This window comes from Nakamurella flava (genome assembly GCF_005298075.1).
Classification (GTDB): domain Bacteria; phylum Actinomycetota; class Actinomycetes; order Mycobacteriales; family Nakamurellaceae; genus Nakamurella; species Nakamurella flava.
The window spans coordinates 1-44,676 of record NZ_SZZH01000009.1; the positions used below are offsets into that span (position 1 = coordinate 1).

A 44,676-nucleotide genomic window follows, 5' to 3' on the forward strand; every position below is an offset into this window, starting at 1 on the left:
GGTAGAGATCGCCGGAGACGCCGAAAGCGCCGCCGTAGATACCGATGTCCTCGCCGAGCATGAAGACCCGTTCGTCGGCCTCCATGGCCTGGCCGATCGCCTCGCGGACGGCCTCGGCGTAGGTGATGACCCGCGACCCGGTCTGGGCCGCCGCGGTGGGCTGGGTCTGGGTGGTGGTCACTGGTTCTCTCCGGTGGTCGCGTAGACGGCGGACAGCAGTTCGTCGGCGCGGGACGGCGGTGCGGCATTGCCGAAGCGCACCGACTCGCGGATCGCCTCCTTGGCCTGCGCGGCGATCTGGTCCAGGGCGGGCTGGTCCAGGGTGCCGGCGTCGGTGACCTTGGCCAGGAACGCGGCGATCGGGTCGCGCTCCTTCCACTCCGCGATCTCCTCGCGGGTGCGGTAAAGGTTCTTGTCGCTCTTGGAGTGGCCCTTCCAGCGGTAGGTGACGTTCTCGATCAGCGTCGGACCGCCACCGGCCCGGGCGCGGGCGAACGCCGCCAGTGCTGCGTCATAGACGGCCTGCACGTCGTTGCCGTCCACGGTGACGCCGGGCATGCCGTACCCGGCGGCCCGCTCGGACAGGTTGCTGATCTTGGTCGACAGCTCGGTCGACATGGACATGCCGTACTTGTTGTTCTCGCAGACGAACACGACCGGCAGGTTCCAGACCGCGGCCAGGTTCAGGCCCTCGTGGAACGCGCCCTCGTTGCTGGCCCCGTCGCCGAAGAAGCTGACCACCACCGCCTCGGTCTTGCCCTGCAGCTTCAGGCCCAGGGCCGCGCCGGCGGCGATCGGGATGCCGCCGCCGACGATGCCGTTGGCGCCGAGGTTCCCGGTGCTGACGTCGGCGATGTGCATGGAACCGCCGCGGCCCCGGCAGTACCCGGACTCCTTGGCCAGCAGCTCGGCCATCATCCGGTTCAGGTCGGCGCCGGCGCCGATGCAGTGACCGTGTCCGCGGTGGGTGGAGGTCAGGTGGTCATCGTCGCGCATGGCCAGGCAGACGCCGGTGGCCGAGGCCTCCTGGCCGATCGACAGGTGCATGGTGCCGTGCATGAGGCCACGGGCGAACAGCTCGTCGACCGCCTCCTCGAACAACCGGATGCGCCACATGGTGCCCAACACCCGCGCCGCACGCTCCGGATCACGAGCCAGATCCACCACCCCGCCTGGGACTTCGGAGATGGCGTCGGGCGGTGCGGAGGTGGATGACGTGACCGGCGCGGCCATGCGGACTCCCTTGTCGGTAGGTGGGGCAGTGAGGCGACAGGTGTGCTGCAGCAACCGGAGGGCCAGGCCGAAGCGCGGCGACCGCGTTCGATGCGGTGGTCGGTGCAGGCGTCCGGACCCATATGACGGGCCCGGTCTCCGGTCTGAGAGTACCGCCTGAGTCACATAAGTGAAAGGGGTGCACAAATGTGAATCCGGTCTGCCTCGGCTCGCTCATCGCTCCTCCGGGTGATCACCCTGCGGGTCGCCCGCGTCCCGCCGATCACGGCGGGGACGATCGCAGCAGCACCCAGCGACCCGAGGAGCAGCCATGACCACGATGACGACCCACGTCGACCGACGGCCGGCTATCTGGGGTGGCGTGATCTTCGGCCTGGTTATCGGCGGGATCTTCCTGGCTAGTAGTGGCGGGCAGGTGTGGGCGGCCGTCGGTGTCGCGATCCTGGCCGGCGGGCTGTTCGGCCTCGCGGTCGACTACAACCTGCACCGGCAGCGACGGGCCGCGGTGGCCGCCCTGGGCCCGGCCGGCGAAACCCTCAACCGGTCGGATGTGCACGACGCGCTGTCCGGTCCGGTGGCGAAAGACCCATCCGCACGACAGCAACAGCTGAAGATCGTCGACCTGCAGATCGCCGAGGCCGGACGAGCGGGCCGCCGCACCATCATCGTGTTCGGCCTGCTGCTGTTCGCCGAGGTGGTCCTGGCCATCACCAGCACGCCGTGGTTCTGGGTGGCCGCCGCCCTCTTCGCGGTACTGCTCGTCGCCACCCCGATCCAGCAGGCCCGGCTCCGGCGGCGGCGGGCTGAATTGGCCGCCGCGGTCTGAATCGCCGGTCGGACTGACGGCAGCTGCGGCGAGGCGGCCGGTTCCGGGCTCACAATGTGTCCCGAACGGGGGCAGCTGGTGAATCAGAGAACGCGTCGCGACGTGATCAAGGCGTCGACCATCGGGGTGCTCTTCGCGGCTTTCGCCGGCACCGTGTTCTGGCTCTGGGGGCAGCGGCTCGGACCGGCCATGATCGGGGCGACGACCGGTGGCGTCATCGTCACCGTCGTCGTCTTATGGACCGATCGACTCCGGCGGAAGACCACGTCAGACGCGCGTCAGGCGCTGGGATTCACGCTGGATCGGGAAATTCGTCGCGAGGCCATGCGCGCCCCACCATCGGCGGACCCCGTCGTCCGGCAGCGGCAACTGCAGGTGGTGAATCACTTCTACGGACTAATGCACAGACAGGTGCTGCGCAACTCCGTCATCTTCAGTGGGTGCCTTGCACTTCAAGTCTTCCTGGCCCTCCTGTCGTCCTCGCCCTGGTTCTGGGGGCTGGCCGGATGGTTCGCGCTGCTCCTGCTCATCACCCCGTTGCAGCTGCGCTCGCTCCGCCGTCGCCAGCAGGCGCTGCTGGCGGCTGAGGGCGTCGTCAGTCAGTCGTGAAGCGCAGCCGCTGCCCGGGCCGCAGCTGCCCGGCCCGATCGACGTCCGCGTCGAGCACCACGGCGATCACCGGGTAGCCGCCGGTCAATGGATGATCGGCCAGGAACAGCACCGGCTGACCGCTGGGCGGCACCTGGATGGCGCCGCGCACCAGGCCTTCGCTGGGCAGCTCGCCGGTGCGGGAGCGCGTCAGGGGCGGCACCTCGTCGGGTGCGGCGTCCACCGGCCGGTCCAGCCGCAATGCGACGCGGTTGCTCTGCGGGGACACCACCCACTCGCCGTGCAGCAGCGCGGTCGGCTCGGTGAACCAGTGGTCCCGCGGCCCGAAACACACTGGCAGCACGGCCGTTCCGACGCCGGGCGGCATCGGTGCGGCCGCGGTGCTGGCGACAGCGGACCGTTCGCCGGGGTCACCGACCGCCAACCGGGAACCAGCCGTCAACGGTGCCGGCCCGAGACCGGCCAACGTGTCGGTACTCCTCGACCCGAGAACCTCTGCGGTGTCGAATGTTCCGCGCACGGCGAGATAGGTGCGCAGACCGGTCTGCGGGACACGCAGGCGCAGGGTCGCGCCATCCGGCAGAAAGAACGGCTCCTCGACGGGCGCGTCCGCGCCGTCGACGGTGGCCGGGGTGACGGCGCCGGTCACCGCGACGAGCAGATCGGCGCCGTCGGCCCGGACCGTCAGGCCGCCCAGCGTGCACTCCACCGCGGCCGCCCCGGGGTCGTTGCCGACCAGCTCGTTGGCTCGGGCGTGGGCCTGTCGATCGGCCGGGCCGGACGGTCCGACCCCGTCGGCGGCGCGTCCGTGGCGACCGGCGTCCTGCACCAGGGCCATTGGGCCGGGCCGCACCACGACCAAGACCGGACCATCACCACTCCCGACAGCCGTTGTCGCCGAAGCCTTCTCGGACGAGGCAACGGACGCGACCGCGATCGGGTGGGTCGACGAAACGAACCGCACCCGGTGACCGGGCCGGATCCGGGCCGGGGGCTCGGCCGCCGCGTCCCACAGGGTGAGGTCCGTCGCGCCGATGAGCTGCCAGCCGCCGGGTGACTCGCGGGGGTACACCGCGGACCACTCGCCGGCCAGGGCCACGGACCCGGCCGGGATCGACGGCCGGGACTGGGTGCGACGCGGCACCTGCAGACGCGGGTCCCCACCGGTCAGGTAGGCGAAGCCGGGCGCAAAGCCGACGAACGCCGCCGTCCACACCGTCCCGCTGTGGGCCGCGACCACCTCGTCGACCGTCAGGCCGGTCAGCTCGGCCACCTCGGCCAGGTCCGGGCCGTCATATCGGACGGGGACGATCAGCTCGTCGGCCGATACCTCCACGGCGGGAACGGATGCGGGATGGGGCTGGCCGGCCGCGACGGCCGCGAGCGCCCGGGCGAGCAGCACCTCCGACATGTCCGGGGCCGGCGGCCGGGTGCCCGGTCCGGATGCGAATCGGACCAGCACGGTGCTCGCCGCAGGCACCACGTCGACGATGCCAGCGCCCGTCAGCGGCCCGCTGTCGGACCGTAGCGTCGCGGCCACCGTGCCCGGAACGGTCGGACCGCCGGCCGCGGTCGCGGCGGCGAGGTCGAGCAGTACCGCCCGGTCGCCCATCGGGCGAATCGTGATCCCGCTCGTCGAGCCGCTCACGCGAACGCCCTCACGGCAACTCCGGCCCCGGCCAACGCTTCTCGGACCGCCCGGGCCATGGCGACCGCGCCCGGGCTGTCGCCGTGCACGCAGACGCTGTCGGCGGCCACTGCCACCGACGTTCCGTCGATCGCGGTGAGCCGGCCGGTGGTGACGAGGGTGACCACCCGCTCGGCCACCGCGGCCGGGTCGTGCAGCACCGCACCCGGCTCCCGGCGGGACACCAGGGTGCCCTCCGGGGTGTAGGCGCGATCGGCGAACGCCTCCCGCACGGTCGTCAGCCCGGCGTCCTCGGCGGCCGCCAGCAACGCAGATCCGGGCAGGCCGAGGATCGGCAGCGACGCATCGACCGCCCGGACGGCGTCGACCACGGCCCGGGCCTGCCCGGCATGGTGGACGGCGGCGTTGTAGAGGGCCCCGTGCGGCTTGACGTAGCGGACGCGGGTGCCGGCGACGCCGGCCAGGCCCTGCAGAGCGCCGATCTGGTAGACGATGTCGTCCGCCAGCTCGAGGGGGTCGTAGTCGATGAACCGCCGCCCGAACCCGGCGAGATCCCGGTAGCCGACCTGGGCGCCGACGGCCACGCCCCGGTCGGCGGCGGTCGCGCAGGTGCGGCGCAGCGTGGTCGGGTCACCTGCGTGGAACCCGCACGCGACGTTCGCGCTCGTGACCAGGGTCAGCAGGGCGTCGTCGTCACCCAGCGACCACTGCCCGAACGACTCCCCGACGTCACTGTTCAGGTCGACGGCGGTGCCGTTGCCCATCGGTTCCTCCCGGTGCCGTGCGGTCGTGCTCGCCCCGCAGGCCGACTGTAGGTCAGGGCCCGGCTCTCCCCACGGTCGCGACCGGCGTCTGCTGTGCCCCGTCCCGGCACCTGACGTTGGGGAACCGTTCAGCTCGGTGGTCCACGCTGCGCAGGTGAAGGACCAGGGCCCCGACGACTCCACGGCACCCGCATCGGTGCTCGACGACGATGCCGAAGAGACCGATCTGACCGAACGGGCCCGCAAGACGGCGCGCAAGCTGCTGCGCAAGGAACTCCCCGAGCGCTGGCAGCACACGCTGGGGGTGGCCCGGCGGGCCGCCGAACTGGCCGGTGCAGTGCCCCGTGACGAGGGCCCGCTGCTGATCGCCGCCGCCTGGCTGCACGACATCGGCTACTCCTCCGAACTGCAGCTCACCGGCTTTCACCCCATCGACGGCGGCCTGTACCTGCGAGAACGCGGGTGGGACCCCCGGTTGGTCGCGTTGGTCGCACATCACTCCGGCGCCCGGTACGTCCCCGTCGACCGCGGCTTCTCCGAGATCATGGCGACGTTCCCCTTCGAGGAATCGCCGTTGTCGGACGCGCTGACCTACGCGGACCAGACCGTCGGCCCCAACGGCGTCCGGATGACGGTGGAGTACCGCATCGCCGAGGCCATCACCCGGCACGGCCCCAACTCGCCGAACGCCCGGGCCCGGGTGGATCGGGTGCCGTACCTGCTGGCCGCGGCTCAGCGGGTCCGGGACCGGCTGCACCACGTCGGCCAACCGGCCGTCCGACCCGGCCAGTAGCGGACCCGGCCGATATCCCGACCCGGTCGCCCCGCCGTCCGGACGACGGAACGACGGCGGTCACGACCGTGTGGGGTCAGAGGTAGTTGCCGACGGGGGCCGCCGGCTTCCACCGGCCGCCGCGGGCCACGCCGAGCATCCGCTCCGTCGTCAGGTCCTGGCCGAACTCCAGGACCGTGCGCCGCACGATCTCGTGGAGATCGGCCCCGCTGACGTCGTCCACCGCGCCGGCCACCGCGTCGACGTCGACCCCGCCGACGATCCGGCGTCGTTCGCCCGGGTCCTGCTCGCCGGAACGTTCCTCGATCCTGGTGAGGTACAGCCGCAGCATGTCGGCGCGCGCCGACCGATCGGGTTTGGGAATCTCCAGCACGGTGTCGATGCGGCCGGGCCGGATGGCCGCGGCATCCAGGGCCAGCGGGTCGTTGGTGGTGGCGACGGTGAGGACGTCCTGCCGGGACCGCACGCCGTCGAGCGTGTTGAGGAACTCCGTCAGCGGGGCCGAGACCTCGCCGCCACGCCGCCGGCCGGTGATCAGGTCGATGTCCTCCAGGACCACGACGGTCGGCCCCAGCAGCTCGATGTCGTCGTAGAGCTCACGGATGTAGTCGGTGACCACCTCGCTGCTGGCCAGGATGATCGTCATCCGCTGGGTCAGCTCCGTCGCCAGGGCCCGGATGACGCTCGTCTTCCCGACGCCGGGGGCGCCGGTGAGCAGCAGGCCGCGTGACGTTCCCAGGCCCAGGCGTTGCAGCAGTTCCCGGCGGGTGGTGGTGGTCGACAGGAACAGGTCGAGTTCCGTCCAGACGGCCTCCGGCAGCACCACGTCGGCCCGGGAGGCGCCCGACGCCTTCACCGTCGACATCGCCAGGCGGCCGCTGTCGACCGTCGCGTTGAGCACCAGGCCCCGCAGCGGATTGTTGTCGCCCCGGGCCTCCTGTTCGAAGCGGGCGGCCAGCGGCTCGCCGAACGACTGGTCCGCGCGGCGCAGGTAGTAGATGATGCCGCGCTCGCCCCACTCGTAGTCGTCGATGGACGCCACGCAGGGCACCGGCAGGATGGTGTCGGCGGGGAAGTAGACGTTCATCTGACCTGGGATCGGGGTCGGATGGTCGCCGCCGGTGTCGAGCAGTGCCCACCGCGGGGCCTTCTCGGGGGCGACCCCGGCCACCACGATCCGGTCGGCGAACTCGTCCATGTACCGGGCCAGCACGGCCCCGATCATCGGCAGCTTGAGCGCGGAGGCCAGCCGCCGGAACGCGGCCACCTCGTTCAGCGGCACCTGCAGGTACTTCGCAGACCACGACGGCGGCTCGCCGACCGCGTTCCGTACCCCGCCCAGCAGGGCGACAAGGGTCTCGATCGTCTCGCGGGTGGCCCCGCTCACCGGCCCCAGATCCAACGGTTCACCCGTCGGAGCCAGCGGCGCGCCCGCCCCGGCGGACGCTGCGGTGCTCTTCGGGACGGTGCCTGTCATGACCCGACTGTAGGAGCGAACCGGCATACCGGACCCGGTTCGGCGGCCGGTCCCGCCGAACGGGCGACGACCGCCATGACCACCCGGGAGTCACACCAGGTGTGGGCAGTCCTCGCCACGGACCAGCGCCCGCAGGTTGGACAGCGTGACGTCCGAGATCTGATCGAGCGCCTCACCCGTGAAGAACGCCTGGTGCCCGGTGATGAGCACGTTCGGGAAGGTGCTGAGCCGGGCGAAGACGTCGTCGGGAATGAAGCTGTGCGACCGGTCGTGGAAGAACAACGCCTCCTCCTGCTCGTAGACATCGATCGCCAACCCACCGAGCTTGCCGGACTTCAGCGCCTTGATCGCCTGCTTGGTGTCGACGAGCGCGCCCCGGGAGGTGTTGACCAGGAAGACGCCGTCCTTCATCTTGTCCAGAGCCTGCTTGCCGATGAGGTGGTAGGTGTCCGCGGTCAGCGGCGAGTGCAGGGTGATGACGTCCGAGCGTTCGAAGAGCTCGTCCGGTTCGACGTAGGTGCCGACCTTCTCGAACTCCGGGTTGCGGTAGGGGTCGCTGCCGAGCACCTGCATGCCGAACCCGTGCAGGATGCGCGCCGCACACACGCCGATGCGGCCCGTGCCGACCACCCCGGCCACCTTCCCGTGCAGGGTGAATCCGAGGAGGCCGTCGAGGGCGAAATTGCCTTCCCGGACCCGGTTGTAGGCGCGGTGGGTCTTCCGGTTGAGCGTCAGCAGCATCGTGACCGCGTGCTCGGCCACCGCCTCGGGGGAGTACGCGGGCACCCGGGCCACCGCGATACCGGCCGCCCTGGCCGCGTCGAGGTCGACGTTGTTGAAGCCCGCGCAGCGCAGCAGCACCGTCCGCACACCTGCCGCGCGGAGGGCCTCGATGACCGGCGCCGAGACGTCGTCGTTGACGAACACGCACACGGCGTCGGCTCCGGCGGCCAACGCGGTGCTCTCCACGGTCAGGCGGTCGCGAGAGAACACCAGGTCGAAACCGTCGTCGACGAACCGCTCGTCGTTGATCCGGGTGAAGAACCGCCGGTCGTACGGCTGGGTGCTGAAAAAGACGACCCGGGTGCGGCCCCGGTCGGTTGCGGTGTCCTGGGCGGTGGAGGGCATGGTCGTCCTTCAGGATGACGGGTGATGACGACAGGGTCTGGACCGGGTGTCCGCCGGTGGATCCCGGTGGCTTCCCCGGTCTTCATCCTCCGCCCCGGACCGCCCGAGGACGAGGGGACGAAAGTCCTGATTTCGCCGATCGTTGCTGCTCGGCACGATTCAGAAAGATCGCCCGCGCCGGTGCTGCCGGCGGCCCGAACGGGCCGCTCAGCAGCAGCGGGCCCCCGGGTTCCGGTCCATCTGCTCGTACTTGTCCCGCCAGAACTGCCGTTCGTCCGGGATCGGGGCCTCGGGGTGCCGACGGCGCAGGTGCTCGACGTAGGTGGTGTAGGCCGACTGGCCGACCACGCCGTTCGTCCACCAGCGGAGCCCGTCCCACCAGCGCCGCCAGGGCACGCCCGACGCCGGCCGGGCATCCCCGTCGCCGGCGGCCGGTCGGCCGCCGGCATCGTTCATCGTCGACCTCGCACGGCTAGTGACCGGCCCGTTCGCGGACCAGGCCGGCGTCGGCCCATTCCTTCTCGATCCGCTTCTCGGCCGCCGTCGGCACGAAACTCTTGGGTGCGAACAGCTGGGACGGCTCGTCGGGCTCCTCGGAGGTCGGCAGACCGCCCGCCCGGATCGACTTCACGCACACCGCCGCGCCGGCCAGCACGACCACGATGACCAGCGAGGCGAACAGGATCGACAGCGTTCCCTGGATGAAGGTGTTACGGATGACCGCCTCGATCGCCTCCGGGGTCCGGGCGGTGCCGAAGCTCTGTTCGCCCCGCTCCTGCGCGGCCTTGAACGCCGAGTGCTGCGCCCAGTACCCGATGGCCGGGACCGACGAAAAGATCTTCTGGTAGGACGCCGTCATGGTCACGACCAGGTCCCAGACCAACGGGACGCCGGCGATCCAGCACCACTTGTAGAGCTGCTTCTTGATCAGCACGCAGAAGACGACGGTCAGCGCGACGGCGGCCAGCAGCTGGTTGGCGATACCGAACAGCGGGAAGAGCGTGTTGATCCCGCCCAGCGGGTCCGTCACGCCCATCAGCAGGATGGCGCCCCACAGGCCGACGACGATCAGCGAGCAGACCCAGGCGCCGACCCGCCAGGACGGGTCACGGAACTTGCGGGCCGGGCCGGGGATGTTGCCGATCGAGTCCGAGAGCATGAAGCGGGCGACCCGGGTGCCGGCGTCGACGGTGGTGAGGATGAACAGCGCCTCGAACATGATCGCGAAGTGGTACCAGAACGACTTCAGACCCTCGCCGCCGATCACCTCGTGCATGATCTCGCTCATCCCGAAGGCCAGCGTGGGGGCGCCGCCAGTGCGGGAGATGATCGACTCCTCGCCGACGTCCTCCGCGGCCTTGGCGAACACCTCGGGGGAGATGTTCACGCCGTTCAGCCCTAGCCCGTTGACGTAGGCCGCCGCGGTCTCCGGCGTCCCGCCGGTCAGACCGAGCGGGGCGTTCATCGCGAAGTACAGATGCTGGTCGAGCACGCAGGCGGTGATCAGGGCCATGATCGCGACGAACGACTCGGTGAGCATGCCGCCGTAGCCGATGACCTTGGCCTGGCTCTCCTTCTCGATCAGCTTGGGCGTCGTACCCGACGAGATGAGCGCGTGGAACCCGGACAGCGCGCCGCAGGCGATGGTGATGAACAGGAACGGGAACAGGCTGCCGGCGAAGGCCGGTCCGTTGCCGGCGCCGGCGAACGGCGTGATCGCCGGCATCTGCATCTCCGGCCGGGCGATCAGGATGCCGACGGCCAGCAGCACGATGGTGCCGACCTTCATGAACGTCGACAGGTAGTCGCGCGGGGCCAGCAGCAGCCACACCGGCAACACCGACGCGGCCAGGCCGTAGATCAGGATCCACCAGGCGATGGTCACCTTTGACAACGTGAAGACGTCGGCGCCCCACTCGGTCTCGGCGACCCAGCCGCCGGCCACGATGGCCAGCAGCAGCAGGACAACACCGATGAGGGAGACCTCGGAGACCTTGCCCGGCCGCCAGTACCGCAGGTAGCAGCCCATGAATAGGGCGATCGGGATGGTCATCGCGATGGAGAAGACACCCCAGGGGCTCTCGGCCAGGGCGTTGACGACGACCAGCGCGAGCACCGCGATGAGGATGATCATGATGACGAAAACGGCGATCATGGCGGCGATCCCGCCGACCCGGCCGAGCTCGTCCCGGGCCATCTGGCCGAGGCTGCGACCACGGCGACGGATGGAGATCGACAGCACCAGGTAGTCCTGCACGGCGCCGGCGACGACGACACCCACGATGATCCAGATGGTTCCGGGCAGGTACCCCATCTGTGCGGCCAGCACCGGCCCGACCAGCGGCCCGGCCCCGGCGATCGCGGCGAAGTGGTGCCCGAACAGCACCCGCCGATCGGTCGGCATGAAGTCCTTGCCGTTCTCGTACTTCTCGGCCGGGGTCGCCCGCTCGTCGCGGGGACGGACCACCCGGTACTCGATCAACCGGGCGTAGAAGCGGAAGGCGATGACGTACGTGCAGACGGCGGCGAACACGAACCACACGGCGTTGACGTGCTCGCCGCGGACCACGGCGATCATCACCCAGGCGATGCCGCCGAGCAGCGCGATCGCCGCGTAGGTCAGGCGTTTCGCCGGTGTCCAGGCGAAGTTCTCGCGCACCGCCACCGGTGGTCTGTCCGGGTCGGTGCGGACGTACTCGACGCCGTCCTCGACAGATTCCCTCGCCTGCAGCGTCATCGCTGTTCCTTCCGTCGGTCGCCGGGCCGGCCGCCGACACCGCGGCATGGCGCCGGCCTCGACAGAGTTCCCGGACGAAGCCTCGCATCGCGCCGCAGAGCCGGCCAATCAAACCGGTGGCCAGCGACGGGCGGTTGTTCCGGTGCGACGAACGGTCGGTTCGACGGCCGAAGGTCTCGACCAGGTCACGACCGGACGCGGGCACCGACCCCACCCCCCAGCCGCCCCGAGACCCACGGTAGGCGCGGGGGCGGGACGGGGTGGAACCGGTGTCAGTGCCGGAAGCCGCTCGGGCCGGACAACTGACCCCCGGAGTGCGCGTCCTTCTCGAGGTCGGCGACGGCGCGCTGCAGATCGGCGAAGAACAGGTCGGCCAAGTCGAGGGAGAAGCCGTTGCGGCAGACCACCCGGAGCACCGCCAGGTCGGTCCGGTTCTCCGGGAACGTGTACGCCGGCACCTGCCAGCCCCGTTCCCGCAGCCGCCGGGACACCGCGAAGACATCCCATCCCTGGACGTCGTCGGTGGTGGTGAAGGCGAAGACCGGCAGCTCGTCACCCCGGGTGAGGCAGCGGAACTGGGGCATGGCGTCGATGCGCTCGGCCAGCCCGGTCGCGACGTCGCGGCTGGCCTGCTGGACGGCGACGAATCCGGAGAAGCCGAGGCGGAAGAAGTTGTAGTACTGGGCGATGACCTCGGCGCCCGGCCGGGAGAAGTTGAGCGCGAACGTGGGCATGTCCCCACCGAGGTAGTTGACGCGGAAGATCAGGTCCTCGGGGAGCGCGTCGGCGTCCCGCCAGAGCACCCAGCCGACGCCCGGGTACACCAGGCCGTACTTGTGGCCGGAGGTGTTGATGGATGCCACCCGGGGCAGCCGGAAGTCCCATTCCAGGTCCGGGTCCAGGAACGGGGCGATCATCCCGCCCGACGCCCCGTCGACGTGGACCTGCACGTCGGGTCCACCGCCGGCGGCCAGCTCGTCCAGCGCGGCGCAGATCTCGGCGACCGGCTCGTAGCTGCCGTCGAAGGTCGACCCCAGGATGGCGACCACCCCGATGGTGTCCTCGTCGCAGTGGGCCACCGCGCCGGCCGCGTCGAGGTGGAAGCGGTCGCCCTCCATGGGCACCGTGCGCGGCTCGACGTCCCAGTACCGGCAGAACTTCTCCCAGCAGACCTGGACGTTGGCGCCCATCACCAGGTTCGGGGTGCGCGTCCGCGGGTCACCGCCGGCCGCACGGACCCGGGCCGCCCACCGGCGCTTGAGCGCCATCCCCGCCAGCATGCAGGCCTCACTGGACCCCGTCGTCGAACATCCCGTCGCGTGCTCGGGATGCGGGGCGTGCCACAGATCGGCCAGGATCGCCACGCACCGCCGCTCCACCTCGGCGGTCTGCGGGTACTCGTCCTTGTCGATCATGTTCTTGTCGGCGCAGTCGGCCATCAGCTGCTGGGCGTGCGGCTCCATCCACGTGGTGACGAACGTGGCCAGGTTGAGCCGGGCGCTGCCGTCGAGCAGCAGCTCGTCGTGGATCAACCGGTAGGCGACCTCCGCCGGGACCGGATCCTCCGACAGCTTGTTGTCGGGCAGCCGCACCTCGTCGCCGATGGCCGGGTTGGCCAGGGTGACCAGCGGATTGCTGTGGGAGCGACGGACCGGCTCGGACGCACCGTTGTGCAGAGGCATGCCCGGATTATCGGGCCGGGTCGTCGCTCCGGCGGGAAGACCCGACGAACGGGTCACCCGGCCGGGGCGGCGACCCGCGCGGGGGAGTCGGCTGATCGGCCCAGGGAACGCGAAGACGATCAGCGTCGCCCGAAGTGGTGGGCATGGATGCGGACCGACCCGCCGGGGGAATGACGAACGGGGGCGGTGCCGGTACCGGCACCGCCCCCGCATGGTCGAACTCGGGTCAGCCGGCGGAACCGTTCGCCGCGACCTGCTCGGCCGCACCGGCGGCCGCCTTCTCGGTCTTCTCGCCGCCGGTCTGCAGCGAGCCGGACGCCGACTCGAGGTGCGCACGGACGAACCAGTGGAACAGCTCCAGATCGTGCAGGTGCCCGACGAGCAGGTCCTCGGTGACGGTGTCGATCTCGCCGGCCTTCTCGGCGGCCTCGCGGTGATCGCCGATGACCCCGTCGTAGACCAGGTCCAGGGCGCCCAGGTGCGCGATCGCGTCGGCCCGGCCGATGGAGTAGTCGTCCCACTTGCGCTCGGCGACCAGGGCACCCGGGGTGCCGGTCGGCGAGGAACCCAGGGTGGCGATCCGCTCGGCCACCGCGTCGACCATCGCGCGGACGGCGTCGACCTGCGGGTCGAGCATCTCGTGGACGGCGATGAAGTGCGGGCCGACGACGTTCCAGTGGATGTGCTTGAGCGTCAGCGCCAGGTCGTTGAGGGCGTTCAGCCGGTCCTGCAGGAGCGTGGCGACGGTCGCGCCCTCCTCCACGGACAACGACGGCACGGTGTACTTCGGCAGGCTCTTGGCCATGATCGGATCCTTCCGTTCGCTGCGGTCAGCCGACCCGGCGTGTGACCGGTCCAACCCCGGCGGGGCGGACGGTGTCGTGGCGCCGTTCGCCGCGGGGCGGGAGACGGGCCGGCCGGGTCCTTCCGGATCGTCACGTACCCAGCGGTCGCCGCTCCGACACAGCCGACGCCTTCCGGGTGGCCGGCACGTCGCCCCACTCCGACCCGCCGTCCGCCGTCCGCACCGGGACCGCGAAGACGGCGACCACCAGCCACAGCAGTTGCAGGCTGGCCGCGATGGCCAGCAACGGGCCGCCACCGGCGAAGTCCGGGGTGTAGGTCCCGAGGATGTTGCTGGCCGGGAGGCACCAGACGACCAGACCGACGGTGATGAGGAGCGAACAGACGACGACCTCGATGATCCGGACGGTCAGCGCCCGGTCGGTGCGGCCGCTGCCGGGCTGCGAGTCGTGCAGCAGTGACCGGACGGCCGCCGCCAGGCGCAGGCCCACGAGGAGCATCGCCGGGAAGAGCCAGATGATGTGGTGCACCCAGCTGACCGGGCTGATCAGCACCCCGGCCAGGCCGGCCAGGGTCATACCGGCCAGCTCGTCGCCGGCCAGGGCGGCCCGCCGGGCCCGCCACAGACCGACCGCGGCGACGGCACCACCCAGCGCCAGCCATGCCACACCCGAAGGAGGCAGCGGATCCGACAGCCGGGCCAGCAGGCCGTTGACCGACTGGTTCATGGTGCTGTCGATGAACCCGACCCGGGACGTGTCGAAGATGATCGAGGTGAAATACCGCCAGGTCTCGGACGGCGCGAAGACCGCGCCGAACAGCGTGGCGGCCACGGCGGCGGCAGCCGCGGTCGCGGCGGCCCGCCACCGGCGGGTGAGCAGCAGATAGATGATGAAGATGCCGGGCGTCAGCTTGATGGCGGTGGCCAGGCCGATGCCCACACCGGTCCACCGGCTACCCCGCCGGCCCAGGACGAGCAGGTCGATCGCCACCAGCAGGGCCAGATAGATGTTGATCTGCCCGAAGGAGAAGGTCTGCCGGAACGGTTCGAGCAGGAAGGCGAACCCGGTGCCGACCCCGGTGGCCGCAAGCAGCAGGGTGCGCGGCAGGGCGAAGCGCTCCCGGAGCACCAGGAACACGAACACCGCGCCGCAGGCCACGATCGCGGTGAGCGAGATGGCCAGGACCAGCGGGTACGGCAGGATGCCCATCGGCGCCATGACCACGGCCGACAGCGGCGGGTACGTGAAGCCGAGCTCGACGTTGACCGGGTCCGGCTGGGCGTAGCTGAAGAGGTCGTGGCCCGACATCCACCAGTTGACGGCGTCGTAGTACAGCCGCAGGTCGAACTGATGGTGGTGCTGGCCGATGGCCCAGCCCCACGCCAGCGCGATGAGCAGTGACAGCACGGTCGGCAGGACCACGGTGACGACCCGGGTCTTGGTCGGCAGGGTGTCCCACCACTGCACCACCCGCAGGGCCTTCACGGTGGGTTCGATCGGCCGCCCGGTCGCCGTCACAAGTCCACCGTGCCTTTCTCCGCGATCTCTTTTCGCGTGCTCTTTGTCGGTCTGTCGGCCATCATGTCACCCGTTCGAATGGCGGGGCCCGGAGTTGACCATTCCGATATCTGACCCCCACCCAGCGCGACGGTGCGCCGGGACGGAAATGATCCGTCGCTCGTCCAAGCCCCTCTGACCAGCGGATACCGCCCGGCGTTCGACGAATTCGACGACGACCCGGGGGTGCGGTGCATTTCGCGTCACCCGGGTCGGTAAAGAATTCGTAAAACGACACGGCGGGGCCGAACGGCAATGATCACCCCCGGGTGCAGTGCCGAGGACAGGACGTCCGGGCCCGTCCGGAGTTGCGTCGGCCCTCAGCGCCGCACGAACTCCAGGTCGAAGATCTCCCGGCCCTCGGCCAGGCCACGCCGCTCGAAGCGGGTGACCGGCCGGAACTCCGGCCGGGGCGCCCAACCGGGGTGCGGGTTGCGGAGCTTGCGGGCCGCGGTCCCCGACGCCAGCATCTGCTCCGCGTACGGCTCCCAGTCCGTGGCCATCCGCAGCACGCCACCCCGCCGCAGCCGGTCGGCGACCAGATCGGTGAAGGCCGGGGTGACCAGCCGGCGCTTGAGGTGGCGGGTCTTGGGCCACGGGTCGGGGAAGAACAACCAGACCTCGGCCAGGCTGCCGGACGGGATGAGCGTCTCGAGGACGTGTACGCCGTCCCCGCGCATCACCCGCACGTTGTCGACCGACGTCTTGCTCAGGTGGTGCAGCGTCTGCGCCACCCCCGGCTTGTAGACCTCCACAGCCAGCACGTTCAGCTCGGGACGGGCCGCGGCCATCACCGGGGTGGACTCGCCCATCCCGGAACCGATCTCCAGCGCCACCGGCGCCGTCCGACCGAAGAGCGCCGCGGCGTCCAGGGGTGGCGTAGTGGTGGCCGCCTCCGTGTACCAGCGGTCGGCGTGGGTGTCGAAGGCCCGTCGCTGCACCGAGTTCAACCGGCCGCCGCGGGGATGGAAGCTGACCACCCGCCGGAAGTCCGTGGGACGGCCGTCCGCGGTGCCGTCGATCGCCGCGTCGTCCCCGATGCCGTCCGCCGGGGCGCCGGGCTCGGTCCCGGGCACGGAGGACACCTGGCGGTGGGGGAGGGACGCCCGGTCACCGGGCAGGCCGAAGGTGGTCACGCGCGACTGCATGAGCGCAACCCTAAGCCGCGCGCCCCCGGCGTCCGCGCCGCTGGACGAGCTCGACGGGCGACATCAGTCCCCCGGGTCGGGGCCGTCCGGGGATCCGTCGTGCTCGCCCCGTTGTTCCTGGGTCTTCATCTCCGACTCGAACACATGACCCCGCGTGCCGAGCAGACGGTCGGCGACGGCGGCGTTCACGTCCCGGAAGACCCGGTGGTACTGCTCGTCGTACGCCTCGACGATCTGGAACGTCCACATGTCCCGGACGACGTCCCGGCCGACCAGCACCTCGTCGACCTCGTCGGCCAGTGCGGTGTGCCCGGCCGCGCGCAGCGACGACAACGCGTCCTGCAGGGCCAGGTCCGCCTCGCCGGACATCCGGTGGAAGGCGTAGAGCATGCCGCGGGCGTTCTCGATCACCTCGAACGCAGCCGACAGCTTCCCGACGGCCTCGACCGTGGCGTCGTCCACGCCGTCGGGACGGGGGTGCACGACGGCCCGCTCCGGGTGGCGGGCCGAGCCGAACCGGGCCAGCAGTTCGCCCGGCTGTACCGCGTCCTTCCGTGGCTCAGGCGTCACGGCGGTTCACCACCAGCGCGGCGACGACCCACAGCACGACGGCGGTGGCGGCGAACACCAGCAGGCCCTGCAGCGGGGACGGCCCCGAGGGATCGAACGAGAAGCCGCGCACACTCTCGGTCGGCGAGACGAAGGCCGACGCGGAGCGGAACGGCAGCCAGGGCCCGACCTTCTCGCCGACGGTGGGGATGAGACCGAAGAGGCTCTCGACGATGAGCGGCCACAGGAGCAGCAGGGCGACCGCCCCCGCGGTCTGCCGCAGCAGCGTCCCCACGGCGACCGCGATCACCCCGGCGATCGCGAAGAGGGCGGCGTGCCCGGCGACCTCGCGCCAGTCGGCGGCACTGGACAGGACCAGTGGCGCGGGTGGTTCCTTGGCCAGCGCCTTGGTGAGGAAGAACGCGGCCAACGCGGCCAGCAGCCCCACCACGGCGCCCAGCACGACGACGAGTGCCGTCTTGGCCACCAGCACGGCCGTCCGGTTGGGCGCGGCCAGGAAGGTGCTGCGGATGGTCCCGAAGCGGTACTCGGTGGTGACCGTCAGCGCCGCGAGGACCATGAAGACGTACATGCCGAGGTTGACCCCCTGCAGGGCCAGCGCCGGGATCGCCGCGCTGCCGTTGTCGACCAGCGCGATGAGGAGGGCGAACAACAGCGCCACCGCGGCGATGGCCACCAGGCACCAGTAGGGCGAGCGGGTCGAGAAGAGCTTGATGCGCTCGACGTTGACGAGGGTCATCGGGTCGTCCCTCCCGGGGTGACGCCGGCCGGGCCGCCGGCCAGCGGTGCGATCGGGCCGCCGGGGACGGACCGCGACCGGCCGTACTCGACGGCATCGCCGGTGAGTTGGATGAAGGCCTCCTCGAGCGATCCGGACTGCTGGGACAGCTCGTGGAGCGGCACCCCGGCCGCTGCGGCGATGTCACCGACCCGCTCGATCGGAGTGTCGGTGACCACCAGGGCGCCGTCGGCCGGGGTCACGGCGACCCCGGCCTGCTGCAGGGCCCCGGCCAGCTCGTCGAGCCGGGGCGAACGCACCCGCACGGTCGACCGGGTGGACCGGGCGATGAAGTCGGCGGTCGAGGCCTCGGCGATCATCCGACCCCGGCCGATGACGATCAGGTGGTCGGCGGTCAGGGCCATCTCGGACAGCAGATGCGAGCTGACCAGCACGGTGCGGCCCTCGGCGGCCAGGCTCTTCATGAAGTTGCGGACCCAGAAGATGCCCTCCGGGTCGAGGCCGTTGACCGGCTCGTCGAACAGCAGCACCTTCGGGTCGCCCAGCAGGGCCCCGGCCAGGCCGAGACGCTGCTTCATGCCCAGCGAGAACTTGCCCGCGGCCCGACGGGCGACGGCGGTCAACCCGACCGTCTCCAGCACCTCGTCGACCCGGCGAGCGGGAATCCGGTTGGACGCGGCCAGGTACCGCAGGTGCGCACGGGCCGACCGGTTCGGGTGGATCCAGTTGGCGTCCAGCAGCGCTCCCACCTGGGTCAGCGGCCGGTCCAGCTGACGGTAGGGCCGGCCGTTGATGAGCGCCTCGCCCCGGGTCGGGTTGTCCAACCCCAGCAGCATCCGCATCGTGGTCGACTTGCCGGCGCCGTTCGGGCCGAGGAACCCGGTCACCCCACCCGGCCGGACGGTGAACGACAGGTCCTCGACGGCCATTGTCCGTCCGAACGTCTTGGTCAGACCTCGTGCCTCGATCACGGTGCTCCTCCCCAGGCCGATGTCCGTGTGTGTCCGATTCCGGCCTGCCGCCAGCATGGCATCACCGACCAACCGACAGTGGCGGAGGGTGGCCACCCCCTCGGTCCGCCGACGTTGCGGACGGGTGGGCTCGTGCTCGGCGGCCCACTGTCGGGGGGTGCTCGTACCCTGGCCCCCGTGACGGCGAGCGCACCGCCGGGCGTCGACCCGGCCTTCCTGGACCTACCGCTGCGGACGTGGTCCGACGCGGCGTTGGACACGGCCCGGCGGGCCGGCGCGTCCTTCGCGGATTTCCGCTGCGAACGGCTGACCACCCAGTCGATCAACGTCCGGGACCGGTCCCTGGAGTCGGCCACCGACGCGGTGACCACCGGGTACGCGGTACGGGTACTGGTCGACGGCACCTGGGGGTTCGCCGCCGGCATCGTGCCGACGACCTCGGCGGTGGCCGCGGTCGCCGAGCAGGCGGTCGCGGTGGCCCGGGCGCTGAGCGGCGTGGTGGCCGAGCGGGTGGAGCGGGCCGACGAGCCCGTCCACGCCGACCGGACCTGGGTGAGCGACTACCTCATCGACCCGTTCGCGGTGCCGTCCGCGGACAAGATCGCGGTGCTGCTGGACCACAGCGAACGGCTGCTGGCCTCCGACGGGGTCGCCCACACCACGGTCGGTCTGCTCCAGGTCAAGGAGAACAAGTTCTACGCCGACACCGCGGGCACCGTCACCACCCAGCAGCGGGTGCGGGTGGAGCCGACCATGCAGGCCGTCGCGGTGGACTCCGACACCGGCGCCTTCGAGACCATGTCCACCCTGGCCCCGCCGGTGGGTCGGGGCTGGGAGTACCTCGTCGGGACGGCCGACCAGGGCGCCTGGGACTTCGCCGCCGAGATCCCGGTCATCGCGCAGACGCTGGCCGAGAAGACCAAGTCGCCGTCGGTGCAGGCCGGGCGCTACGACCTGGTCATCAACCCGACCAACCTGTGGCTGACCATCCACGAATCCATCGGCCACGCCACCGAGTACGACCGCGCCATCGGCTACGAGGCCGCCTACGCCGGTACCTCGTTCGCCACCCCGGATCAGCTCGGATCGCTGGTGTACGGCTCGGAGCTGATGAACGTCACCGGTGACCGCACCGTCCCGCACGGGCTGGCCACTGTCGGGTTCGACGACGACGGGGTGGCCGGCCAGTCCTGGGACCTCATCCGGGACGGCATCCTGGTCGGCTACCAGCTCGACCGGGTGTTCGCCCGCCGGCTCGGCCTGGACCGGTCGAACGGGTGCGCGCACGCCGATTCGCCCGGCCACATCCCCATCCAGCGGATGGCCAACGTCAGCCTGCAGCCCGACCCGGCCGGCGGATCGGTGGACGACCTCATCTCCGGAGTGGAGGACGGCATCTACGTGGTCGGCGACAAGTCGTGGTCGATCGATATGCAGCGGTACAACTTCCAGTTCACCGGCCAGCGGTTCTACCGGATCCGGGGCGGGCGGCTCGACGGCCAGGTCAAGGACGTCGCCTACCAGGCGACGACCACCGATTTCTGGCGGTCGATGGAGGCCGTCGGCGGCCCGTCGACCTACCGGCTCGGCGGGGCGTTCAACTGTGGCAAGGGGCAACCGGGCCAGGTCGCGGCCGTCTCGCACGGCTGTCCGGCGGCGTTGTTCCGCGGGGTGTCCGTGCTGAACGCGGTACAGGAAGGTGGCCAGTGAGCGCCGAGTCCGGGCTGTTGACACCGGAGCAGATCGTCGAGTCCGCGCTGGCCGCCTCCCGGGCGGACGGGTGCGTCGTGGTGGTGACCGTCGGGTCCGAGGCGAACGTGCGGTGGGCCAACAACACCGTCACCACCAACGGGGTGTCGGCGGCGCTGTCCTGGTATGTCGTCTCGGTCGTCGGCGCGGCCACCGGGGTGGTGGCGGCGTCGGCCGCCGCGGCCGGGTCGGCGCGGGACGTCGCCGCCGTCGTGCGGGAGTCGCACGAGGCCGCCCGGGCGGCCGCCGCGGCCGGGCCCGCCCGGGACGCCCGTCCCCTGGTGGAGCCCGATGCGTCGATGCCGGATGGCGGGGTGCAGGATCTCGCCGAACCGCCCGCACAGACCTCGTTCGGCGTCTACTCCGGCCTGCTGGAGGACCTCGGTGCCGCCTTCGGCCAGGCCCGGGCGACGGACCGCATCCTTTACGGCTTCGCCCGTCACGAGGTGGACACCGTCTATCTCGGGTCGTCAACCGGCCTGCGGCGGCGCTGGGTGCAGCCCACCGGGTCGCTCGAGCTGAACGCGAAGTCCGCCGACCTCACCCGCTCGTCGTGGGCGGGGGTGTCCACGGCCGACTTCACCGACGTCGACCTGACGGCGATGGACGCGACGCTGACCCGCCGTCTGGACTGGGCCCGGCGGCGCGTCGACCTGCCTCCGGGCCGGTACGACACCGTGCTGCCGCCGACCGCCGTGGCCGACTTCATGGTCTACCTGGCGTGGAGTGCGGGTGGCCGGCCTGCCCACGAGGGCCGGTCGGTGTTCTCGAAGTCCGGCGGCGGTACCCGCATCGGGGAACGCCTGACCGACCGGGCCCTGACGGTGTTCGGGGACCCCGGTTACCCGGGCCTGGCCGCCCAGCCGTTCGTCACCGCGGCCGGATCGTCCGACGAGGTGTCCGTCTTCGACAACGGCGCGCCCGTCGGCCGGGTCGATCTGGTCCGGGACGGGGTGATCAGTGGTCTGCTGCACACCCGGGCGTCGGCGGCGGAGTACGCCGAACCTTTCGCCCCGCCGGTCGACAACGTGGTGGTGACCGGCGGCGACCCTGGCCGCTCCATCGACGACATCGTCGCGGGGGTGGATCGCGGACTGCTGGTGACGTCGCAGTGGTACCTCCGCGAGGTCGACCCGATGACGCTGCTGTTGACCGGTCTGACCCGGGACGGCGTCTTCCTCGTCGAACGCGGCGAGGTGGTCGGCGCGGTCACCAACTTCCGGTTCAACATGTCCCCGCTGGACGTGCTCCGTCAGGCCGTCGACGTCGGGGCGACGGTGCCGACGCTGTCGCGGGAGTGGAGCGACTGGTTCACCCGGTCGGCGATGCCCCCGATCCTCGTGCAGGGCTTCAACATGTCGTCGGTGTCTCAGGCCCAGTGACCCGGGCGCGGTCCGGCCGCCCGGTCAGCCGCCGTGTTCCGCGGCGGCGCGCTGGGAAGCGGCCGCCTCCGGGCTGAGGTCGGCCAGGGTGAGCTGCTGACGGGGTGGTTCGATCACCGCGATCCGGGTCCGTACCTGCAGGTCGTCGCCGCGGCCCCGGGCGTGCACCAGCTCACCGGGGTGCAGCAGACGCCACCCGGGCTCGGAGTCCATCCGTTCGCTGGCCACGACGACCGGGGCGGCGGTCTGCGGACGGTGGTGCTCGGCCTGGACGCTGATCCGTCGGCTGCGCACGTGCAGCGGGTGACCGGCGTCCGACGACGGGCGCAGCAGGTACAGGTCGTGGGTGTCCGGATAGCGCAGCGCCCACAGCTCGTCCGGGGTGGCCAGCACGATGTTGAGGGCGAAGACGGGCAGGGTGTCGGCGACCCAGCGGACGGCGTCGGTGATCGCCGCCCCGACGTCGCCTCCGTTGTCCCGGGCGTAGGCGGTGATGAGCGCGAAGAGGCGCTCGCTGTCGGTCTGCCCCTGCACCAGGTCGCGGACCCCCCGCCGGTCCAGTTCCTCGTCGAGCCGGGGGAGGTCGCCGAGCGTTCCGTTGTGGGCGAAGATCCGGCCGTCCATGACGAACGGGTGCGTGTTCGGCCGGGACAACCCGCCGGCGCTGGCGTACCGGACGTGGGCGACGAAGGTGCGGCTGCGGTCCGTCCGGGCCTGGTGGGCGAACTCGGCGTCCGTCCAGGCCGCGATGGGCTGCTTGTCGACCACCGGCCGGCCCGCCCCGTCGAAGCTGCCGATGCCGGCCCCCTGCGGATTGCGGCGACTCTGCTCGCGCAGGCTGTCCGGGGCGTCGAGCAACCAGAACGTCGCCGTCACCCGGTGCCCGTGGTGCAGACCGAACAAGCGACACATGCCGGGCCCCCCTCGTCGCGGCCGCTGTCGAGGCCGTCGACGAATGCTAGGACCCTTCGTCGTCCCGGCCGGGACCGCCGCACGTCGCGCGAATAGATGACCACGTCACTTCGCGCAGGTAAACAGCGGCGTCACGCCATTCCCGGAAATAGTGAAGCGAATCGCAGGGGCTCACCCGTGACGCTCATCGCACTCGCCCCACCCTCTTGTTCGATGCGTTTGCGCAGATAGCGGCACTGTCGACCACCGTCAATCAAGGCCGAACAAGATCCCACAATTCTTTTCACCACCATCGTGTGGCGCTGCCGACTTTCACGATTCTGTGGCCCGAGACACGCCGAATTCGCCCTGCCGGTTCGATGAACATCCGCTTATGGTCGCTCAATCATTCGGCGCACTCGGGGGCGTGCCGACGGCGCTCCGGTCCGCCGGCCGCACCGACTGCCGATCGTCCACCGCTCCGATCCGATTCGACCTGGAGTTGATGTCAGTGACCGCGACCATCGAACCGACCGCCACTGTGGGTACCCGGGCTCTGGGAGCCGCGGGTGCGTCCTCTCCGGTGTCCACCGGTGTCCGCGTCCTCGGCGCTCCCGACGGCACCGCCCCCGAGTTGTTGTCGTGGGTACTGGAAACGGCGGAGCTGACCCGCCCGGACGCCGTGGTGTTCATCGACGGGTCGGACGACGAGTGGACGCGGCTGACCGACAAGCTGGTCGAGGCCGGCACCTTCACCCGGCTCGCCAACAAGCCGAACTCGTTCTACGCCGCGTCGGATCCCACCGACGTCGCGCGCGTCGAGGACCGGACCTACATCTGCTCGGTCGAGAAGAAGGACGCCGGGGCGACGAACAACTGGATGGACCCGGTGGCCATGAAGGCCATCATGACGAGCCTCTACGACGGCTGCATGGTCGGTCGGACCATGTACGTGATCCCGTTCTGCATGGGCCCGTACGACGCCGAGAACCCCAAGCTCGGGGTCGAGATCACCGATTCCGAGTACGTCGTCGCCTCGATGCGGGTGATGACCCGGTCAGGTCGCCAGGCGCTGGATCTGATCAACACCGGCCTGCCGTGGGTCAAGGCCCTGCATTCCATCGGTGCCCCGCTGGCGCCCGGCCAGTCCGACGTGGCCTGGCCGTGCAACGACACCAAGTACATCGTCCAGTTCCCCGAGGAGCGGGCGATCTGGTCGTTCGGTTCCGGGTACGGCGGCAACGCCCTGCTGGGCAAGAAGTGCTTCTCCCTGCGCATCGCCTCGGTGATGGCCCGCGACGAGGGCTGGCTGGCCGAGCACATGCTGATCCTCAAGCTCACCGCGCCCACCGGGAAGGTCCACTACATCGCCGCCGCGTTCCCCAGCGCCTGCGGCAAGACCAACCTGGCGATGCTCGAACCGACCATCCCGGGGTGGAAGGTCGAGACCCTGGGTGACGACATCGCCTGGATGACCTTCGGCGAGGACGGCCGGCTCTACGCGGTCAACCCGGAGTACGGCCTGTTCGGCGTGGCCCCCGGCACCGGGTGGAAGACCAACCCGAACGCCATGCGGACCATCGAGCAGGGCAATTCCGTCTTCACCAACGTCGCCCTCACCGACGACGGGGACGTCTGGTGGGAGGGTCTGTCGGACGAGCCGCCGGCCCACCTGACCGACTGGAAGGGCCGCGACTGGACGCCGTCCGGTCTGGACGCGGACGGCAACGAGCTGGAGTCCGCGGGCGAGCCGTCCAGTCACCCGAACTCGCGGTTCTGCACCCCGATCACCCAGTGCCCGATCATCGCCGACGAGTACTTCGACACCACCGGGGTACCGATCTCGGCCATCCTGTTCGGCGGTCGCCGTAAGACGACCATCCCGTTGGTCACCGAGTCCCGCGACTGGCAGCACGGTGTCTTCATGGGGGCGACGCTCTCGTCGGAGACGACCGCCGCGGCGACGGGTGCGGTCGGTGTCGTCCGCCGCGATCCGATGGCGATGCTGCCGTTCATCGGCTACAACGCCGGTGACTACTTCTCGCACTGGATCGACATGGGCAAGGGTGCGGACGCGAGCAAGCTGCCGAGCATCTTCTACGTCAACTGGTTCCGTCGGGACGCCGATGGTGGCTTCCTGTGGCCGGGATTCGGTGAGAACTCGCGGGTCCTGAAGTGGGTCGTCGCCCGCCTCGAGGGCGAGGCCGGTGCCGTCGAGACGCCGATCGGCTACGTCCCGGACGCCGACGGGCTGGATGTCGACGGTCTCGACGTGACGCCCGAGCAGATGGCGGCGGCCGTGGCCGTCGATGCGGACGAATGGCGCGCCGAGCTGCCGCTGATCGAGGAGTGGTTCGACACCATCGGCGACAGCGTCCCGTCGTCGCTGCGGGACGAACTCGACGCCCTCCGGCTCCGCCTGGGCTGAGCCCTGGGGCGGCCCCCGATCACCCGACAGACCCGGTCGTCTTGGACGACCGGGTCTGTCGCCGTTCGGGTGGTCGTCACCCTGGTCGACGGTCAGCCCGCCACCCAATGTTCTGTACGTCGTCTGTTACTCCACCATTGGATGCATCGGCGGCAGAAGTTGTCGCTACGACGACTACCCGGCGCAATCGAGCGCCTACCAGGGGGAACCTGGCTCGACCCCCTGAAAGAGTCGGTCCGGACATGCTTTCCTAGTCACAGGGTCGGGGGACTGAGCAGGAGTCTGTCGACGCGTCAAGGCGTCGACGAGGCGGCGACAGGGGGCCATCAGTGAGCGAGCAACCGACCCGGGGGACCGGGACGGCGCAGGACGCCCAGCCTTATCGAACGATCCCCGCCTGGTTGTCGCGCCGCCGGGCGATCGGCCGGTTCCCCAGCGAGAACGTCGAGATCGTCTCCGACACCATGACCCCCCTGACCGGGGTCGGTGCCCTGCTCTTCGTCGTGGTGGCCCTCTCCCAGGGCTTCTTCGACGACACGCCCGGATCGTCCTGGTCCACCGGGATGGCCGTGGTGACGGCCGCCGCGCTGGGCGTCCTGTGGGTCCTCCTGCGGGGGCCCCGGGGTCCGGCCCTGCGTCGCCACCCGGTGCGCCTCGCCGTCACCGCCGTGGCCCTGGTGGGGCTCAACCCCCTCGTCTACATCCTCGGGACGCAGATCACCTACCCGGCCATCGGGATGCTGATGGTCATCGTGGGGATCGGCGCCCTGCTCTACGACCGGTTCTGGGCGATCGTCGCGATCGTGGCGGTCGACGTGGCCTGGATCCTCTGCGCGGTCGTCTTCGGCCTCCCCGTGGAACCGGCCATTTTCGCCGCCCAACTGGTCAAGGCCAACGCCCTCGCCATCGTGCTCATGGTCGCGCGGGCGCGCACGTTCGGACGGCTGGAAGCCGCTCGTCGGGAGGTGCACCGGCTGGCCACCACGGACGAACTGACCGGGGTCGCCAATCAGCGGGGCCTGCTCGAGGCCGGGCGGGTGATGCTCGAACGCGCCACCCCGGGCGAGCGGCTCACCGTGGTCTTCGTCGACGTCGACGGCCTGAAGGTCGTCAACGATGCGCACGGCCACGCCGCCGGTGATCAGCTGATCCGATCGGTGGCCGACGTGCTGCGGCGCACCTTCCGGCCCCAGGACACGGTCGCCCGGCTGGGCGGTGACGAGTTCGCGATCATCGTCGGAGCCTCGTCCGAGGAACTGGCCCAGGACCTGGTGGCGCGGGTCCAGGAACGTCTGGAGCAGGCGCAGGTCTCGGCCAGCCTGGGCACCGCCACCTCGGTGGCCGGCGAGACCGATGTCGACCTGGATGCCCTGCTGGAAGAGGCGGACACCGCGATGTACACGGCCAAGCTGGCCCGCAAGAGCCGCACCCGGTTGCGTTCCGCGCCGCCCCCCGGCGGCAGCTGGCCCCCGGCGATGACGGGAACCGACCGGCCGTGGCCCACCGCCGGGCTCGGCGGCTGAGCGCGGTTCCTCGACGGTCCGGTACCCGGGAGGGGGCCGACGACGGCGTACTCCCGGCCCGGCCGGCCCGCTCAGTCCTCGGTGGCCGCGTGCTTCGGTGAACGACGGAAGAGCTTGATCGTCAGCAGCAGGCCGATGGCCCCGCAGACGATCGGCACGGCCTTCTGCAGCGACGGGATGGCCTGGCCGCCGAGCAGGGCGCGGGCGTCCCCGGGGACCTCCCGGCGCACCCGCGGGCGACCGGCGGCCAGGGCCGGCGCGGTGCGGGCGACGGCGGCCTGCTCGCTGGCGACCACCGCGGCGGCGACCTCGTCGGGATCGGTGACGTCGACCAGCGTGGCCCCGCCCGCGTCGCGGCCGGAGAGCTTGGTCGAGACGCAGTCCGCGAACCGGCTGACCAGGAAGTTGCCCGCCTCGACCATCACCGGACGACCGAACGCCGCGCGCCGGCCGGTCAGGGACAGGGTGGTGACGAGGTCGACCGCGGTGCGGTTCGGGGCGACGGCCGACGCGGTCGCGGTCACCAGCATGGCGGCCGTCTCGGACTCGCCGGCGTTGCCGGTGGCCTCGATGCGGGCCCGGTGCAGCTCGTGGTCCTTCTCGACGAACCGGGCCGTGCCCTTGTAGGTCATCCGCAGGCCGGCGATCTTCAGCTTCACCGAGCCGCTGAACTCGTCACCGTCGATGGCATCGAGGTGGGCGCCCGGGAAGCAGGTCCCGATCTGCTGGATGTCGATCAGCGCGGCCCAGGCCTTCTCGATCCCGACCGGCACCTCGAAGCGGTGCTCCAGTTCCACGTCCGACCTCCGGGGTCCGAGGGCGAGCCTGTACGGGCTCGGGGGTGTCGGCGACACAGCCTCGCCGCGGGACTGCCGCATCGTAAGCCGCCGACCATCCGGTCGGCCCGTCGGGGCCGGCGTACCCCGCCGGGAGGGTGACGACGCTCGGTCGTCCGAACGTCGGACGTGGCCTGGGACACAGTCGGTCCGTCGCGTGCCACTATCGAGGTCAACGCGCCGGATCCCCGGTCGCGCGACGTACCTCGACCAGACCACGCGACTCCCGATGTCGCTGGTCGCGCGACCGGTTCGACCGGGGCGCGGCCTCCGACTCGGCGGGGTGCGCCGATCTGCCTCGACCGGACCGCGCGGCCCTGGACCCGGCTGGACGACGGGAATGGGGCCATGCCACAGCGACGCGAGACAGCGCAGGACCCCGCTCTCCGGATGGCCGCCGACGCGGCTGCGGAGGCGGCGGCGCGCGGGGCCGCGGGAGTGCGGGAACCCACGGCGTCGGAGGTGATCGCCGGTCTGCGGGCGACCACCATGGACGCGGCGGTGGTGCAGTTGCTCTCGCCCGAGGGGGTGCTGACCCCGCATCCGGACTACCCGCTGGAGATCACCGGCGAGATGCTGCGCGGCCTGTACCGCGACATGGTGCTGGTCCGCCGGTGCGACCGGGAGGGCAACGCCCTGCAGCGGCAGGGGCAGCTGGGGCTCTGGGCGCCGCTGCTGGGGCAGGAGGCGGCCCAGGTGGGCGCGGGCCGGGCCCTCGGCGAGAACGACATGGCCTTCCCGTCGTACCGGGAGCACGGCGTCGCCTGGTGCCGGGGCATCGACCCGTCGGCGCTGCTCGGCATCTTCCGGGGGACCGACCACTGCGGCTGGGACCCCAAGGCGACCCGGTTCAACGGCTACACCATCGTCATCGGCAACCAGGTGCTCAACGCGACCGGCTACGCCATGGGCCAGCGGATGGACGGTGCCGACGAGGCGACCATCGTCTTCTTCGGAGACGGGGCGACGAGCCAGGGCGACGTGCACGAGGGCATGGTCTTCGCGGCCGCGTACGACTCGCCCGTCGTCTTCTATTGCCAGAACAACCAGTGGGCCATCTCCCAGCCGGTGGACCGGCAGTCCCGGGTCCCGCTGTGGGAGCGGGCCACCGGCTACGGATTCCCCGGTGTCCGGGTGGACGGCAACGACGTGCTGGCCTGTCTGGCCGTGACGTCGTGGGCCCTGGCCGAGTGCCGGTCCGGGAACGGTCCGGTCCTCATCGAGGCGTTCACCTACCGGATGGACGCGCACACCACCTCCGACGACCCGACCCGCTACCGGATGGCCGACGAGGCCGAACACTGGAAGCTGCTGGACCCGCTGGAACGGGTACGCGTTCACCTGTCCCGCAGTGGACAGGCCGACGCCGCGTTCTTCGAGCAGGTGGCCGCCGAGGCCGACGAGCTGGCCGCCTCGTTCCGGGCCGCCTGCCGGGCCATGCCGGACCCGCCGCCGGAGCGCGTGTTCAGCCACGTCTACTCCGAGCCGCACGCGCAGCTGGACCGACAGCGGGCCGAGTACCTCGAGTATCTGGCCGGTTTCGCCGACACCGCCGGTGCGGACGGCCGGGAGACGGCGGACAGCGGGACGGGAGGTCGCCGATGAGCGCGCCGACGAGCGAGCGGGTGGCCCTGGCCCGCGCCCTGAACATGGGTTTGCGGACCGCGATGGAGGACGACGCCAAGGTCATCGTGATGGGGGAGGACGTCGGTCGGCTCGGCGGCGTCTTCCGGGTGACCGACGGTCTGCAGAAGGACTTCGGGGAGCACCGCGTGCTCGACACGCCGCTGGCGGAGTCCGGCATCATCGGCGCCGCCGTCGGCCTCGCCATGCGGGGGTACCGCCCGATCGCCGAGATCCAGTTCGACGGGTTCATCTTCCCGGCGTTCGACCAGATCGTCTCCCAGGTCGCCAAGATGACCTACCGGACGCAGGGCGCCTTCCCGATGCCGATGGTCATCCGCGTCCCCTACGGCGGGGGGATCGGCGCGGTCGAGCACCACAGCGAGGCCCCCGAGTCGTTCTTCTGTCACATCGCCGGCCTGCGCGTGGTGACCTGCTCGAACAGCCAGGACGCCTTCGACCTGTTGCGGGCGGCCATCTTCTGTGACGACCCGGTGGTCTTCTTCGAGCCGAAACGGCGTTACTGGGAGAAGGGCGTGCTGGACACCGCCACCCGCAACCAGCCCCGGCAGACCCCGCCCGCCGGTTTCTCGAGTGTCACGCGGCGGGCCGGTACCGACGTCACGGTGGTCTCCTACGGTCCGAGCATGGCGCCGGTGCTGGCCGCGGCCGACGTGGCCGCCGGGGAGGGCCGTTCGCTGGAGGTGATCGATCTCCGGACGCTGTCCCCGCTGGACCTGGACCCGGTCGTGGAGTCCGTGCGGCGCACCGGGCGGCTGGTGGTCGTGTCCGAGGCGCCGCGGGAGTCGTCGATCACCGCGGACATCGCGGCCCGGGTGACCGAGGAGGCGTTCTACTCGTTGGCCGCACCGGTCATCCGGGTGGCCGGGTTCGACACCCCGTACCCGCCGAGCCGGCTCGAACACCACTACCTGCCCGACCTCGACCGGGTCCTGGACGCGGTCGACCGCGCCCTGGCCTACTAGGCCCGGTTCCCGGCACCCGGGCCGATTGGTCGACCCACCTGTCCGTACCGGCGTACCCCACGATGACGAAGGAACCCACGATGCGTACCGCAGCCGCCACCCGTCCGATCGACCCGTCGGTGGTGGCGGCGTGACCGGCCGGCCGGCGACCGGTGAGCGGCTGCACGAGTTCGCGCTGCCGGACGTGGGGGAGGGACTGACCGACGCGGAGATCCTGCACTGGCAGGTCGCCGAGGGCGACCGGGTGACGGTCAACCAGATCCTGGTGGAGATCGAGACGGCGAAGGCGTCGGTCGAGTTGCCGAGCCCCTTCGCCGGGCGGGTGCACGCCGTGCTGGCCGCGCCGGGGCAGTCGGTGGACGTCGGGACGCCGATCGTCGTCATCGACACGGACCCGGACGCCGGGCCGCTCCCGGCGGCCGGGGTCCGGGAAGGCGCCGACGGAACGGCCGTCGGGGCCGACAACGGCACCGACGGGGCGGCTGAGCCGGCGGGCGCCAAGATCGGCGAGGTCACCGCCGACGGCCGGATCGCGACCCTGGTCGGTTACGTCTCCGCGGGCGGCCCGACCGCCCGCCGGGCTCGTCGGACGCTCCCCGCGGCCGGTGAACCGGCTCCGTCGGCGGACCAGGGCGGCCCGGCCGCCGCGCGCCCGGCGCCGTTGGCCACGCCGCCGGTGCGTCGGCTGGCCAAGGACCTCGGGGTGGACCTGCGCACGGTCGTGCCGTCCGGGAGTGACGGGGTGATCAGTCGGGGCGATGTCGAGTCGGCGGTGGCCGGGGCGACGCTCACAGTGGCCCGGCCGGGCGCGACCGGAGACCGCGAGCGGCGGGTGCCCATCCGCGGCATCCGCCGGGCCACGGCCGAGGCGATGGTGGCCAGTGCCTTCACCGCGCCCCACGTCACGGAGTTCCTGACGGTGGACGTGACCCGGCTGATGGAACTGCGGGACCGGTTGCGCCGGCGTCCGGAGTTCGCGGCGGTCAAGGTGACCCCGCTGGCCCTGGTCGCCCGGGCGGTCTGCCTGGCCATTCGCCGGACCCCGGCGATGAACTCCACCTGGGACAGCAGCGGCGAGGGTCATGGCGACATCGTCATCAAGGACTACGTCCACCTCGGGATCGCGGCGGCCACTCCGCGCGGGCTGATCGTGCCGGTCATCCGGGACGCCGACACGTTGGACGTCGCCGGGTTGGCCGGCGCCATCATCGATCTGGCGGACACGGCCCGGGCCGGTCAGACGTCACCGGCCGCGCTGGCCGGGGGCACGTTCACGATCACCAACGTGGGGGTGTTCGGGGTCGACGCGGGCACGCCGATCATCTATCCCGGCCAGGCCGGCATCCTGGCCGTCGGCGCCATCAAGGACGCGCCCTGGGTGGTCGACGGTCAGCTCGCCGTCCGCAAGGTGTGCACGCTGGCGGTGTCGTTCGATCATCGGGTGGTGGACGGTCAGGAGGGATCGCAGTTCCTGGCCGACGTGGGCGCGCTGCTGACCGATCCCGGTCTCGCGCTCACTTTCTGACGTCGGCAGCCCGGGACCGGCGAACCGGAGGATCGTCGGCGATAGGACGTCTGAGCCGAGGAAACGCCGGTCTGTGAGGCACTTCACCGATGGTCGTTGGAACATCGGACGGCAGGTCGGCGTCTGTACTGGTGACCCCACAGCAGCACCCGCAGAACGCATCGGCAACGTCCGGTCGCGGGGTCCGACCGGGTCAGGAGTTCGTCACCATGTCCCGCATCCTCACCTCGCTCAAGCAGCGCCAGGAGACCGCCCGCACCCGTCGCGCCGTGCAGCGGGCGATCGATTCGGCGGCCACGCCGTCCGTCCGGCACGACCTGCTGGTGATGGCCCAGCGTCGCAACCTGCCGCTCGGCTGATCCCCGCAACCGCTTGGCTCATGATCTCCGGCGATCGGTTCCAATTCGGTCGCAACGCACGGAATCGCTGTCCACGAGTGTTTCGCACTGGTAGCGTTTGCCACGACCCCGAGCGGCTGCTGGACCCCCGACCTGGCAGGTGCTCGGGGTCGCCTTGTCTCGGCCGAAGACCCGTGCGCGCGGTGCGATCCCCCCGCCGGCCGGTCCCGATCGATGGTCCGGCCTGGTTAGGCTCCCCGGGTGTCCGACTCCCCGCTGTCCATCCAGATGCTGCACGACAAGATCCTCATCAAGCCGGCCGGCGCCGGAGAACGCACCACCCGGGCGGGAATCCTCATCCCGGCCACGGCCGAGGTGGCCAAGCGGCTGGTCTGGGGCGAGGTCGTCGGGGTCGGCCAGCACGTCCGTTCGGTGAAGTCCGGGGACCGTGTCCTGTACTCACCGGACGACCAGTACGAGGTCGAGGTCGGCGGGGATCCCTATCTGGTGATGCGCGAACGCGACCTGCAGGCGGTGGCCAATGACCGGTCGGGTGGCGGAACCGGTCTCTATCTGTGACCGTCGCGTGTCCCGCGGGCTAAATGTCGGCGAGCGTTCCCTCCGGGAGGGGACTTTCGGTCGGTGACCGCGGACTGCTGCGCGACGATGATGGCTCGCAGGTCAGGGCCGGCCACCTCGATGCGTCGGGCCCCGGGATCAGGGAGCTCGCATGGACAGCTACGACATGATCGTCATCGGCTCCGGGCCGGCCGGTCAGAAGGCCGCCATCGCGGCCTCCAAACTCGGCCACCGGGCCGCCGTGGTCGAGAAGCGCGACATGGTCGGCGGTGTCTGCATCAACACCGGCACCATCCCGTCGAAGACCTTGCGCGAAGCGGTCATCTACCTGACCGGTCTGACCCAGCGCGAGCTCTACGGGCAGTCGTACCGGGTCAAGCAGGACATCACCGTGGGCGATCTGAGTGCCCGCACCACCCACGTCATCGGTCGCGAGATCGACGTCATCCGCAACCAACTCGCGCGCAACCACGTCGATCTGCACATCGGCAGCGCGCAGTTCCAGGACGCGCACACCATCGTCGTCAACGGCGCGGACGGCCACACCACCGAGATCCGGGCCGACAAGATCGTCATCGCCGTCGGGACCCGCCCGGCCCGGCCGCAGTCGGTGGACTTCGACGGGTCGACCATCGTCGACTCGGACCAGATCCTGTCGCTGGAGAAGGTGCCCGGGTCCATGGTGGTGGTGGGCGCCGGCGTCATCGGCATCGAGTACGCCTCCATGTTCGCGGCCCTCGGCACCAAGATCACCGTGGTCGAGAAACGGCCCACCATGCTGGATTTCTGCGATCGGGAGATCGTCGAGGCGTTGACCTATCAGCTACGGGACCTGGCGGTGACCTTCCGGTTCTCCGAGAGCGTGCGTGAGGTGCAGAAGCACCCGGCCGGCACGCTGACCGTCCTGGAATCGGGCAAGAAGATCCCGGCCGACACGGTGCTCTACTCGGCCGGGCGGCAGGGCGTCACGGACGCCCTGAACGTGGCCGCGGCCGGTCTGAGCGCGACCGACCGGGGCCGGGTCGAGGTCAACGAGCACTTCCAGACCGAGGTGCCGCACATCTACGCCGTCGGCGACGTCATCGGGTTCCCGGCCCTGGCCGCGACCTCGATGGAGCAGGGTCGGCGGGCCAGCTACCACGCGTTCGGCGAGCCGGTCGAGACGAAGCTGGGCGACCTGCAGCCGATCGGTATCTACACGGTGCCGGAGATCAGTTTCGTGGGTCGTACCGAGGAGGACCTCACCCAGGCGAACGTGCCGTTCGAGGTCGGGGTGTCCCGCTACCGCGAGCTGGCCCGCGGCGCCATCCTGGGCGACTCGTACGGGATGCTGAAGATCCTGGTGCACGCCGAGTCGCGAGAACTGTTGGGAGTCCACGTCTTCGGTACGAACGCCACCGAGCTGGTGCACATCGGCCAGACGCTGATGGGCTGTGGTGGCACGGTCGACTATCTCGTCGACGCCGTGTTCAACTATCCGACGCTCGCCGAGTCGTACAAGGTCGCGGCCCTGGACGCGGTCAACAAGATGCGGGCGATCGCCCGGGTCACCGGGTCGACGAACGGCAGCTACCACCCGCTGCCCGAGTGAGACCGGTGCTGCCGCCCGGCGGGCCGATCAGGGGGCCGGGGGCGGGCCGACGTCGTCGACCGTCACGTTGACGGTGACGTCCCGCAGGCCCACCGTGTCCCGCAGCTCCTGCCCGACCCGCCGCTGCACCTCGCGGGCGACGTCGGGGATCGGCTGGCCGTACTGCACGGCGATGGCCAGGTCGACAGTGGCGGTGCGACCGAGCACCCCCACCGCGGAGTTCGGGTGACGGTGCGACCGGGTGGCGGTCTCGACCAGGCGGGCCAGCCGGCGGTCCAGGGTGCTGCGGCCGAGCGCGGCCCGGACCCCGGGAACGGTCCGGGCGGCGTCCCGGGCGATGGCCGCGACGATCCGCGCGGCCACCCGCACCGCCCCCAGGTCGTTGACCTGCATCGTGTACCAGACGTTGTCGACCAGGCGGTGGATGTGGGCGAGCACCCGGCGGGCCAGGTCGGCCGGCACCGGCACCGGCTCGGCGGCCAGTTCGCGGACCGGCGCCCAGAGCGAGGTGAACTCGCGCAGCGCGGCCTGGCAGTGCACGCAGTCCGCCTGGTGGTCGTCGAGGTCGCCGCCGCGGCCGTCCGCGGCCTGCTCGAGCAGGTCGTCGACGGGCCGCCCGCAGGGCAGCCGGCCGTCGGGAGCGAACAGCAGGTCGTCGTCGCCGGTCACGATCGCTCACCTCCCCAGCTGCTGAGGACCACTGCCAGTGTCCGCCGTGCGCGGTACAGATGTCCCCGCACCGCCGGCTCCGTACTCCCCACGATGCGGGCGACCTCCTCGTAGGACAATCCCTCGAGGTGGTGCAGGACGACCACGATGCGCTGGGCCGGGGGCAGGGCGCCGATGGCCTCCGTCAGCGCCCCGGACGTCGCCCGTCGTTCCGCCGTCCTGGCCGGGTCGATCGCGACCGGGTCGACGGGGTGGTCGGCCGCGGCGAGCAGGTCCAGCGAGTCCGCGGGATGGCCGGAGCGCATCCGGTTGAGCGCGGTCCGCGTCACGATGCGGTACATCCAGGTGCTGAACGACGACTGGCCGCGGAACCCGGCGAGGCGCTGCCAGCCGGTCGTCAGCGCCTCCTGGGCGACGTCCTCGGCGTCATGGTGGTCGTCGAGCAGTCGCAGCGCCACCCGGTAGGCCATGGCGGCGTGCCGACGGACGAGTTCCTCGTAGGCGTCGACGTACCCGTCCTGGGCGCGTCGGACGAGATAGTCGTCATCGGGCTCGGGGGCCACCACTGGTCTCCGTCCTGGTCGTCGTCGGGTCGGGGGGTCGACCCGGGGGTCCGGGCCATCGGTGTCCGGGACCGGCGGAAAAAGATTGTGAGCTCCGGGCCCGACGGGTGTCTAACAGTCGTGGTGGCAGTGGGACGACCGGCCGGTCGTCGACGCGTACCGCGACGGCGGCAGTCTCGCACGCGCCGTGGAACTCCGGATCGGGAGGCGGCAATGGGCAAGGTCAAGACCGGGCTGTTCGCGACGCTCGGCAGGGTCGTCTGGCACGGCGCAGCCAAGATCGGCATTCCGTACGCGAAGCGGAAGATCTCGGGCGGTTCGGGCAGGAACAGCCAAAAGCATTGACACAGAGGCGGTTTGACCTCTGACCCCGGAGGAAATGAAGAGCGCGGCCGGATGCCCGCTCTGCGATCCGCCTCGATACCCGGCTTCGTCGCTCACCCGGAAGGACACCCTCATGACCCAGTCCCCGCACCCCGCTGCGCCCGCGCAGTCGTCCGCTTCCGCGGACAGTCCAGCGACCAACGGCCGATCAGCGGGCTCCGAGCTCGCCACCCGCCGTCGCAACGATCCCGCCGACGGCGGCCGCCCGGCCGGACCGCTGAGCACCGAGGACGGCCGCATCACCGTGGCCGAGGGCGTCGTCCAGAAGGTCGCCGGCATGGCCTGCCGCGAGGTGTCCGGCGTCTACGCGATGGGCTCGGGGACCAGCCGGGTGTTCGGGGCGATCCGTGAGCGGATCCCGGGCTCCAACGGTCCGAGTGTGTCGCAGGGCGTGGACGTCGAGGTGGGCGAGTCGGAGGCGGCGGTCGATGTCGACATCGTGGTCGAGTACGGCGCCCGCATCGCCGACGTCGGCGCGGCCATCCAGCGCAACGTCAAGCTGGCGGTCGAGAGCATGACCGGTCTGCGGGTGGTCGAGGTCAACGTCACCGTCGACGACGTCCACCTGCCGGAGGACGGCGACGACAAGCCCGCCGCCGAGTCGCGGGTGCAGTGATCGCCGACCCGATCGGCGCGGCGACGACGGTCGACCCGGACGCCGACGCCGTTCCGGCCGGCACCAGCGTCGCCACGGGTCGGCCGGTCTCCCCGGTCGTCCACGGGGTGGACGTCGACGCGCTCGCTGCGGCGGTCCGGGGTTGTCCGGCGGTCGCCGACCTCGATCCCGGACGCGCGGTGCAGTCGGTCGCCACCTATCTGCCCGGTCGTCAGGTCGGCGGCATCCGGGTCACCGACACGGGCGCGACGGTGCAGTTCGTGCTGCGCTGGGGCGCCTCCGTGTCGGAAGCAGCGAGTCAGATCCGTTCCGCGGCCGGTGATCTCACCGGTGGGCGCCCGATCGACCTCGTGGTCTCCGCCGTCACCGACCCGCCGACCGCGACCGTCGCGACGGATTGACCGATGGACCCCGACTCCGGCCGGGCCCGCCGGGAGTTCATCCGCAGGCACCATCCCGATGTGGGTGGCGACCCCGAGGCATTCGTGCGCGGGCTGGCCGCCTTCGATCCCGTCGTCCGTCCCGCAGACGTCGCCGGGGACCAGCCGCGGCCGACCGTCCGCACCGGAGTGGTCGCGCGGGCCCGCCGTCGGCGTCGGCTGGTCCGCCGCCTGGACGCCCTGGCTCAGCGCCTGCCGGGGGCGCCCGTCTTGCCGGGTGTCCGGCGCGATCGCCGACTCCGCTGAACGCCGCCCATCCTCACCAGCAAAGGACCACCGTCATGAATCGACCCATCATCGGGGCCGCGGTCGGGCTCATCCTCGGGCTCGCCCTCGCCTTCGGCAGCTTTGGCCAGATGCTCATCGTCCTGTTCTTCGGGCTCATCGGCCTCGTCGTCGGAAAGGTGCTGGCCGGCGAGATCGACGTCAGCCAGTACCTGTCCGGACGTCGTTCCGGACGATGACCGCGTCCGCCGGAACACGTGGCCGGCACCTGCTGAAGGAACCCGCATCCCCGGCGTCCGACGACGCGGGGACGCCACCCGGCCGCATCGTCGTGGCCGACCGGGTGGTCGCCGGGCTGGCCGCCCAGGTGGCGTCCGAGCAGCCGGATGCGGGCGCCCCGGCCGGGCGACTGCTCGGCCTGGCCGTGCCCGGGTCCGCGCTGCTCGGGAACCGGGACCCGAACCTGGACGACCGGCCGAAGGTGTCGGCGACGGTGAACGGCGCCGTCGCCACCGTCGAGGTCACCATGAGCGTCCGCTGGCCGGCGTCGGTCCGTCGGGTCACCGAGCAGGTGCGGTCGGCGATCCGGGAGCGGGTCGGTGAGCTGGCCGGGCTGGACGTCGTCGAGGTCCGTATCCAGGTCACCGATTTCGCCGCCCCCGCCCCGGCCGATGCCCGGCGGGTCCGATGACGAGCCGTCGATCCGTGGAAGGGAGAACCTGATGAGAGTGGCGAACCGGGCCCTGGCCGCCGTCCTGGCCCTGGCCCTGGCCGGCGGCGCCGGCATCGTGATCGTCGAGGTCGTCGCCCGGCTCGTCGGGCGGGGCCCGCTGGTCGCGGACTGGACGCGCGTCGGGACGTGGGCCGACACGACGACCTGGCAGGCGACGGCCGTCCTCGTGGGGGGTGTCGTCGCTCTCGTTCTCGGGCTGGTGCTCCTGGTCGCCGAGCTCACTCCGGCCCGGCCGGCCCGGTTCGCCGCGAGTCCCGGGGTGCCGGGGGTGGACACCGGATACACCCGTCGGGGGGTGGCCGGTGCCGTCCTCGCCGCGGCCGAGGGCGTCGACGGCGTCTCCCGGGCGTCGGTCTCGGTGGGTCGTCGAGCGGTGAAAGTGACCGCGACGGCGACCGCGACGACCACCGAGGTGGCCCGCGGACTGACCGGTCCGGTGACGGACGCGGTCACCGCCGCGGTGGACCGGCTGCGACTGGCCGAAGGGCCCAGGATCTCCGTCACCACTCGAGCAGGCAGGAGCTGAGATGCACGCCGACCGGACCAACCGGGCCGTCCTGATCCTTGCCGCGCTGGTGCTGATGGCCGGCGGCGCCGGGGTGGTGGTGCTGTCGACCGGGCTGTTCGCGACCGGAGCGACCGGGCGGGCCATCTCCGACAATGTCGTCTCTGGCGCCTATGTCGAGCACGGCGCGTGGCTGTGGCCGGTGACCGTGGCGGTCGCCCTGGTCGTGCTGCTGCTGGCGGTGCGCTGGCTGATCGCGATCCTGTTCTCCACCGATCGGGTCAGTGACCACCGGGTCCCGGGGGACGGATCCCACGGCACGACCACCCTGGCCGCCGGGGCACTGGCCGCCGCGCTGGGGGCGGAGATCGAGGGCTACGAGGGCGTCCAGTCGACGGGGGTGCGGTTGATCGGCGACGCGTCGGCCCCGCGCCTCGTGCTGGACGTGACCCTCGCGGCCGACGCCGATCCGGACGCCGTCCGGAATCGCATCGAGACCGACGCCGTCGCCCACGCCCGGACGGCCATGGACCAACCGGAGCTGCCTGCCGTGATCGATCTGTCGGTGGGCCGGCGATCGTCGGACCGCGTCCACTGACGCGAGCCCGGGGCGATCGCCCGATGACGACCACGGCCGCTGGGGCCGGGGTGCGCCGAGAGGAAGGACCCGTCATGGGACTGGGAGACAAGATCAAGAACGCGGCCGAGGAAGCTGTCGGCAAGGCCAAGGAGGCGGTGGGCGATCTGACCAACAACGAGAGCCTGAAGGCCGAGGGTCAGGCCGATCAGGCCGAGGCCAACACCAAGCAGGCCGGCGAGAAGGTCAAGGACACGGCCAAGGACGTCTTCGGACGCTGAGGTCGGGAGCCGTGGGAACCGGACCGGGGGCGCCGGTCCGGTTCCCACCGTTGTGAGGGGTCTGCCGACCGGTCCAGGAACGAACCCGGGTCGTGTCGGCCGGGCGCGTCGTGGTCGATATCCCTGGGTGCGGGCCTGGTGTCCGTACCGTCCCTTTCGGGGATGCCTGGTGGGGACCGGGCGGGGGAGGTGCGGTCATGGTGCTGCGGTGGGGACAGGGCTCACGGAATGGAGCGACAGCGGTACGGCCGCGCTCGCGGGGTGGCTGCCTGGTCGGCGCCGCTGTCGTGCTGCTGGCGGGTTGTGGGTCGGTGACGGCCGGGACCGCGGAGGTTTCGGCTACCGGTGGCGCGACGGTGGCCGCCACGTCGCAGCAGGTCACCGAGGCCCCCACAACGACCGCCACATCGCCGAGCCCGGTGGTCGCGGCCGGGCCGACGGCCTCGTCTCCGGCCGGTCCCACCGCCGAGGTGATCGGCGGAGGCCGCACCCTGCTGCCCGGCCGCACCTTCGTGGCCCTGTACGGCTCTCCGGGGATCTCCGGCCTGGGCGCGCTCGGCCAGTAGGAACTCCCGGCGGCCATCGACCGGGTCGAGGAACTGGCCGCCCAGTACCAGCCGCTCAGCTCCGTTCCGGTCGTGCCGATGTTCGAGATCATCGCCACCATCGCCGATGTCGCGCCCGGCGAGGACGGCGACTACTCGGCCGAGATCGACCCGGCCACCCTGCTGCCGTGGATCGAGGCGGCCAACGCCGCCGGCATCTACGTCGTCATCGACCTGCAGCCCGGCCGCACCGACTTCCTCACCCAGGCCCAACGGTACGAGAGCCTCCTGCGCCGACCCAATGTCGGGCTGGCTCTCGACCCGGAGTGGCGACTGAAGCCGAATCAGGTCCATCTGCAGCAGATCGGGAGCGTCGACGCCACCGAGGTCAACGCGGTCGGCGACTGGCTGTCCGGGCTCGTGCGCTCGGAGGATCTGCCGCAGAAGCTGTTCCTGCTCCACCAGTTCCGGTTGTCGATGCTGCGCAACGAGTCGGCCATCGTGATGGATCGGTCCGAGCTCGCGACGGTCATCCAGATGGACGGTCAGGGCAGCCAGGCCGCGAAGGACGAGACGTGGTCCGCGGTGACGGCGGCGGCGCCGCCCGGCACCCCGTTCGGCTGGAAGAACTTCTACCGCGTCGACGACACCCTGCTCGACCCGGCCGACACGATGGCGAAGGTCCCGACCCCGGTCCTGGTCTCGTACGAGTGATGCCGAGGCACCGGGAATAGATCCGCGGGGCGGGTGGTTCTACCTGGCAGCCGGCCCTGGATGCGATGGTGGCGACACCGGCAGACGGCGTCTTCGGACGCGGCAGTCGAGCTTGGGCGATGCGGGAGGTTCGATTCCTCCCGACGGCACTTTCCGCACGAGAACGAGACCGCAGGGACAGTCCTGCGGTCTCGTTCCGTTTGTGCGTCAGTTCTCGTCGATCCGTACGTCGACCAGGTGGGCCAGTACGCCGGCCTGCACCAGCTGCCGCACCGTCTCCAGGTCCGGGCCGATCGGGTCGTCGGCGACCCGGGTGGGGACCAGCCGGCGGATCGCGGCGTGGGCGGCGCCGGTGCCGACGCCCGGGCGCAGCGGGGCGTGGAAGTCCAGGGCCTGCGCCGCACACAGCAACTCGACCGCCAGGATGTGCCCGGCGTTCCAGGCGGCCCGCCGGGCCTTGATGGCCGCGTTCGTCCCCATGCTCACGTGGTCCTCCTGCCCGGCGCAGGTGGAGACGGTGTGCACCGTCGCCGGGGCGGCGTGGGCCCGGTTCTCGGCCGCCAGCGCCGCGGCCACGTACGGCGGGATCATGAACCCCGAGCTCGACCCGGACCCGGCGACGAGGAACGGCGGCAGTTCCGAGAGGTGACTGTTGGTCAACCGGTCGGACCGGGCCTGCGACATGGTGCTGAGTTCGGCGATGGCGATGGCCAGGCAGTCCAGTGCGGTGGCCACCGGCGCGCCGTGTCCGTTGCCGCCGGGTAGGGCCTCGAGCTCGGGGCCGTCGGGCCCCGGCACCGTCACGAAGACCGGGTTGTCGGTCACCGAGTTGATCTCGCACTCGACGACCCGGGTCACGTAGTCCAGGCAATCCCGGACGGCCCCGTGCACCTGCGGGATGCAGCGCAGGCTGAGCGGATCCTGCAGGCGGTGGTTGCGGAACGCGGCGACGATCTCGCTGTCGGCCAGCAGCGCGCGTAACCGGCGGGCGGTGTGCACCTGGCCGGGGTGGGGCCGCAGCGCCTGCAGTCGCGGGTCGTACCCGCGGGTGTTGCCACGCAACGCCTCCACGCTCATGGCGCCGGCGACGTCGGCCACGTCGATGAGGTTCTGCACCTTGCCCACGGCCAGCGCCCCGATGCCGCCGATCTCGAACGTGCCGCTGATCAACGCGTGCCCTTCCCGGAGTCCGGGGGCCTGCGGATCGATGCGGGCCCGGCGCAGGGCCTCGGCGCCGGGGAGCAGTTCGCCGCCGTACCAGGCCTGCCCCTCACCGAACACGGCCAGCCCGATGTGGGCGGTGGCGGTGAGGTAGCCGACCGAGCCCTGGGACGGCGCGTAGGGCACGACGCCCCGGTTGAGCATGTCGACCAGCGTCTGCACCAGCCGCACGCTGACCCCGCTGTGGCCCTGGGCCAGGGAGCGGACGGTGCAGGCCATGATCGCCCGCACCGCGGCCTCGTCGTGCGGGTCCCCGACGCCGCTGGCGTGGCTGCGGAGCAGTTGCAGCTGCACCTCGGCGGCGTCCCGGCCGTCCTGGATGGTCGTGTACTGGTCGCCGACCCCGGTGTTCAGGCCGTAGACCGGCGACCCCGACCGCAGCACGGTGGGCAGCAGCCGGTGGGTGCGGTCGATGGCGGCGATCACGTCCTCGTCGAGGGCGGCCGGTGCGCCGTGCGCGATCGCGACGATGTCGGCGACCGAGGTGGGGTGGGTACCGAGGGCGACGGTGGGCGGGGTGGCGGCGAGCGGGCTCGGTCCCACCGCGGTGCCGGGGGTGCTCGGCGGGGCCGTGGGGACGGCGGTCGGCGGCAAAAGTTGCTCGTACATGTCCTGACCTGTATCGACGCGATGCTGCTCACGGGCATTCGTCCCGACATGACCGGGGCGCGGGCTTCCGCCATGATGAGGGACGCGCCGCGGTGTGCCGCGCTCCGCCCCCCCACGCTAGCGAGGATCAACGATGACGAATCCCGGTTCCCCCACGACGGGTGAACGGCAGCCCGACCGCAACCTGGCCGTCGAGCTGGTGCGGGCCACCGAGGCCGCGGCGATGGCGTCCTCCCGGCTGCTGGGCCGGGGCGACAAGAACGCCGTCGACCAGGCGGCCGTCGACGCCATGCGCCCCATCCTGGGCACGGTCGCCATGCGTGGGGTGGTCGTCATCGGTGAGGGCGAGAAGGACGAAGCCCCGATGCTCTACAACGGTGAGAACGTCGGTGACGGAACGGGTCCCGAGGTGGACATCGCCGTCGACCCGATCGACGGGACGACGCTGGCGGCCAAGAGCCTGCCCGATGCGCTGAGCGTGGTCGCCCTGGCCGAGCGCGGCCAGATGTTCGATCCCGGGCCCTGCTTCTACATGCGCAAGACGGTCGTCCCGCCGGCCGCCGCCTCGGTGGTGGACCCCGAGATGCCCGTCGACGTCCTGATCGGCACCGTGGCCAAGGCGCTCAGCAAGTCGGTGAAGGAGATCACCGTCGCCGTCCTGGACCGTCCCCGGCACGACGACATCGTCGCCTCCATCCGGGCGGCGGGCGCGCGGATCCGGTTCCTCACCGACGGCGACGTGGCCGGCGCCATCATGGCCGCGTCGGAGGACACCATCGACACCGGCGTGGACATGCTGCTCGGGGTCGGCGGGACCCCCGAGGGCGTCATCGCGGCGGCGGCACTGCGGTGCCTGGGCGGCGAGATCTTCGGTCAGCTGCACCCCCGCGACGACGAGGAGCGCAAGGAGGCCCTCGAGCAGGGCTACGACCTGAACCGCATCCTGACCACCCGCGAGCTGTGCGGCGGCGAGGACGTCTTCTTCGCCGCCACCGGCGTCACCGACGGCGCTCTGCTCAAGGGCGTCCGGTTCGGTTCCCAGCACATCAGCACCAGCTCGCTGTCGATGCGGGCCCGGTCGCGCACGGTCCGGTTCATCACCACGGTCCACGACCCGGAGCACTCGACGCTGGTGCGTCCGGGCTGGGTCCGCCCCGCCTGAGCCCCTTGCTTCGAGGACCCCCCGCCAGCCGCTGCCGACGGGGGGTCCTCGCGTTTCCACCGTCCCCTGGTGATTAGCGAGTCTAAGAGTATGGTCCGGTCGAGGGCACATCCCGTCCCTCGGAGGTGTGGCCGCCCGGCGGTCGGGGCACCCGGCGGGCGATCATCGACGGGCCGGCGCGTGCCGGCGGAACGACAGTCAGGCGAAAGGAATCAGGGTGACCAACGGCGGGATCTTCATCTCGGAGTTCTCCGGAACGGCGATGCTCACGCTGCTGGGCTGTGGTGTGGTGGCCACCGTCGTCCTGCGGGGTAGCAAGGGTTTCGGCGGCGGGTGGCTGCTGATCAACTTCGGTTAGGGCCTGGCGGTTTTCGCGGGCGTCTATGTGGCGTTCCGCAGCGGCGGGCACCTCAACCCGGCCGTCACCGTCGCGCAGCTCATCGTCGGTGACATCTCCTTCGTGCAGGCGCTGGTCTACTGGGCGGCCGAGTTCCTGGGCGCGTTCGTCGGGGCCGTGATCGCCTGGCTCGCCTACAAGCAGCATTTCGACGCCGAGGAGGACGCGGCCGCCAAGCTCGGTGTCTTCGCCACCGGGCCGGCGATCCGCAACTACGCCTGGAACACGGTCACCGAGGTCATCGGCACCTTCGTCCTGGTCTTCGTCGTGCTCATCTCCGGAGGCACCCCGTCCGGCCTCGGCCCGCTGTTCGTCGCCCTGCTGGTCGTCGGTATCGGCGCGTCCCTGGGCGGCCCGACCGGCTACGCGATCAACCCGGCCCGGGACCTCGGCCCCCGCATCGCCCACGCGATCCTGCCGATCCGGGGCAAGGGTGGCTCCGACTGGGGCTACGCGTGGGTGCCGATCGTCGGTCCGATGCTCGGCGGCATCCTCGGCGCGCTGGCGTTCCTGGCCCTCGGTGGCACGGGGATGTTCGCGCTCAACTGATCCGGGCACTCCCTCTCGTGGGATTCCCCCGTTCCCACCCTGCGATCACCGGGGAGTCCGCCGATGATGGCGACTGGGGGCCGGTTACCGGCCCCCATACCCTCCCGACGACCAGTGAGGAATGCAGTCCATGAGTGAGAAGTTCGTTGCCGCTATTGATCAGGGCACCACGTCGACTCGGGCGATGTTGTTCAACAAGGAGGGCCGGGTCGTTGCGGTTGCTCAGCGTGAGCATGAGCAGATCTTCCCGAAGGCGGGGTGGGTGGAGCACGATCCGGTCGAGATCTGGGAGAACACTCGGCTGGTCGCGGCGGATGCGTTGGCGAAGGCGGATCTGAACGAGTCCG

Annotated in this window: 45 protein-coding genes and 2 pseudogenes; 27 read left to right on the plus strand and 20 right to left on the minus strand. The window is 71.2% G+C overall.

The window, feature by feature from the left end; genetic code table 11:
- Positions 1-181, minus strand: a pseudogene (locus FDO65_RS21675) (alpha-ketoacid dehydrogenase subunit beta); the annotation flags it as partial.
- Complete coding sequence (locus tag FDO65_RS21680) at positions 178-1,116, minus strand: thiamine pyrophosphate-dependent dehydrogenase E1 component subunit alpha (RefSeq protein WP_166442343.1); 939 nt, start codon at positions 1,114-1,116, stop codon at positions 178-180. The gene FDO65_RS21680 and the pseudogene FDO65_RS21675, both read right to left, overlap by 4 nt.
- A 427-nt stretch (positions 1,117-1,543) precedes the next feature.
- On the opposite strand from FDO65_RS21680, the gene FDO65_RS21685 reads away from it, so the two are divergent.
- Both FDO65_RS21685 and FDO65_RS21690 read left to right on the plus strand, forming a co-directional pair.
- Positions 1,544-2,059 (plus strand): hypothetical protein, encoded by a 516-nt coding sequence (locus FDO65_RS21685; protein ID WP_137451852.1) that lies wholly within the window; start codon positions 1,544-1,546, stop codon positions 2,057-2,059.
- Positions 2,060-2,137: 78 nt separating this feature from the next.
- Entirely contained in the window at positions 2,138-2,668 is a 531-nt protein-coding gene (locus tag FDO65_RS21690) for a hypothetical protein (protein ID WP_137451853.1), read from the plus strand.
- Here FDO65_RS21690 and FDO65_RS22990 read toward each other — a convergent pair.
- Both FDO65_RS22990 and FDO65_RS21700 read right to left on the minus strand, forming a co-directional pair.
- Positions 2,655-4,280, minus strand: coding sequence for a 5-oxoprolinase subunit B/C family protein (locus FDO65_RS22990; RefSeq protein WP_137451854.1), 1,626 nt, complete (start codon positions 4,278-4,280; stop codon positions 2,655-2,657). The two genes, FDO65_RS21690 and FDO65_RS22990, sit on opposite strands and share 14 nt — an antisense overlap.
- Before the next feature lie 32 nt (positions 4,281-4,312).
- Complete coding sequence (locus FDO65_RS21700) at positions 4,313-5,080, minus strand: LamB/YcsF family protein (RefSeq protein WP_137451855.1); 768 nt, start codon at positions 5,078-5,080, stop codon at positions 4,313-4,315.
- 154 nt (positions 5,081-5,234) lie between these two features.
- Between FDO65_RS21700 and FDO65_RS21705 the strand changes: the two genes are divergently transcribed.
- A complete protein-coding gene (locus FDO65_RS21705; protein WP_205850245.1) occupies positions 5,235-5,873 on the plus strand; it encodes an HD domain-containing protein in 639 nt (212 codons plus the stop codon).
- 76 nt (positions 5,874-5,949) lie between these two features.
- On the opposite strand, the gene FDO65_RS21710 is transcribed toward FDO65_RS21705, so the two are convergent.
- The 11 genes from FDO65_RS21710 to FDO65_RS21760 all read right to left on the minus strand — a co-directional run bounded on the left by FDO65_RS21710 (position 5,950) and on the right by FDO65_RS21760 (position 18,688).
- Positions 5,950-7,350 (minus strand): AAA family ATPase, encoded by a 1,401-nt coding sequence (locus tag FDO65_RS21710; RefSeq protein ID WP_137451856.1) that lies wholly within the window; start codon positions 7,348-7,350, stop codon positions 5,950-5,952.
- Positions 7,351-7,440: 90 nt separating this feature from the next.
- On the minus strand, positions 7,441-8,478 hold the full coding sequence (locus FDO65_RS21715) for a 2-hydroxyacid dehydrogenase (protein ID WP_137451857.1): 1,038 nt from the start codon (positions 8,476-8,478) through the stop codon (positions 7,441-7,443).
- Positions 8,479-8,685: 207 nt separating this feature from the next.
- Complete coding sequence (locus FDO65_RS21720) at positions 8,686-8,934, minus strand: YbdD/YjiX family protein (RefSeq protein ID WP_137451858.1); 249 nt, start codon at positions 8,932-8,934, stop codon at positions 8,686-8,688.
- Between the two features lie 16 nt (positions 8,935-8,950).
- Entirely contained in the window at positions 8,951-11,215 is a 2,265-nt protein-coding gene (locus tag FDO65_RS21725; protein WP_137451859.1) for a carbon starvation CstA family protein, read from the minus strand.
- A gap of 272 nt (positions 11,216-11,487) precedes the next feature.
- Positions 11,488-12,897: a glutamate decarboxylase gene (gad, locus tag FDO65_RS21730; protein WP_137451860.1), complete on the minus strand. Its 1,410-nt coding sequence runs from the start codon at positions 12,895-12,897 to the stop codon at positions 11,488-11,490.
- Between the two features lie 226 nt (positions 12,898-13,123).
- Positions 13,124-13,702: a Dps family protein gene (locus FDO65_RS21735; protein WP_137451861.1), complete on the minus strand. Its 579-nt coding sequence runs from the start codon at positions 13,700-13,702 to the stop codon at positions 13,124-13,126.
- Positions 13,703-13,832: 130 nt separating this feature from the next.
- Positions 13,833-15,221: a glycosyltransferase 87 family protein gene (locus FDO65_RS21740; RefSeq protein ID WP_137451862.1), complete on the minus strand. Its 1,389-nt coding sequence runs from the start codon at positions 15,219-15,221 to the stop codon at positions 13,833-13,835.
- A gap of 359 nt (positions 15,222-15,580) precedes the next feature.
- Positions 15,581-16,408, minus strand: a complete 828-nt coding sequence (trmB, locus tag FDO65_RS21745) for a tRNA (guanosine(46)-N7)-methyltransferase TrmB (protein ID WP_205850246.1) — start codon at positions 16,406-16,408, stop codon at positions 15,581-15,583.
- Positions 16,409-16,471: 63 nt separating this feature from the next.
- A complete protein-coding gene (locus FDO65_RS21750; RefSeq protein ID WP_240757819.1) occupies positions 16,472-16,978 on the minus strand; it encodes a hypothetical protein in 507 nt (168 codons plus the stop codon).
- The gene (locus FDO65_RS21755) at positions 16,968-17,717 is read right to left on the minus strand and encodes a hypothetical protein (RefSeq protein WP_137451863.1); all 750 of its coding nucleotides are present in this window, start codon (positions 17,715-17,717) and stop codon (positions 16,968-16,970) included. The genes FDO65_RS21750 and FDO65_RS21755 overlap by 11 nt, the downstream gene beginning before the upstream one ends.
- On the minus strand, positions 17,714-18,688 hold the full coding sequence (locus tag FDO65_RS21760) for an ABC transporter ATP-binding protein (RefSeq protein ID WP_137451864.1): 975 nt from the start codon (positions 18,686-18,688) through the stop codon (positions 17,714-17,716). Before FDO65_RS21760 ends, FDO65_RS21755 begins: the two co-directional genes overlap by 4 nt.
- Positions 18,689-18,865: 177 nt before the next feature.
- On the opposite strand from FDO65_RS21760, the gene FDO65_RS21765 reads away from it, so the two are divergent.
- Positions 18,866-20,398 (plus strand): TldD/PmbA family protein, encoded by a 1,533-nt coding sequence (locus tag FDO65_RS21765; protein WP_137451865.1) that lies wholly within the window; start codon positions 18,866-18,868, stop codon positions 20,396-20,398.
- Positions 20,395-21,819 carry a metallopeptidase TldD-related protein gene (locus tag FDO65_RS21770; RefSeq protein WP_240757821.1) on the plus strand — a complete coding sequence of 475 codons (1,425 nt, stop codon included), beginning with the start codon at positions 20,395-20,397 and terminating at the stop codon, positions 21,817-21,819. The genes FDO65_RS21765 and FDO65_RS21770 overlap by 4 nt, the downstream gene beginning before the upstream one ends.
- Positions 21,820-21,843: 24 nt before the next feature.
- Here FDO65_RS21770 and FDO65_RS21775 read toward each other — a convergent pair whose 3' ends face one another.
- The gene (locus FDO65_RS21775) at positions 21,844-22,731 is read right to left on the minus strand and encodes a class II glutamine amidotransferase (protein WP_137451866.1); all 888 of its coding nucleotides are present in this window, start codon (positions 22,729-22,731) and stop codon (positions 21,844-21,846) included.
- A 484-nt stretch (positions 22,732-23,215) separates the two neighbouring features.
- Between FDO65_RS21775 and FDO65_RS21780 the strand changes: the two genes are divergently transcribed.
- Entirely contained in the window at positions 23,216-25,138 is a 1,923-nt protein-coding gene (locus FDO65_RS21780) for a phosphoenolpyruvate carboxykinase (GTP) (RefSeq protein ID WP_137451867.1), read from the plus strand.
- 329 nt (positions 25,139-25,467) lie between these two features.
- Positions 25,468-26,661 carry a GGDEF domain-containing protein gene (locus FDO65_RS21785; protein WP_137451868.1) on the plus strand — a complete coding sequence of 398 codons (1,194 nt, stop codon included), beginning with the start codon at positions 25,468-25,470 and terminating at the stop codon, positions 26,659-26,661.
- Between the two features lie 71 nt (positions 26,662-26,732).
- On the opposite strand, the gene FDO65_RS21790 is transcribed toward FDO65_RS21785, so the two are convergent.
- A complete protein-coding gene (locus tag FDO65_RS21790) occupies positions 26,733-27,458 on the minus strand; it encodes an SRPBCC family protein (protein WP_166442341.1) in 726 nt (241 codons plus the stop codon).
- A gap of 429 nt (positions 27,459-27,887) precedes the next feature.
- On the opposite strand from FDO65_RS21790, the gene pdhA reads away from it, so the two are divergent.
- The 6 genes from pdhA to sthA all read left to right on the plus strand — a co-directional run bounded on the left by pdhA (position 27,888) and on the right by sthA (position 34,139).
- Complete coding sequence (gene pdhA, locus FDO65_RS21795; protein ID WP_137451870.1) at positions 27,888-29,102, plus strand: pyruvate dehydrogenase (acetyl-transferring) E1 component subunit alpha; 1,215 nt, start codon at positions 27,888-27,890, stop codon at positions 29,100-29,102.
- Positions 29,099-30,106: an alpha-ketoacid dehydrogenase subunit beta gene (locus tag FDO65_RS21800; protein WP_137451871.1), complete on the plus strand. Its 1,008-nt coding sequence runs from the start codon at positions 29,099-29,101 to the stop codon at positions 30,104-30,106. The genes pdhA and FDO65_RS21800 overlap by 4 nt, the downstream gene beginning before the upstream one ends.
- 130 nt (positions 30,107-30,236) lie before the next feature.
- Positions 30,237-31,631, plus strand: a complete 1,395-nt coding sequence (locus FDO65_RS21805; RefSeq protein WP_205850247.1) for a dihydrolipoamide acetyltransferase family protein — start codon at positions 30,237-30,239, stop codon at positions 31,629-31,631.
- 209 nt (positions 31,632-31,840) lie between these two features.
- The gene (locus FDO65_RS22370; RefSeq protein ID WP_166442342.1) at positions 31,841-31,990 is read left to right on the plus strand and encodes a hypothetical protein; all 150 of its coding nucleotides are present in this window, start codon (positions 31,841-31,843) and stop codon (positions 31,988-31,990) included.
- A gap of 240 nt (positions 31,991-32,230) precedes the next feature.
- The gene (locus FDO65_RS21810) at positions 32,231-32,548 is read left to right on the plus strand and encodes a GroES family chaperonin (RefSeq protein WP_137451872.1); all 318 of its coding nucleotides are present in this window, start codon (positions 32,231-32,233) and stop codon (positions 32,546-32,548) included.
- A 151-nt stretch (positions 32,549-32,699) separates the two neighbouring features.
- On the plus strand, positions 32,700-34,139 hold the full coding sequence (gene sthA / locus FDO65_RS21815; RefSeq protein ID WP_137451873.1) for a Si-specific NAD(P)(+) transhydrogenase: 1,440 nt from the start codon (positions 32,700-32,702) through the stop codon (positions 34,137-34,139).
- 27 nt (positions 34,140-34,166) lie between these two features.
- On the opposite strand, the gene FDO65_RS21820 is transcribed toward sthA, so the two are convergent.
- Both FDO65_RS21820 and FDO65_RS21825 read right to left on the minus strand, forming a co-directional pair.
- Positions 34,167-34,808: an Asp23/Gls24 family envelope stress response protein gene (locus FDO65_RS21820; RefSeq protein WP_137451874.1), complete on the minus strand. Its 642-nt coding sequence runs from the start codon at positions 34,806-34,808 to the stop codon at positions 34,167-34,169.
- Positions 34,805-35,371, minus strand: a complete 567-nt coding sequence (locus tag FDO65_RS21825; RefSeq protein ID WP_137451875.1) for an RNA polymerase sigma factor — start codon at positions 35,369-35,371, stop codon at positions 34,805-34,807. The genes FDO65_RS21820 and FDO65_RS21825 overlap by 4 nt, the downstream gene beginning before the upstream one ends.
- Positions 35,372-35,584: 213 nt before the next feature.
- Between FDO65_RS21825 and FDO65_RS23195 the strand changes: the two genes are divergently transcribed.
- From FDO65_RS23195 to FDO65_RS21875, 11 genes are all read left to right on the plus strand, one after another.
- Complete coding sequence (locus tag FDO65_RS23195; RefSeq protein WP_276606888.1) at positions 35,585-35,716, plus strand: hypothetical protein; 132 nt, start codon at positions 35,585-35,587, stop codon at positions 35,714-35,716.
- 112 nt (positions 35,717-35,828) lie between these two features.
- Positions 35,829-36,371 carry an Asp23/Gls24 family envelope stress response protein gene (locus tag FDO65_RS21830; protein WP_137451876.1) on the plus strand — a complete coding sequence of 181 codons (543 nt, stop codon included), beginning with the start codon at positions 35,829-35,831 and terminating at the stop codon, positions 36,369-36,371.
- Complete coding sequence (locus FDO65_RS21835; RefSeq protein WP_137451877.1) at positions 36,368-36,772, plus strand: Asp23/Gls24 family envelope stress response protein; 405 nt, start codon at positions 36,368-36,370, stop codon at positions 36,770-36,772. The genes FDO65_RS21830 and FDO65_RS21835 overlap by 4 nt, the downstream gene beginning before the upstream one ends.
- A 3-nt stretch (positions 36,773-36,775) precedes the next feature.
- On the plus strand, positions 36,776-37,057 hold the full coding sequence (locus FDO65_RS21840) for a hypothetical protein (protein ID WP_137451878.1): 282 nt from the start codon (positions 36,776-36,778) through the stop codon (positions 37,055-37,057).
- A gap of 35 nt (positions 37,058-37,092) precedes the next feature.
- Positions 37,093-37,275 (plus strand): DUF2273 domain-containing protein, encoded by a 183-nt coding sequence (locus FDO65_RS21845; protein ID WP_137451879.1) that lies wholly within the window; start codon positions 37,093-37,095, stop codon positions 37,273-37,275.
- Positions 37,272-37,727: an Asp23/Gls24 family envelope stress response protein gene (locus tag FDO65_RS21850; protein ID WP_137451880.1), complete on the plus strand. Its 456-nt coding sequence runs from the start codon at positions 37,272-37,274 to the stop codon at positions 37,725-37,727. Before FDO65_RS21845 ends, FDO65_RS21850 begins: the two co-directional genes overlap by 4 nt.
- Before the next feature lie 31 nt (positions 37,728-37,758).
- Positions 37,759-38,295, plus strand: a complete 537-nt coding sequence (locus FDO65_RS21855) for a DUF6286 domain-containing protein (RefSeq protein ID WP_137451881.1) — start codon at positions 37,759-37,761, stop codon at positions 38,293-38,295.
- A gap of 1 nt (position 38,296) precedes the next feature.
- A complete protein-coding gene (locus FDO65_RS21860) occupies positions 38,297-38,872 on the plus strand; it encodes an alkaline shock response membrane anchor protein AmaP (RefSeq protein WP_137451882.1) in 576 nt (191 codons plus the stop codon).
- A gap of 74 nt (positions 38,873-38,946) precedes the next feature.
- Positions 38,947-39,132, plus strand: coding sequence for a CsbD family protein (locus FDO65_RS21865; RefSeq protein ID WP_137451883.1), 186 nt, complete (start codon positions 38,947-38,949; stop codon positions 39,130-39,132).
- A gap of 356 nt (positions 39,133-39,488) precedes the next feature.
- On the plus strand, positions 39,489-39,698 hold the full coding sequence (locus FDO65_RS21870; RefSeq protein ID WP_137451884.1) for a hypothetical protein: 210 nt from the start codon (positions 39,489-39,491) through the stop codon (positions 39,696-39,698).
- 78 nt (positions 39,699-39,776) lie between these two features.
- Positions 39,777-40,391, plus strand: coding sequence for a hypothetical protein (locus FDO65_RS21875; protein ID WP_137451885.1), 615 nt, complete (start codon positions 39,777-39,779; stop codon positions 40,389-40,391).
- 207 nt (positions 40,392-40,598) lie between these two features.
- Here the strand turns inward: FDO65_RS21875 and FDO65_RS21880 are convergent, their stop codons facing one another.
- On the minus strand, positions 40,599-42,221 hold the full coding sequence (locus FDO65_RS21880; RefSeq protein ID WP_137451886.1) for an HAL/PAL/TAL family ammonia-lyase: 1,623 nt from the start codon (positions 42,219-42,221) through the stop codon (positions 40,599-40,601).
- Positions 42,222-42,354: 133 nt separating this feature from the next.
- On the opposite strand from FDO65_RS21880, the gene glpX reads away from it, so the two are divergent.
- From glpX to FDO65_RS21895, 3 genes and pseudogenes are all read left to right on the plus strand, one after another.
- Positions 42,355-43,383 carry a class II fructose-bisphosphatase gene (gene glpX, locus FDO65_RS21885; protein ID WP_137451887.1) on the plus strand — a complete coding sequence of 343 codons (1,029 nt, stop codon included), beginning with the start codon at positions 42,355-42,357 and terminating at the stop codon, positions 43,381-43,383.
- A gap of 262 nt (positions 43,384-43,645) precedes the next feature.
- A pseudogene (locus FDO65_RS21890) lies at positions 43,646-44,329 on the plus strand (MIP/aquaporin family protein).
- 130 nt (positions 44,330-44,459) lie between these two features.
- On the plus strand, positions 44,460-44,676 hold a 217-nt coding region (locus FDO65_RS21895; RefSeq protein ID WP_240757567.1), incomplete at its 3' end, for an FGGY family carbohydrate kinase.

Coding starts and splice junctions, on each gene's coding strand:
- FDO65_RS21840 (WP_137451878.1), top strand. CDS start 36,776: ATGGACCCCGACTCCGGCCGGGCCCGCCGGGAGTTCATCCGCAGGCAC.
- FDO65_RS21860 (WP_137451882.1), top strand. CDS start 38,297: ATGCACGCCGACCGGACCAACCGGGCCGTCCTGATCCTTGCCGCGCTG.
- FDO65_RS21720 (WP_137451858.1), bottom strand. CDS start 8,934: ATGAACGATGCCGGCGGCCGACCGGCCGCCGGCGACGGGGATGCCCGG.
- FDO65_RS21875 (WP_137451885.1), top strand. CDS start 39,777: ATGTTCGAGATCATCGCCACCATCGCCGATGTCGCGCCCGGCGAGGAC.
- FDO65_RS21845 (WP_137451879.1), top strand. CDS start 37,093: ATGAATCGACCCATCATCGGGGCCGCGGTCGGGCTCATCCTCGGGCTC.
- trmB (WP_205850246.1), bottom strand. CDS start 16,408: ATGCAGTCGCGCGTGACCACCTTCGGCCTGCCCGGTGACCGGGCGTCC.
- glpX (WP_137451887.1), top strand. CDS start 42,355: ATGACGAATCCCGGTTCCCCCACGACGGGTGAACGGCAGCCCGACCGC.
- FDO65_RS21680 (WP_166442343.1), bottom strand. CDS start 1,116: ATGTGGCGCATCCGGTTGTTCGAGGAGGCGGTCGACGAGCTGTTCGCC.
- FDO65_RS21725 (WP_137451859.1), bottom strand. CDS start 11,215: ATGACGCTGCAGGCGAGGGAATCTGTCGAGGACGGCGTCGAGTACGTC.
- FDO65_RS21685 (WP_137451852.1), top strand. CDS start 1,544: ATGACCACGATGACGACCCACGTCGACCGACGGCCGGCTATCTGGGGT.
- FDO65_RS21800 (WP_137451871.1), top strand. CDS start 29,099: ATGAGCGCGCCGACGAGCGAGCGGGTGGCCCTGGCCCGCGCCCTGAAC.
- FDO65_RS21865 (WP_137451883.1), top strand. CDS start 38,947: ATGGGACTGGGAGACAAGATCAAGAACGCGGCCGAGGAAGCTGTCGGC.
- FDO65_RS21700 (WP_137451855.1), bottom strand. CDS start 5,080: ATGGGCAACGGCACCGCCGTCGACCTGAACAGTGACGTCGGGGAGTCG.
- gad (WP_137451860.1), bottom strand. CDS start 12,897: ATGCCTCTGCACAACGGTGCGTCCGAGCCGGTCCGTCGCTCCCACAGC.
- FDO65_RS22370 (WP_166442342.1), top strand. CDS start 31,841: ATGTCCCGCATCCTCACCTCGCTCAAGCAGCGCCAGGAGACCGCCCGC.
- FDO65_RS21855 (WP_137451881.1), top strand. CDS start 37,759: ATGAGAGTGGCGAACCGGGCCCTGGCCGCCGTCCTGGCCCTGGCCCTG.
- FDO65_RS23195 (WP_276606888.1), top strand. CDS start 35,585: ATGGGCAAGGTCAAGACCGGGCTGTTCGCGACGCTCGGCAGGGTCGTC.
- FDO65_RS21715 (WP_137451857.1), bottom strand. CDS start 8,478: ATGCCCTCCACCGCCCAGGACACCGCAACCGACCGGGGCCGCACCCGG.
- FDO65_RS21775 (WP_137451866.1), bottom strand. CDS start 22,731: ATGTGTCGCTTGTTCGGTCTGCACCACGGGCACCGGGTGACGGCGACG.
- FDO65_RS21880 (WP_137451886.1), bottom strand. CDS start 42,221: ATGTACGAGCAACTTTTGCCGCCGACCGCCGTCCCCACGGCCCCGCCG.
- FDO65_RS21735 (WP_137451861.1), bottom strand. CDS start 13,702: ATGGCCAAGAGCCTGCCGAAGTACACCGTGCCGTCGTTGTCCGTGGAG.
- FDO65_RS21755 (WP_137451863.1), bottom strand. CDS start 17,717: ATGACCCTCGTCAACGTCGAGCGCATCAAGCTCTTCTCGACCCGCTCG.
- pdhA (WP_137451870.1), top strand. CDS start 27,888: ATGGCCGCCGACGCGGCTGCGGAGGCGGCGGCGCGCGGGGCCGCGGGA.
- FDO65_RS21830 (WP_137451876.1), top strand. CDS start 35,829: ATGACCCAGTCCCCGCACCCCGCTGCGCCCGCGCAGTCGTCCGCTTCC.
- sthA (WP_137451873.1), top strand. CDS start 32,700: ATGGACAGCTACGACATGATCGTCATCGGCTCCGGGCCGGCCGGTCAG.
- FDO65_RS21850 (WP_137451880.1), top strand. CDS start 37,272: ATGACCGCGTCCGCCGGAACACGTGGCCGGCACCTGCTGAAGGAACCC.
- FDO65_RS21710 (WP_137451856.1), bottom strand. CDS start 7,350: ATGACAGGCACCGTCCCGAAGAGCACCGCAGCGTCCGCCGGGGCGGGC.
- FDO65_RS22990 (WP_137451854.1), bottom strand. CDS start 4,280: ATGGGCGACCGGGCGGTACTGCTCGACCTCGCCGCCGCGACCGCGGCC.
- FDO65_RS21780 (WP_137451867.1), top strand. CDS start 23,216: ATGTCAGTGACCGCGACCATCGAACCGACCGCCACTGTGGGTACCCGG.